This window comes from Pseudomonas sp. NPDC089752 (genome assembly GCF_044748725.1).
GTDB lineage: Bacteria > Pseudomonadota > Gammaproteobacteria > Pseudomonadales > Pseudomonadaceae > Aquipseudomonas.
Map to the genome: position 1 here is coordinate 57,672 of NZ_JBIVGP010000008.1, position 57,671 is coordinate 115,342.

33 protein-coding genes, 1 pseudogene and 1 riboswitch (2 of these 35 cut by a window edge) are annotated in these 57,671 nt (G+C 63.6%); of the genes and pseudogenes, 19 read left to right on the top strand and 15 right to left on the bottom strand.

The genetic code is table 11. The features are described from left to right. The 4 genes in view from ACIPZF_RS15085 to ACIPZF_RS15100 are tightly spaced (at most 20 nt apart) and all read left to right on the top strand, a layout consistent with a single transcriptional unit that may run on beyond the window. Positions 1-9,459: the final stretch of a non-ribosomal peptide synthase/polyketide synthase gene (locus ACIPZF_RS15085; RefSeq protein WP_400800688.1), read on the top strand. It extends 12,804 nt beyond the left edge of the window; 9,459 of the gene's 22,263 nt are visible here — the last part of the coding sequence; its start codon lies beyond the left edge, outside the window; it ends in the stop codon at positions 9,457-9,459. Next, positions 9,456-20,783, top strand: a complete 11,328-nt coding sequence (locus tag ACIPZF_RS15090) for an amino acid adenylation domain-containing protein (protein WP_400800691.1) — start codon at positions 9,456-9,458, stop codon at positions 20,781-20,783. The genes ACIPZF_RS15085 and ACIPZF_RS15090 overlap by 4 nt, the downstream gene beginning before the upstream one ends. A 20-nt stretch (positions 20,784-20,803) precedes the next feature. Next, positions 20,804-21,961 carry a macrolide transporter subunit MacA gene (gene macA, locus ACIPZF_RS15095; protein ID WP_400800693.1) on the top strand — a complete coding sequence of 386 codons (1,158 nt, stop codon included), beginning with the start codon at positions 20,804-20,806 and terminating at the stop codon, positions 21,959-21,961. Positions 21,962-21,963: 2 nt separating this feature from the next. Then, complete coding sequence (locus tag ACIPZF_RS15100) at positions 21,964-23,967, top strand: MacB family efflux pump subunit (RefSeq protein ID WP_400800695.1); 2,004 nt, start codon at positions 21,964-21,966, stop codon at positions 23,965-23,967. A 141-nt stretch (positions 23,968-24,108) separates the two neighbouring features. Here ACIPZF_RS15100 and ACIPZF_RS15105 read toward each other — a convergent pair whose 3' ends face one another. After that, positions 24,109-24,753 carry a LuxR C-terminal-related transcriptional regulator gene (locus ACIPZF_RS15105; RefSeq protein ID WP_400800698.1) on the bottom strand — a complete coding sequence of 215 codons (645 nt, stop codon included), beginning with the start codon at positions 24,751-24,753 and terminating at the stop codon, positions 24,109-24,111. A gap of 221 nt (positions 24,754-24,974) precedes the next feature. Here ACIPZF_RS15105 and hisN point away from each other — a divergent pair, with 221 nt between their 5' ends. Next, the gene (hisN, locus tag ACIPZF_RS15110) at positions 24,975-25,766 is read left to right on the top strand and encodes a histidinol-phosphatase (protein ID WP_400800701.1); all 792 of its coding nucleotides are present in this window, start codon (positions 24,975-24,977) and stop codon (positions 25,764-25,766) included. A 52-nt stretch (positions 25,767-25,818) separates the two neighbouring features. Then, positions 25,819-26,682 (top strand): hypothetical protein, encoded by an 864-nt coding sequence (locus ACIPZF_RS15115; protein ID WP_400800704.1) that lies wholly within the window; start codon positions 25,819-25,821, stop codon positions 26,680-26,682. A gap of 331 nt (positions 26,683-27,013) precedes the next feature. Here ACIPZF_RS15115 and ACIPZF_RS15120 read toward each other — a convergent pair whose 3' ends face one another. Beyond that, positions 27,014-28,342: an MFS transporter gene (locus ACIPZF_RS15120; protein WP_400800707.1), complete on the bottom strand. Its 1,329-nt coding sequence runs from the start codon at positions 28,340-28,342 to the stop codon at positions 27,014-27,016. A gap of 163 nt (positions 28,343-28,505) precedes the next feature. On the opposite strand from ACIPZF_RS15120, the gene ACIPZF_RS15125 reads away from it, so the two are divergent. Together ACIPZF_RS15125 and ACIPZF_RS15130 are read left to right on the top strand one after the other, a co-directional pair. Beyond that, positions 28,506-29,603, top strand: coding sequence for a sugar diacid recognition domain-containing protein (locus ACIPZF_RS15125; protein WP_400800710.1), 1,098 nt, complete (start codon positions 28,506-28,508; stop codon positions 29,601-29,603). Between the two features lie 111 nt (positions 29,604-29,714). Next, positions 29,715-30,854: a glycerate kinase gene (locus ACIPZF_RS15130; protein ID WP_400800713.1), complete on the top strand. Its 1,140-nt coding sequence runs from the start codon at positions 29,715-29,717 to the stop codon at positions 30,852-30,854. Between the two features lie 132 nt (positions 30,855-30,986). On the opposite strand, the gene ACIPZF_RS15135 is transcribed toward ACIPZF_RS15130, so the two are convergent. Both ACIPZF_RS15135 and ACIPZF_RS15140 read right to left on the bottom strand, forming a co-directional pair. Further along, complete coding sequence (locus ACIPZF_RS15135) at positions 30,987-32,171, bottom strand: MFS transporter (protein WP_400800716.1); 1,185 nt, start codon at positions 32,169-32,171, stop codon at positions 30,987-30,989. 24 nt (positions 32,172-32,195) lie between these two features. Further along, entirely contained in the window at positions 32,196-33,575 is a 1,380-nt protein-coding gene (locus ACIPZF_RS15140) for a 3-deoxy-7-phosphoheptulonate synthase class II (RefSeq protein ID WP_400800718.1), read from the bottom strand. A gap of 294 nt (positions 33,576-33,869) precedes the next feature. Here ACIPZF_RS15140 and ACIPZF_RS15145 point away from each other — a divergent pair, with 294 nt between their 5' ends. From ACIPZF_RS15145 to asnB, 7 genes are read left to right on the top strand one after another with little or no spacing between them, the layout of a single operon-like run. Then, positions 33,870-35,186 carry a phenylacetate--CoA ligase family protein gene (locus ACIPZF_RS15145; RefSeq protein WP_400800721.1) on the top strand — a complete coding sequence of 439 codons (1,317 nt, stop codon included), beginning with the start codon at positions 33,870-33,872 and terminating at the stop codon, positions 35,184-35,186. Beyond that, on the top strand, positions 35,183-36,898 hold the full coding sequence (locus tag ACIPZF_RS15150) for a prenyltransferase/squalene oxidase repeat-containing protein (protein ID WP_400800724.1): 1,716 nt from the start codon (positions 35,183-35,185) through the stop codon (positions 36,896-36,898). Before ACIPZF_RS15145 ends, ACIPZF_RS15150 begins: the two co-directional genes overlap by 4 nt. A gap of 9 nt (positions 36,899-36,907) precedes the next feature. After that, the gene (locus tag ACIPZF_RS15155) at positions 36,908-37,315 is read left to right on the top strand and encodes a hypothetical protein (protein ID WP_400800727.1); all 408 of its coding nucleotides are present in this window, start codon (positions 36,908-36,910) and stop codon (positions 37,313-37,315) included. Further along, the gene (locus ACIPZF_RS15160) at positions 37,312-37,596 is read left to right on the top strand and encodes an acyl carrier protein (protein ID WP_400800730.1); all 285 of its coding nucleotides are present in this window, start codon (positions 37,312-37,314) and stop codon (positions 37,594-37,596) included. Before ACIPZF_RS15155 ends, ACIPZF_RS15160 begins: the two co-directional genes overlap by 4 nt. After that, a complete protein-coding gene (locus tag ACIPZF_RS15165) occupies positions 37,593-38,588 on the top strand; it encodes an acyl-CoA synthetase (protein WP_400800733.1) in 996 nt (331 codons plus the stop codon). The genes ACIPZF_RS15160 and ACIPZF_RS15165 overlap by 4 nt, the downstream gene beginning before the upstream one ends. Further along, positions 38,575-39,960 carry an amidase gene (locus ACIPZF_RS15170; RefSeq protein WP_400800736.1) on the top strand — a complete coding sequence of 462 codons (1,386 nt, stop codon included), beginning with the start codon at positions 38,575-38,577 and terminating at the stop codon, positions 39,958-39,960. The genes ACIPZF_RS15165 and ACIPZF_RS15170 overlap by 14 nt, the downstream gene beginning before the upstream one ends. 10 nt (positions 39,961-39,970) lie before the next feature. Next, positions 39,971-41,788, top strand: coding sequence for an asparagine synthase (glutamine-hydrolyzing) (asnB, locus tag ACIPZF_RS15175; protein WP_400800738.1), 1,818 nt, complete (start codon positions 39,971-39,973; stop codon positions 41,786-41,788). Here asnB and ACIPZF_RS15180 read toward each other — a convergent pair. Beyond that, positions 41,777-42,748, bottom strand: a complete 972-nt coding sequence (locus ACIPZF_RS15180; RefSeq protein WP_400800741.1) for a LysR family transcriptional regulator — start codon at positions 42,746-42,748, stop codon at positions 41,777-41,779. The two genes, asnB and ACIPZF_RS15180, sit on opposite strands and share 12 nt — an antisense overlap. A 269-nt stretch (positions 42,749-43,017) precedes the next feature. Here ACIPZF_RS15180 and ACIPZF_RS15185 point away from each other — a divergent pair. Further along, positions 43,018-43,638 (top strand): annotated as a pseudogene (locus tag ACIPZF_RS15185) (SDR family NAD(P)-dependent oxidoreductase); the annotation flags it as partial. Beyond that, complete coding sequence (locus ACIPZF_RS15190; RefSeq protein WP_400801244.1) at positions 43,633-44,742, top strand: SMP-30/gluconolactonase/LRE family protein; 1,110 nt, start codon at positions 43,633-43,635, stop codon at positions 44,740-44,742. The pseudogene ACIPZF_RS15185 and the gene ACIPZF_RS15190, both read left to right, overlap by 6 nt. Here the strand turns inward: ACIPZF_RS15190 and ACIPZF_RS15195 are convergent. The 3 genes from ACIPZF_RS15195 to ACIPZF_RS15205 all read right to left on the bottom strand — a co-directional run bounded on the left by ACIPZF_RS15195 (position 44,732) and on the right by ACIPZF_RS15205 (position 49,045). Further along, positions 44,732-45,712: a site-specific integrase gene (locus tag ACIPZF_RS15195; RefSeq protein ID WP_400800744.1), complete on the bottom strand. Its 981-nt coding sequence runs from the start codon at positions 45,710-45,712 to the stop codon at positions 44,732-44,734. The two genes, ACIPZF_RS15190 and ACIPZF_RS15195, sit on opposite strands and share 11 nt — an antisense overlap. A gap of 145 nt (positions 45,713-45,857) precedes the next feature. Next, on the bottom strand, positions 45,858-46,730 hold the full coding sequence (locus ACIPZF_RS15200; protein ID WP_400800747.1) for a phosphate/phosphite/phosphonate ABC transporter substrate-binding protein: 873 nt from the start codon (positions 46,728-46,730) through the stop codon (positions 45,858-45,860). Continuing rightward, a complete protein-coding gene (locus ACIPZF_RS15205; protein ID WP_400801246.1) occupies positions 46,718-49,045 on the bottom strand; it encodes a putative bifunctional diguanylate cyclase/phosphodiesterase in 2,328 nt (775 codons plus the stop codon). The genes ACIPZF_RS15200 and ACIPZF_RS15205 overlap by 13 nt, the downstream gene beginning before the upstream one ends. A gap of 159 nt (positions 49,046-49,204) precedes the next feature. Next, positions 49,205-49,318: riboswitch (TPP riboswitch) on the top strand. A gap of 79 nt (positions 49,319-49,397) precedes the next feature. Here ACIPZF_RS15205 and ACIPZF_RS15210 point away from each other — a divergent pair. Together ACIPZF_RS15210 and tenA are read left to right on the top strand one after the other, a co-directional pair. Further along, positions 49,398-50,045 carry a TenA family protein gene (locus tag ACIPZF_RS15210; protein ID WP_400800750.1) on the top strand — a complete coding sequence of 216 codons (648 nt, stop codon included), beginning with the start codon at positions 49,398-49,400 and terminating at the stop codon, positions 50,043-50,045. 2 nt (positions 50,046-50,047) lie between these two features. After that, a complete protein-coding gene (tenA, locus tag ACIPZF_RS15215) occupies positions 50,048-50,728 on the top strand; it encodes a thiaminase II (RefSeq protein ID WP_400800753.1) in 681 nt (226 codons plus the stop codon). Here the strand turns inward: tenA and ACIPZF_RS15220 are convergent. The 7 genes from ACIPZF_RS15220 to ACIPZF_RS15250 all read right to left on the bottom strand — a co-directional run. Then, positions 50,717-51,664: an ornithine cyclodeaminase family protein gene (locus ACIPZF_RS15220; protein ID WP_400800755.1), complete on the bottom strand. Its 948-nt coding sequence runs from the start codon at positions 51,662-51,664 to the stop codon at positions 50,717-50,719. The genes tenA and ACIPZF_RS15220 overlap by 12 nt on opposite strands. Beyond that, positions 51,661-52,638 (bottom strand): threonine/serine dehydratase, encoded by a 978-nt coding sequence (locus ACIPZF_RS15225; RefSeq protein ID WP_400800757.1) that lies wholly within the window; start codon positions 52,636-52,638, stop codon positions 51,661-51,663. The genes ACIPZF_RS15220 and ACIPZF_RS15225 overlap by 4 nt, the downstream gene beginning before the upstream one ends. Before the next feature lie 80 nt (positions 52,639-52,718). Beyond that, positions 52,719-53,333 (bottom strand): transcriptional regulator, encoded by a 615-nt coding sequence (locus ACIPZF_RS15230; RefSeq protein WP_400800759.1) that lies wholly within the window; start codon positions 53,331-53,333, stop codon positions 52,719-52,721. A 144-nt stretch (positions 53,334-53,477) separates the two neighbouring features. Then, entirely contained in the window at positions 53,478-54,806 is a 1,329-nt protein-coding gene (locus ACIPZF_RS15235; RefSeq protein WP_400800761.1) for an MFS transporter, read from the bottom strand. A 153-nt stretch (positions 54,807-54,959) separates the two neighbouring features. Further along, complete coding sequence (locus ACIPZF_RS15240; RefSeq protein WP_400800763.1) at positions 54,960-55,973, bottom strand: GlxA family transcriptional regulator; 1,014 nt, start codon at positions 55,971-55,973, stop codon at positions 54,960-54,962. A gap of 80 nt (positions 55,974-56,053) precedes the next feature. Beyond that, positions 56,054-57,289 (bottom strand): aromatic ring-hydroxylating dioxygenase subunit alpha, encoded by a 1,236-nt coding sequence (locus ACIPZF_RS15245; protein WP_400801248.1) that lies wholly within the window; start codon positions 57,287-57,289, stop codon positions 56,054-56,056. 200 nt (positions 57,290-57,489) lie between these two features. After that, on the bottom strand, positions 57,490-57,671 hold the final stretch of the coding sequence (locus ACIPZF_RS15250; RefSeq protein ID WP_400800766.1) for a LysR family transcriptional regulator. It continues 778 nt past the right edge of the window; the window shows 182 of its 960 coding nt (coding positions 779-960); its start codon lies beyond the right edge, outside the window; the stop codon is at positions 57,490-57,492.

The following is a 57,671-nucleotide window of genomic DNA, read 5'->3' on the forward strand; positions in this document are numbered from 1 at the left end:
ATCCCGGCTGATTGCACGCACATCGCCCCGAACATGCTGCCCCTGGCCGACCTGTCACAAGCATCGATCGACACGCTGATCGCGCAGATTCCCGGCGGTATTGGCAATATCCAGGATATCTACGGCCTGGCGCCGCTGCAGCAAGGCATCCTCTACCATCACCTGGCCAGCGAAGGCGCCGACCCCTACGTGCTGCAGGCGCGCTTCGCCTTCCCCGACCAGGCCACACTGGACGCCTTCGCCGCTGCCCTGGACCAGGTCATCGCCCGTCATGACATCCTGCGCACCAGCATCCACTGGCAGCACCTCGAGGAGCCTGTGCAAGTGGTCTGGCGCGATGTCCCCTCTGTTGCGGCGAGCATGCTCGGCGAAGCGCCCAGCACAGGGCTGCCCCTCAATACCGCGCCCCTGATCCGCCTGCTGCCTGACCGAACCGAAGGCCGCATAGAAGGGACGTTGCTGATCCATCACATCATCCTCGACCACGCCGCCGTCGAGCATTTGGTCGCAGAAGTTACTGCGGTACTGCAAAACCAAACCCTGCCACAGGCCAGCGTCCCTTATCGCAATTATGTGGCCCAGGCACGCCTGGGCGGCAACAGCCAGGCTGAAGAAACACTGTTCCGCGAGTTGCTGGGTGATATCGACGAACCGACGGAAGTCTTCGGCCTGCGCACTGCAAACAGTGACGGCAGCCGTGTACGCGACAGCCGCCAGGCGCTCGATGCCAGCCTGGCCAAGCGTCTGCGCGAGCAGGCCCGTCAGCTCGGTATCAGTGTCGCCAGCCTGGTTCACCAGGCCTGGGGCCAAGTACTGGCGCAGTTGTCTGGCCGCGAGGAGGTGGTGTTCGGTACCGTGCTGCTGGGTCGACTGCAGGGTGGCGAGGGCGCCGAGCGGGCGCTGGGCATGTTCATCAACACCTTGCCGCTGAGGATCAGTGTCGGTGCGTCCGGCGCTGCCGAAGGCGTGCGCCTGACTCATCAACGCCTGGCCCGGCTGCTCGCCCACGAACAAGCCTCACTGGCCGTTGCGCAACGCTGCAGCGGCGTACCGGCCAGCCAGCCGTTGTTCACCAGCCTGCTCAATTTCCGCCACAGCGCGCCGGCCAAGACCGCGTTGCGAGAAGCCTGGCAGGGTATCGAGCAGCTGGCGGCGCATGAGCGCAGCAACTACCCGCTGGTGGTGAACGTCGACGACCTGGGCGATGCCTTGACCCTGACGGTTCAGGCCGTAGAGCAAGTGGACGGGGCGCAAGTATGCCGCTTGTTGAGTACCGCCATTGCACAGTTGACGCAGGCCCTGGAGCATTCACCCGATACTGCCTTGCACAAGATCAGCTGCCTGGCGCCCCTGGAGCGTGAACTGGTGTTGCACGGTTTCAACGCCACGCGTCGCGATTACCCTCGCGAGCACGCCGTGCACACGCTGTTCGGTGCCTTTGCCGCGCTCAGCCCGGACGCTGTGGCCGTCATCCATGGCCAACGGCAGTTCAGCTACCAGCAACTCGACCAGCGCGCCAACCGCCTGGCGCATCACCTGCTGGCCCTCGGCGTTTGCCCGGGAGACCGCGTTGCCTTGCTGTTGCCACGCAGCATCGACCTGCTGGCGGCGCAACTGGCGGCGAGCAAGTGCGCTGCAGTGTACGTGCCGCTGGACAGCAACGCGCCGGTCGAACGCCAGATATTCATGGTCACCGATAGCGAGGCCAAGGTGCTGTTGACTCACAGCGGCGAGCCCGCCGTAGGCCAGGCCCAGCGCGTTGAACTGGACCAGCTCGAGCTAGCGGACTATCCGCTCCAGTCCCCAGGGCGGGTGGTTAACGCCGGCAGTGCGGCCTATATCATGTACACCTCAGGCTCCACCGGCACCCCTAAAGGCGTCCAGGTCCCGCACCGTGCCATCGTGCGGTTGGTGATCAACAACGGTTTCGCCGATTTCAACCGCCAGGACCGGGTCGCCTTCGCTTCCAACCCGGCGTTCGACGCCAGCACCCTGGAAGTGTGGGCGCCGTTGCTCAATGGCGGTACGGTGGTGGTCATCGACCAGCATCAGGTGCTGTCGCGCGACGCCTTGCGCGATGTCTTGCTGGAGCAGGGCGTCAGCGTGCTGTGGCTGACCGCCGGGCTGTTCCACCAGTTCGCTGGCGACCTGCTGCCGGCGCTGGCCAAGCTGCGCTACCTGATGGTCGGCGGCGATGTGCTGGACCCGGCGGTGATCGCCCGGGTGCTGCGTGATGGGGCTCCGGCTCATCTTCTCAACGGCTACGGGCCGACGGAAGCCACGACCTTCAGCACTACCCACGAAATCACCGAGGTCGGCGAGGGTAGCATTCCGATCGGCAAACCTATCGGTAACGCTCGCTGTTATGTCCTCGACACACGTCAGCAGCCGCTGCCGGTCGGTGCCGTCGGTGAGCTGTACATCGGTGGCGACGGCGTTGGCCTGGGCTATCTGGGCCAGCCAGCGCTGAGCGCCGAGCGCTTCCTCGACGACCCGTTCAGCCGTGAGCCCGGCGCGCGCATGTACCGCAGCGGAGATCGGGTGTGCTGGCAGGCCGACGGCACCCTGCGTTACCTGGGCCGCGCCGACCAGCAAATCAAGCTGCGGGGCTTCCGTATCGAGCTTGGCGAAATCGAAGCGCGCCTGGGCGAGTGCGTCGGCATTCGCGACACAGCGGTGGTGCTGCGTGAGGACATACCGGGTGACAAGCGCCTGGTCGCGTACTTCACGGCAAGCGACCCGGCGCCCGTCATCGGCGAACTGCACGCCCACCTGCAAGGGCAACTGCCCGACTACATGCTGCCGGCAGCCTACGTGCGCCTGGACGCCTTGCCATTGACCGCCAACGGCAAGCTGGACCGCCGGGCACTGCCCCAGCCAGGTGGCGATGCCGTGCTCAGCCGCGCTTTCGAGGCGCCGCTGGGCGAGGTGGAATGCAGCCTCGCGGCGATCTGGGCCGAGGTACTCAAGGTCGAGCACGTCGGCCGCCACGACCACTTCTTCGAACTGGGCGGCCACTCGCTGCTGGCCGTGAGCGTGATCGAGCGCATGCGCAAGGCCGGCTTGAGTGCCGATGTGCGGGTGCTGTTCGCCCAGCCGACACTCGCGGCCCTGGCGGCGGCGGTGGGCAGCGGGCGCGAAGTGCAGGTCCCGGCCAACCGCGTGCCCCAAGGCGCCCGCCAGATCACGCCGGCCATGCTCAGCCTGATCGACCTTGAACAGGCCAGCATCGACCACATTGTCGCCAGCGTCCCGGGCGGCGCCGCCAACGTACAAGAGATCTACCCATTGGCACCGCTGCAAGAGGGCATTCTCTATCACCACCTGAGTGCCGAGCAGGGCGACCCGTACCTGCTGCAGTCACGCCTGGCCTTCGACAGCCTCGCTCGCCTGCACGCCTGGGCCGGGGCGTTGCAGCAAGTCATCGACCGCCACGACATCCTGCGGACCGCGGTGCTGACCGAGGGGTTGGAGCAGCCGGTCCAGGTGGTCTGGCGTACGGCGCGGATGGCTGTGACGGAGATCGCCGACCTGAGCGGTGCTTCGCCCATCGATGCCTTGCAGGCGCGCTTCGATGCCCGCCATCAGCGTCTTGACCTGTCGCGTGCGCCACTGATGCGCCTGCTGTATGCGGATGATCCGGCCAATCAGCGCGTGGTGGCGATCCTGCAGTTCCACCACCTGGCCCTGGACCACACGGCCATGGAAGTGATTGCCGGCGAGATGCGGGCATTGCTGACCGGAAATGTTGGGCAACTGCCTGCGCCGGTGCCTTACCGGACGTATGTCGCCCAGGCTCGCCTGGGGGCTGATGACGCCGCTCACGAGGCGTTCTTCCGCGACATGCTCGGCGATCTCGATGAGCCGACCTTGCCGCTCGGCCTTGCCGACGTGCAGGGCGATGGGGGCGCCATCGACGAAGCGCGACTGCTCGTCGAGCCTGGCCTGGCCCGCCAGCTGCGCGAGCAGGCCAGGCGCCTGGGCGTTAGCGCCGCGAGCCTGGCTCATCTGGCCTGGGCGCGGGTGCTCGGCGTGCTGGCCAACCGCAGTGATGTGGTATTCGGCACCGTGCTGATGGGCCGCCTGCAGGGCGGTGAAGGCGCGGACCGCGCGTTGGGTGTATTCATCAACACCTTGCCGCTGCGCATCGACCTCGACGCGCCTGTGCTGCAGGCGGTGCGGGTTACCCATCTGCGGCTTTCGGCGCTGCTTGGGCATGAGCATGCCTCCCTGGCGTTGGCCCAGCGCTGCAGCGGCGTGGCAGCGGGGCAGCCGTTGTTCAGCGCCTTGTTCAACTATCGCCACAGCAGCGTCGGCGCGCCTGCCGAGGATGATGCCAGCGTACAGGGTGTGCGCTTGCTGGGCGGTGAAGAACGCAGCAACTATCCGCTGACCCTCAGCGTCGATGATCTTGGCGAAGGTTTCAGCTTGAGTGTGCTGGCCCAGGAAGGGTTTGGCGCCGAGCGTGTCGCGCAGTGGATGAACCAGGCATTGACGCAGTTGAGTCAGGCCTTGCAGCAAAGCGCAGCTACCTGCGTCAGCGAACTGTCGATCCTCGACACAGTCGCTCGCCGGCAGGTGCTTGAAACCTTCAATGCCACCACCCGGCCTTACCCGCAGGGCCAGACCGTGCATGCCCTGGTCGAAGCCCAGGCCGCCCGTGCCCCCCGAGCGGCGGCGCTGGTGCAGGATGGCCAGGTGCTGAGTTATGGCGAGCTGAACCGCAGCGCCAACCGCCTGGCCCACCACCTGATCCGTCGTGGCGTGCAGCTGGGTGACCGGGTTGCCCTGTGCCTGCCGCGCAGCCTTGAGCGCCTGGTTGGCATGCTGGCGGTGCTCAAGGCCGGTGCCGCGTATGTGCCGGTGGACCCTGGCTATCCCGCCGAGCGTATTGCCTACCTGTTGCAGGACAGCGCGCCGGCACTGGTACTGGCGGACGCAAGCACGCGGGACTTGCTCGGCGAGGTTGCACGGGTCGATCTGGACCATGATGACTGGCAAACCGAAGCGCACAGCAACCCGCAGGTCGCGGGCCTGGACGCGCATCAGCTGGCCTATGTGATCTACACCTCCGGCTCCACCGGCCAACCCAAAGGGGTGATGGTCGAGCACGGCACCCTGGCCAACCTGGTGCACTGGCACTGCGAAGCCTTCGACCTGGCGGCCGGCAGCCATACCAGCACGGTGGCCGGTTTCGGCTTTGATGCGGTGGCCTGGGAAGTGTGGCCGGCGCTGAGCAGCGGCGCGGTGCTGCACGTGCCGCCTGCGCGCATTGCTGGCGAGCATGTCGACGAGCTGCTCGACTGGTGGCTGGAGCAACCGTTGCAGGTCAGCTTCTTGCCTACGCCAGTAGCCGAACAGGCGCTGCGCCGCGAGCGCCAGCATCCGACATTGCGTACGTTGCTGGTCGGCGGTGACCGGCTGCGCCAGTTCGACCGGGATCCGGGCTTTGCCCTGGTCAACAACTACGGCCCGACCGAGACGACGGTGGTCGCGACTTCAGGGCGGTTGCACGCGGGTGGCAGCCTGCATATCGGCCAGCCGATTGCCAACACCCGCGTCTATGTCCTCGACGAGCATGCCCAGCCGGTGCCGGTCGGCGCCGTCGGCGAGCTGTACATCGGCGGGACGGGGGTCGCCCGTGGTTACCTGAATCGCGCGGAACTGACCGAAGAGCGCTTCCTGCCCGATCCCTTCAGCGATCGTCCACATGCACGGATGTACCGCAGCGGCGATCTGGTGCGCTGGAATGCCGACGGCTTCCTCGATTACCTGGGCCGTAACGACGACCAGGTGAAGATCCGAGGGGTGCGTGTAGAACTGGGCGAAATCGAGGCTGTACTGGCCGAGCAGCCGGGTGTCCGTGATGCCGTGGTGCTTGTGCGTAATGAGCGCTTGTTGGCCTGGTATACCGGGGACGTACTTAAGGAGGCATTGCGCGAGGCGCTGCAGGCGAGTTTGCCAGCACACTTGGTGCCCCAGGCGTTCATTCAGCTGGATGCCTTGCCACTGACCCTGCATGGCAAGCTCGACCGCAAGGCCTTGCCGGACCCGGACCCAGAGCAATTCGCCAGCCAGGCCTACGTTGCCCCGCAAGGCACAGTGGAAACCGCGTTGGCGCAGGTCTGGGCGGACATGCTCGGCGTGGCGCAGGTAGGCCGGCATGACAACTTCTTCGAATTGGGCGGCCATTCGCTGCTGGCCGTGAACCTCACGGCGCGCCTGCGTCGAGAGGGCCTCCAGGTCGATGTGCGCACGCTGTTCGGCCAGCCGACCATTGCCGCGCTGGCGGCGACACTGGGCAAGGCACGCCAAGTGGTGGTGCCGGACAACCTGATCCCTGCCGGCTGCACGCACATCACCCCGGCCATGTTGCCGCTGGTGGTGCTGGAGCCGCACCACATCGCAGGGATCGTCGCCAAGGTCCCAGGTGGGGCTGCCAACGTGCAGGACATCTACCCGCTGGCACCGCTGCAGGAGGGCATTCTGTACCACCACGTGAGTGCTGTGGAGCATGACCCTTACGTGCTGCAATCGCGCTTCGCCTTCGCCAGCCGCGAGCACCTGGACAACTTCGCTGCCGCGCTGGACAAGGTCATCGCTCGCCACGATGTGCTGCGTACCGCTGTATTCTGGGAAGGCCTGCCACAGCCGGTGCAAGTGGTTTGGCGCAGCGCGCCGCTGGCTGTCTTCGAAGGGCAAGGCAGTCACCGCCTCGACCTTGGCCAGGCCCCGCTGATCCGGCTGTTCTACTTCCAGGCCGAAGCGGGCATCGAAGCCACCTTGCAGTTCCATCACATCGTCCTCGACCACACCGCCATGGAAGTGGTCGGCGAAGAACTGATCGGTTACTTGCAGAACAATACCGAACCGGCTCACGCCCCCGTGCCTTATCGCAATTATGTGACCCAGGCACGGCTGGGCGTCAGCCAGGCCGAGCACGAGGCGTTCTTCCGTGCGCAGCTGGCCGACATCGATGAGCCGACGCTGCCGTTCGGCCTGCGCGATGTGCAAGGCGATGGCCGCGACATCGAAGAGGCCCAACTGTGGCTGGGCGACGACCTGGCCCAGCGCCTGCGCCAACGAGGGCGGCAACTGGGCATCAGCGTCGCCAGCCTGTTCCATCTCGCCTGGGCGCGCCTGCTGGCAGCCGCCAGTGGCAAGGACAGCGTGGTGTTCGGCACCGTATTGCTTGGCCGCCTGCAGGGCGGTGAGGGCGCCGAGCGGGCGCTGGGCATGTTCATCAATACCTTGCCGCTGCGGGTGGACCTGGGCGATGTCAGCTTGCGCGAAGCGGCCCATGCGACCCACCAGCGCCTCAGTGCACTGCTCGCCCACGAGCATGCCTCCCTGGCCCTGGCCCAGCGTTGCAGCGGCGTGGCGGCGCCACTGCCCCTGTTCAGCGCGATGCTCAACTATCGCCACAGCACCCAGGCCAGTGCCAGCCAGCGCCAAGCCAGCGAGGGAATCGACATCCTCGAAAGCCAGGAGCGCAGCAATTATCCGCTGGGGTTGAACGTGGACGACTTGGGTGATGGCTTCCGTCTGGTAGCCATGACACCCGCGGACATTGGCGCGGCGCGGATCTGCGGGCAGATGAACCAGGTGCTGGAGGCCATGGTCACGGCCCTGGAGTATGAGCCGGAGCTGCCGTTGCAGCGGCTGCCAGTGCTGGAGCGAGAGGAACGCCAGCGTGTGCTGGTGGACTTTAACGATACGGCGGTCGGTTACGACCTTGAGCAAACCCTGCATGGGCTGATTGAAGCACAGGTCGAGCGTACGCCGGAGGCTGTGGCGGTGCGGGCTGAAGAGGGCGCGTTGAGCTATCTGGAGCTCAACGCGCAAGCCAACCGCTTGGCACATCACCTGATCAGTTTGGGGGTCAAACCCGATGATCGCGTGGCGATCTGCGTCGAACGTGGGCTGTCCATGGTGGTCGGGCTGCTGGCCATCCTGAAAGCGGGCGGTGCGTATGTGCCGGTCGATCCGGACTACCCGGCCGAACGCGTGCGGCACATGCTGAGCGACAGCGCACCAGTGGCGGTGCTGGTACAGGCCGCAACCCGCCATGTGCCGGAAAGCGGGCACGTCATCGATCTGGACCAGCCGTCCTGGGGCGAGCAACCCGCGACTAACCCGGTCGTTACGGATCTGACGCCGCGTCATCTGGCCTACGTGATCTACACCTCCGGTTCGACCGGCCTGCCAAAGGGTGTGATGAACGAGCATGCCGGGGTGGTCAACCGCCTGCTGTGGATGCAGGACGCCTACGGCCTCGGTGCCGACGACGTGGTGCTGCAGAAAACCCCGTTCAGCTTCGATGTCTCGGTGTGGGAGTTCCTCTGGCCCCTGCAAACCGGTGCGCGCCTGATCATGGCACGCCCTGGCGGGCATCGTGATCCGCAATACCTGCGCGAGGTGATCCGCCGTGAAGGCGTCACCACCTTGCATTTTGTGCCATCGATGCTGGATGTGTTCCTGGCGCACGGTGAAGCAAGCGCTGACCGCCTCAAACGCGTGCTGTGCAGTGGCGAGGCCCTGCCAGGCAGCCTGGTCCGGCGCTTCCACACGCAACTGCCAACGGTCGAACTGCACAACTTGTACGGCCCGACCGAAGCCGCGGTGGATGTCAGTGCCTGGCATTGCGTCACGGCACCGGACAACACCCCGATCGGCAAACCCATCGCCAACACCACGCTGTACGTCCTCGATGGCCAAGGCCAGCCGGTGCCGCAGGGCGTGGCGGGCGAGTTGTTCATCGGCGGCGTGCAGGTCGCCCGAGGCTACCTCAACCGCGCCGAACTGACCGCCGAACGCTTCATCGAAGACCCGTTCAGCACTAGAGCGGGCGCCCGGTTGTACCGCACCGGTGACCTGGCCCGCCATCTGGCCGACGGCAACATCGAATACCTGGGTCGTAACGACGACCAGGTGAAAATCCGCGGCCTGCGTATCGAGCTGGGCGAGATTCAGGCCGGCCTGACGGCTATCGATGGGATCAAGGAAGCCGTGGTGGTGGCGCGCGATCAACGCCTGGTCGCGTACTACACCGGGGAGCCGCAAGCCACGGAAATCTTGCGCTCGCTGTTGCTCGCACACCTGCCCGAGTTCATGGTGCCCGCGCTGTTCATGCATCTCGAAGCGTTGCCTTTGAGCCCCAACGGCAAGCTCGACCGCAAGGCACTGCCTGAACCCGACGCCATCCAGGACCGTCCGTTCGAGGCCCCGCAAGGCGAGACCGAAACCTTGCTGGCCGCCCTCTGGGCCGAACTGCTGGGCGTGGAACGGATAGGCCGCCATGACAACTTCTTCGAACTGGGCGGCCATTCGCTGCTGGCGGTGACCCTCACTTCGCGCCTGCGCGAGCAAGGCCTGGAAGCCGACGTGCGGGCTCTCTTCGAGCAACCGACCCTGGCCGGCTATGCAGCCATCACAGACAGCATGGAGATCGTCCTGTGAGCATCAACCAATTACTCGCAACACTGACGGCCAACAATGTGCAGCTGGCACTCAAGGACGGCCAGCTGGTGGTCCAGGGCAACCGCAAGGCGCTGACTGACGCCGCCTTGGTGGCACGCCTGCGTGAGCACAAGCCTGTGCTGGTGGCGATGATCGAGCGCGGTGAGTATGTCGCCGTGCAGCAGGGTGCGGTGCAAGTGCCGGATAACTTGATCGAGCCGGGCTGTCAACGAATCACCCCGCAGCTGCTCAACCTGATTGACCTCGACCAGGACAGCCTCGACCGTATCATCGCCTGCATCCCCGGCGGCGCTGCCAATGTGCAGGACATCTACCCCCTGGCACCCTTGCAGCAGGGCATGTTGTTCCATCACGCCAGTGCCACTGACCACGACCCCTACGTAATGCAGGCGCGCTTCGTGTTCGCCAGCGAGGCGCGCCTGCAGGCGTTCGCCGATGCCCTGCGCGGCGTGGTCGCCCGTCACGACATCCTGCGCACCTCGGTGCACTGGCAAAACTTGGAAACTCCGGTGCAGGTGGTCTGGCGGCAGGCCGAACTGCAGTTGCTGGAGCTGCCCGAGGATGATCCGAAGCGTACCTGGATCGATCTGACTCAAGCCCCGCTGATCCGCCTGCTGCGAGAGCCAGCGCAGGCCGATGGCAAGCTGAGTGCAACTCTGCAGTTCCACCATATCGCCATGGATCACAGTGCCCTGGACGTGGTCCGCCATGAACTGATCGCGTTCCTGACTGGGGAAGAGCGGCACCTGGGAAGCCCTGTGCCGTTCCGCAACTACGTCGCGCAGGCGGTGCTGGGCATCAGCGAAGCGCAGCACGAAGGGTTTTTCCGCGAGATGCTCGGCGACATCGACGAGCCAACCCTGGCCTATGGCATCCAGGACGTACAGGGCGATGGTGCCGTGCACACCGAGCACGCACTCGACCTGCCACTCGATCTTTGCCAGCGCCTGCGGGCGTGTGCGCGGGGGCAGGGCGTCAGTGTCGCCAGCCTGTTTCACCTGGCCTGGGGCCGGGTGCTGGGCGGCCTGACGGGGCGCTCCGAGGTGGTGTTTGGCACGGTGCTGATGGGCCGCCTGCAAGGCGCCGAAGCCACCGACCGGGCGCTGGGCATTTTCATCAACACCTTGCCGCTGCGCGTCGACTTGCACGGTGTCGACCTGCCGACCGCGATCCGTGCCACCCACCAGCGCCTCAGCGCCCTGATGCGCCACGAGCATGCCCCGCTGGCACTGGCGCAACGCTGCAGTGGCGTGGCGGCCCCGGCGCCTTTGTTCAATGCGCTGCTCAATTATCGCCACAGTGTGATCAATGCTGACGCGCCACGCCGTGCGGCTTTGGCCGGTATCGATATCGTCGAGTCGGCCGAGGCCACCAATTACCCGCTGACCCTCAGCGTCGATGACCTGGGCGAAACGTTCCGCCTGACCTTGCTGGCCAGCGAAGAAGTCCCGGCGCAACGTGTCTGCGCCTATCTGCAGCGAACCTTGGAGGGCCTGCTGCAAGCGCCGGATGCGCAAGTGCTGGCGGTCGACATGCTACCCGCCGGTGAGCGTGAGGAGCTGCTGGAAGGTTTCAATAACTACTCGGCCCCCGCTGAAACCCGCCTGACACTGCATCAACGCATCGAGCGGCAGGCCGACGTGCACCCACACGCTATCGCCGCCACCTATGCGGGCGAATCCCTGACCTACGCCGACCTGAACCGCCGGGCCAATGCGCTGGCCCATCACTTGATCGCTCTCGGCGTCGGCGCTGACGACCGCGTTGCAGTAGTCGCGCGACGCGGGCTTGAGGCACTGGTCGGTTTACTGGCGGTGCTCAAGGCCGGCGCCGGCTATGTGCCGGTTGACCCGGCTCACCCGGATGAACGGGTGCACTACCTGCTCAGCGACAGCGCGCCAGTGGCGGTACTGACCCAGCACGCCTTGCGTGGTCGCCTGGGGTCCATGCAGGTGCCGGTGCTGCTGCTCGACCAGCCTGAATGGCCTGTACGCAATGACAATCCGGCGTTGCCCGAGCTCACCGCCCGCCACCTGGCCTACGTGATCTACACCTCCGGCTCGACCGGCCAGCCCAAGGGCGTGATGGTCGAGCACCAGACCGTCAATAATCTGATCGACTGGCACTGCCGCGCCTTCGACCTGTGTCATGGCCGCCACACCTCATGCCTGGCCGGTTTTGGCTTCGATGCCATGGCCTGGGAAGTCTGGCCTGCACTGTGCGCCGGCGCCACGCTGCACCTGGCCCCGGCCAGCGAAGGCAGTGACGACCTCGATGCGATGCTGGCCTGGTGGCGTGCGCAGCCACTGGATGTGAGCTTCCTGCCCACGCCCGTAGCCGAATATGCCTTCAGCCATCAGATCGACCACCCGACCCTGCGCACCCTGCTGATCGGCGGCGATCGCCTGCGCCAGTTCAACCGCACCCAGCGCTTTGCCGTGATCAACAACTATGGCCCGACGGAAACCACCGTGGTGGCCAGTTCCGGCGGGGTCGAGGCAGGCGGGGTGCTGCACATCGGCCGGCCGGTGGACAACGCGCGCCTGTATGTGCTCGATGAACGGCTTCAGCCCGTGGCGCTGGGAGTGCCGGGCGAGCTGTACATTGGCGGGGCAGGGGTCGCTCGCGGCTACCTGAATCGCCCTGACCTTACAGCCGAACGCTTCCTCGACGACCCTTTCGCAGCGACGACCGGGTCGCGCATGTACCGCACCGGCGACCTGGTGCGCTGGCTGGCCGACGGCACCCTGGACTATCTGGGTCGCAACGATGACCAGGTAAAGATCCGCGGCGTGCGCATCGAACTGGGCGAAATCGAGAGCCGACTCGCCACCTTGCCTGGCATTCAAGAAGCCGTGGTGCTGGCCCGCGAAGATCAGCCGGGCCAGCCGCGTCTGGTGGCCTACTTCACGCCCCAGCCAGATGTCGAAGCCGCAACCCCGGATGCCTTGCGCGCTCAGTTGCAGGCTCACCTGCCGGAATACATGGTGCCGGTTGCCTTTGTGGAATTGGCGGCCTTGCCCCTCACTGCCAATGGCAAACTCGACCGCCGAGCGTTGCCAAAGCCCGAGCGTTCGGCCTTGTTCGAGAGGGGCTACGAGCCCCCCGAAGGCGAACTGGAAAACGCGCTGGCGCAAATCTGGGCCGAACTGCTGCACGTCGAACGGGTTGGTCGGCGCGATCACTTCTTCACCCTTGGCGGCCATTCCCTTTTGGCCATGCGCGTGGTTTCGCAGGTGCGTCTGCAGCTGGGCGTGGAGCTGACGCTGGCCGCGCTGTTCGCCAATGCCGAGCTGGCGGCCGTGGCCGCGGTGCTGGCCACGGCCGCACGCAGCGAACTGCCGGCAATCCTGCCGGTGCCGCGCGAGCAACCCTTGCCGATGTCGTTCGCCCAGCAGCGGCTATGGTTCCTGGCGCAGATGGAGGGCGGCAACCAGGCCTACAACGTACCCTTGGCCCTGGGCTTGCGCGGGCCGCTGGATGCCGATGCGCTGGAGTGTGCCTTGCTGCGCATTGTCGAACGCCATGAAACCCTGCGTAGCCGCTTCGTGCCGCGTGAGGACAGTGCAGAGGTGATCATCGCCGCCACCGTCGCAGGCAATTGGTTCCAGCGCGAAGATTCAAGCGCCGAGCGCCTGCCCGCACGGCTGCATGAAGAAGCCAGTGGACCGTTTGACCTGGCGCACGGGCCACTGCTGCGGGCGCGATTGCTGCGTCTGGGCGCTGAGCACCATGTCCTGGCACTCACGGTGCATCACATCGTCGCCGACGGCTGGTCGCTCGGTGTGCTGACCCAGGAGCTAGGCACGTTGTACCCGGCCCTGTGCCAAGGCCTGGAAGATCCATTGCCGTCATTGGCGATCCAGTACGGCGATTACGCCGTATGGCAACGCCGCTGGCTGGCCGGTGAGCAGCTGCAGCGCCAGGCCGAGTACTGGCGCCAGACGCTGGAGGGTGCGCCGAACGTGCTCAAGCTACCCAGCGACCGACCACGCCCTGAGCGCCAGGACTTCACCGGAGCGAGCCTGCCCCTGCAGCTGGACCCGCGACTGGCTGCGGGCCTGCGCAACCTGGCCCAGCGCCACGGGGTCACGCTGTACATGACCGTGCTCGGCGCCTGGGCGGTGCTGCTGGGGCGGCTCAGCGGGCAAGCTGACGTGGTCATCGGCTGCCCTGTGGCTGGTCGTGGTCGCGCCGAACTCGAAGCGCTGGTGGGGTTGTTCGTCAATACCCTGGCCATCCGTATCGACACGCAGTCTGCGCCAACCGCTCAGGCCGTGCTCGAGCAGGTCAAGACCCGCGTGCTGGAGGCCCAGGCCCATCAGGACTTGCCATTCGAACAAGTGGTCGAGCTCGTACGCCCGCTACGTAGCCTTGCGCACACGCCGTTGTTCCAGACCACCCTGAACTGGCAGGCCACCCACGGCCCGGCCCTGCAACTGCAAGGCCTGCAGCTCGAAGCCGTGCCGCTTGCCGGCCAGGTGGCCAAGTTCGACCTCACGCTCAACCTGGGCGAACAGGGCGATGCGCTGGCCGGCAGCCTTGAATACGCCACGGCACTGTTCGATGAAAGTACCGTGCGCCGTTACCTCGGGTATTTCGAAACCCTGTTGTGGGGGATGGTCGACAACGACCAGGCAAACCTTGAGCAAATCGACCTGGTTGGCGACGAAGAGCGCCAGACGCTGCTGCACACGTTCAACGCAACCCGCCGTGACTACCCCCGCGAGCAGTGCGTGCAGCGCCTGTTCGAACAGCGCGTCGCTCGCCACCCTCTGGCACTGGCGGCGGTGCACGGCCAGCAGACGTTGAGCTATGGCGAGCTCAACGCGTGCGCCAACCGCCTGGCCCATTACCTGATAGCCGAGGGCGTGGTGCCGGGCGCCAGCGTCGCGCTCCTGCTGCCACGTTCGCTGCCGCTGCTGGTGGCACAACTGGCGGTGCTCAAGTGCGCGGCGGTGTATGTGCCCCTGGACATTCATGCCCCAGTCGAGCGTCAGGCATTCATGGTCGAGGATTGCCAGGCCACGGTGTTGCTGACGCTGTCCGACACGGCCGCAGACTTTCCGGTGCGGCGCATCGACCTCGATGATCAGCTGATGCTTGACGAGCAGCCCAGCCACAACCCTGGGCTGCCCCAGGACGCGGGCAGCAGCGCCTATGTGATGTACACCTCGGGGACTACCGGCATGCCCAAAGGAGTATGCGTGCCACACCGAGGCATCTCGCGCCTGGTGCTGGCCAACGGTTACGCCGACTTCACCGAGCACGACCGTATCGCCTTCGCCTCGAACCCGGCATTCGATGCCAGTACCTTGGAGGTCTGGGGCGCGTTGCTCAACGGCGGCCAGGTGCGGGTCATCGACCACGCGACGCTGGTCGATCCCCAGCGCTTCGCCGCTGCGCTGGTGGAGCAAGGCATCAGTGTGCTGTTCCTGACCACGGCGCTGTTCAACCAGTATGTGCAACTGCTGCCCGAGGCATTGGCGGGGCTGCGCCTGCTCATCAGCGGTGGCGAGCGCGCCGAGCCGGCGGCCTTCCGTACGCTGCTGGAGCGGGCGCCAGCCCTGCGCCTGATCAATGGCTACGGGCCAACTGAAACCACCACCTTCGCTGTCACCTTCGAAGTGCGCGAGTTGCCGGCCAACGCCAGCCACGTGCCGATTGGCAAGCCTATCGGCAATACCCAGGTCTATGTCCTCGATGCCCTCCGGCAATTGGTGCCTCTGGGCGCGGTGGGTGAACTGTACATCGGCGGTGATGGTGTGGCCCTGGGGTACCTCAATCGCCCCGAGCTGACGGCCGAACGCTTCGTCGACGACCCGTTCAGCGCACAGCCCGGTGCCAGGCTGTACCGCACCGGCGACCTGGTGCGCTGGCAGGCCGATGGCCAGCTGGAGTGCCTGGGACGAAATGACGACCAGGTCAAGATTCGCGGATTCCGCATCGAACTGGGTGAAATCCAGCAGCAATTGGCCCAGTGCCCCGGTATCGGTGAGGTCATCGTCATGGCCGTGCCAGCCGAGCAGGGGCCTTTGCGCCTGGTGGCCTGGTTCACCCGCCTGGATGAGGCGCTGCATGCAGGCGACCTGCGCAGCTATTTGCGCGGTCGTCTGCCTGAGTACATGGTGCCGGCGGCCTTCGTTGCGCTGCAGCGCATGCCGCTGAGCAACAACGGCAAGGTCGAGCGCAAAGCACTGCCGCTGCCAGGGCCGGAAGATTTCGCTACAGCTGCCTACGAGGCTCCCGAAGGTCATCAGGAGCAGGTGCTGGCTCAGCTGTGGAGCGAGTTGCTGCAGGTGGAGCGGGTCGGGCGCGATGACCGCTTTTTCGAATTGGGCGGCCACTCGCTGCTGGCCATGCGCATGCTGGCCCAGGTCCGTCAGCGGTTGGGCCTGGAGTTGGCGTTGGCCGACCTGTTCGCCGACGATTGCCTTGCCGCCGTCGCCGCCAGCCTGGCCAGCCCTCCCGCCCAGGCGCTGCCGGCCATTCAGCCGAGCGTGCGGGTTGGGCGCTTGCCACTGTCGTTCGCCCAGCAACGGCTGTGGTTCCTGGCACGGATGGCCCCGGATAGCGCGGCTTATCACATCCCCATCGGCCTACGTCTGGAGGGGGCGTTGGATGCCAAGGCGCTGGAGCGGGCGTTAGGGCGCCTGGTGGAACGCCATGAGAGCCTGCGCAGCCACTTCATCGAGGAGGATGGTGAGGCGCAGGTGGTCGTGAGCAATGACGTGTTCAAGCTGGCCCAGGTGGAGGTGCCTGGCCTGGATGAGCAGGCTCTGGCTGTGCTGGTTGAACAAGAAGCCGCTCGGCCTTTTAACTTGGCTCAAGACCTGCCGATCCGAGGTCGTCTGCTGCGCCTGGCGCCGCAGAGCCACGTACTGTTGCTGAACCTGCACCATCTGGTGGCCGACGGCTGGTCGTTGGGGGTATTGGTGCGGGAGCTGGCTGCCTTGTACGAGGCGTTCAGCAATGATCGCACTGACCCCTTGGTGCCATTGCCCGTGCAGTACCTGGACTATGCCCTGTGGCAGCGCCAATGGCTCGGCAGCGAGACGTTGCAGCGCCAGGCCGAATACTGGATTGCCAACCTGGCCGGGGCGCCGGCGCTGATCAGCTTGCCATGGGACCGGCCACGGCCTGAGCGTCAACAGCATGCCGGCGACAGTGTCGCGATCAGCCTCGACCCGCGCTTGAGCGTCGAGCTCAAGGCCCTGTGCCGGGCGCAGGGGGTCACCCCGTACATGCTGTTCATGGCCGCCTGGGCGGTGCTGTTGGCGCGGCTGGCAGGCCAGGATGAGGTGGTGGTCGGCTCGCCGCTGGCCAACCGTCGCCAGGCCGAGGTGGACGGGTTGATCGGCATGTTCGTCAACTCAATCGCCGTGCGCGTGGATACGTCGGGGGCACCTGATGTCACGACGTTGCTGGCACAAGTCAAGGCAACGGTGCTGGCCGCTCAGGCACATCAGGACCTGCCCTTCGAGCAAGTGGTCGAGGCCCTGCGCCCGCAGCGCAGCTTGGCCCATACGCCGTTGTACCAGGTGTCGCTGGACTGGGAGGGCAGCCCGGATCGGCAGGCCTTGGAGTTGGGTGAACTGACGATGACCCCGTTGGGTGGGCAGGCGCGGATCGCCAAGTTCGACTTGAGCTTGAGCATGGGCGAGGGGGTGGACGGGTTTGCCGGCGGCATCGTGTATGCCACTGCATTGTTCAACAGGTCGACTATCGAGCGGTATTCGGGGTACCTGGAACAAATACTGTGGGCCTTTGCCGAAGGTGCCCAGGTCATTCCTGGCCACATCGGCTTGCCAGACGCGGATGAACGCAAGCGGCTGCTGCTGGCCTTCAACGATACGGCGGTGGCTTATGACCTTGAGCAAACCCTGCATGGGCTGATTGAAGTACAGGTCGAGCGGACGCCTGCTGCAGTGGCGGTGTTGGCTGAAGAAGGCGCGTTGAGCTATCTGGAGCTCAACGCGCAAGCCAACCGCTTGGCACATCACCTGATCAGTTTGGGGGTCAAACCGGATGATCGCGTGGCGATCTGCGTCGAGCGTGGGCTGTCGATGGTGGTCGGGCTGCTGGCCATTCTGAAAGCGGGCGGTGCTTATGTGCCGGTCGATCCGGACTACCCGGCCGAACGCGTGCGGCACATGCTGAGCGACAGTGCGCCGGTGGCGGTGCTGGTGCAGGCCGCGACGCATCATGTACCGGAAAATGGCCTCGTCATTAATCTGGACCAGCCGTCCTGGGGCGAGCAACCCGCGACTAACCCGGTCGTTGCGAGTCTGACGCCGCGTCATCTGGCCTACGTGATCTACACCTCCGGTTCGACCGGGTTGCCCAAAGGCGTGATGAACGAGCATGCCGGGGTGGTCAACCGCCTGCTGTGGATGCAGGACGCCTACGGCCTCGGTGCCGACGACGTGGTGCTGCAGAAGACCCCGTTCAGCTTCGACGTGTCGGTGTGGGAATTCCTCTGGCCCCTGCAAACCGGCGCGCGCCTGGTCATGGCGCGCCCTGGCGGGCATCGTGATCCGCAATACCTGCGCGAGGTGATCCGCAGGGAAGGCGTCACCACCTTGCATTTTGTGCCATCGATGCTGGATGTGTTCCTGGCGCACGGTGAAGCAAGCGCTGACCGCCTCAAGCGCGTGCTGTGCAGCGGTGAGGCGCTGCCAGGCAGCCTGGTCCGGCGCTTCCACACGCAACTGCCAACGGTCGAACTGCACAACTTGTACGGCCCGACCGAAGCCGCGGTGGATGTCAGTGCCTGGCATTGCGTCACGGCACCGGACAACACCCCGATCGGCAAACCCATCGCCAACACCACGCTGTACGTCCTCGATGGCCAAGGCCAGCCGGTGCCGCAGGGCGTGGCGGGCGAGTTGTTCATCGGCGGCGTGCAGGTCGCCCGAGGCTACCTCAACCGCGCCGAACTGACCGCCGAACGCTTCATCGAAGACCCGTTCAGCACTAGAGCGGGCGCCCGTCTGTACCGCACGGGCGACCTCGCTCGTCATCTGGCCGACGGCAACCTCGAATACCTGGGCCGTAACGACGACCAGGTGAAAATCCGTGGCCTGCGTATCGAGCTCGGCGAGATTCAGGCCGGCCTGACGGCCATCGATGGAATCAAGGAAGCCGTGGTGGTGGCGCGCGATCAACGCTTGGTCGCGTACTACACCGGTGAATCGCAAGCCACGGAAACCTTGCGCTCGCTGTTGCTTGCACACCTGCCCGAGTTCATGGTGCCCGCGCTGTTCATGCACCTCGAAGCGCTGCCTTTGAGCCCCAACGGCAAGCTCGACCGCAAGGCACTGCCGGAAGCCGACGCCATCCAGGACCGTCCGTTCGAGGCCCCGCAAGGCGAGACCGAAACCTTGCTGGCCGCCCTCTGGGCCGAACTGCTGGGCGTGGAACGGATAGGCCGCCATGACAACTTCTTCGAACTGGGCGGCCATTCGCTCGCAGCCATCCGTTTGATCGACAAGCTCACCAAAGCCGGTCTGCAGGCGGCCATCAACGATGTGTTCCAGCAACCCAGTGTGGCCGCATTGGCGCGCTTGCTGGATGCCAATCGCAGTGCTTACGCCCAGACCGTCATCACCGTCCGGGCCACAGGCAGCCAACCTGCGTTGTTCCTGGTGCATGAGTTCAGCGGCCTCGACTTCTACTTCCCGGTGCTGGGGCAGCACCTGCCGGGTGACTTCCCGGTGTACGGCCTCCCGGGGGTGCCCTGTGGCGAACCTCAACCGCGCACGCTGGAATGCCTGGCTCGCTACCAGATCGACCAGCTGCGCAAGGTCCAGCCCCATGGCCCTTATCGCCTGGCGGGGTGGTCGTTCGGCGGTGTGCTGGCTTTCGAGATGGCCAATCAGCTGCTGGGCGCGGACCAGACAGTGGAGTTCCTCGGCCTGATCGACACGTATGTGCCGCGCCTGGCCGATCAGGGCAAGGCACGCTGGCATGGGCCACGTGCGCTGGAGCGGCAGCTGCTGCTCAACTGCAGTGCGTTCTGGGAAACGCAAGGCGACGCTGGCCACGCGCGTTTGGCGCACTTGCAACGGCTGGAAGCCGAACAGGCCGATTTCGCCACACTGCTGGCCAGTTGCCGTGAGCACGATCTGCTCTATGGTTTGTGGTCCAGCATGAGCGACCAACAGCTGCATCACTACTTCACCCGCGAGCTGGCCCATGGGTATGCCATGGCCCACTACCGTCTGGCGCCATTGCATGTGCCGGTGCATCTGTTCCGGGCGGAGCACGCTTGCGAGGGGCTCTCGAGCCTGGGCTGGAGCGAATCGTTGCCTGCTCAGACGGTGGTCGAGGTCCCAGTGCCCGGTGACCACCGCAGCATGATGCAGGCACCCCATGTTGCATCGGTTGGCGCGGCCATCGTTAGCGCCCTTCACAGCGTATCGTCCATGCCGGCCAATCCAACCGCAACTTACCAGCCGCTGATCGCCATCCAGACCGGCCAGCCAGGCCATGCACCGCTGTTCTGCGTACCAGGGGCGGGTGACAGCGTTACCAGCTTCATTGGTTTGGCCGAAGCACTGGGGCCGAGCTGGCCACTGTATGGGCTGCAGGCTCGAGGCCTGGATGGCGGCTCGGTACCTCATGCCTCGGTCGAAGCCGCTGCCGATTGCCATCTGCAGGCCATCGAAGCGCTGTATCCGCAGGGGCCGCTGAACCTGGTCGGCCATTCGTTCGGTGGCTGGGTGGCGCATGCCCTGGCGGCCCGATTCGAGGCCAAGGGGCGTCAGGTTCGCTCATTGACCCTGATCGACAGCGAGGCACCCGGCGAGGGCGGTACCTGTGGCCAACCTTACACCTTCGGTGAAGCGCTGCAGCGGCTGATCGACGCCTTGCAACTGTCGACCGGCAAGGCTTTGGGCATCGAGCCGCTGGCCTTCGCGCTGGCCAGCGATGACGAGCAGCTACGCCAGCTGCATGGGGCGATGGTGCGGGTGGGGCTGATGCCGGCGCGCTCTGCGCCCAAAGCCCTGGAAGGCACGGTACGTACCTTTGCCACGGCGCTACGCACGCGCTATCGGCCAACGCTGGGATACAGCGGCCCGGTCGGCCTGGTGCTGGTTGACGATCCCTGCCTCGACGCGGCGGGCAACCGCCGGGAACAGGCGACGATGCAGGCCGGCTGGCAACGATTGATGCCGCAACTGGCGTTGTGGCAGGGGCCGGGCAACCACTTCAGCATCCTCAAGGTGCCGGATGTGTTCAGCCTGGCGGCGTGGTGGCATGACGGTCAGGCGTTGCAGCTGGACAAAGTCACCGAGTAATCATGGGAAAGTGAGTGTTCATGGACAAGTCCAGATTTCGTAAATACAGCCTCGGCGTCGCCGTGGCCCTGGTCGCGGGGATCGCGTTGTACGCCATTCAGGCTCCGGCCAAAGCACCGCGCTACATTACCGCCACTGTTGAAAAGGGCGACATCGAAAACGCTGTGCTGGCCACCGGCACCCTCGAAGGCATCAAGCAGGTGGATGTCGGCGCCCAGGTTTCAGGGCAGTTGAAGTCGCTCAAGGTCAAGCTCGGCGACAAGGTCGAGCAGGGCCAGTGGTTGGCCGAGATCGACCCTTTGGTGCTGCGCAATACCTTGCGCCAGCGCGAGGTCGACGAAAAGAAGTTGCAGGCCGAGAGGCATTCGACCCTGGCCCAGCTCAAGCAGGCCAGGCGAGTGTACGAGCGCTACCGTGAGCTGCAAGCCGACGAATCGGTGTCGCGCCAGGACTTCGAGAATGCCGAGTCGGAATACGAAGTGCAGCAAGCCGCGGTGCGTTCGCTCGACGCTCAGATCCAGAGCGCGCGGGTCGAAATCGACACCGCCCGGGTCAACCTCGGCTACACCCGCATCAATGCACCCATCACCGGCCATGTGGTCGGCATCGTCACCCAGCAAGGGCAAACCGTGATCGCCAACCAGCTGGCCCCGGTGCTGCTCAAGCTGGCCAACCTCGACACCATGACCGTCAAGGCGCAAGTGTCGGAAGCCGACGTTATCCATATCACGCCGGGCCAGGAGGTGTACTTCACCATCCTTGGCGAGGACAAGCGCTACTACGCCAAGCTGCGCGGCACTGAGCCTGCGCCGCAGAACTATGCGCAAAGCAGCGACAAGTCCGATGGCAGCAGCGCCAAGCCCAATGGCGCGGTGTTCTACAACGCGCTGTTCGAGGTGCCCAACCCCGAGCACCGCCTGCGCATCTCGATGACCGCGCAGGTGCATATCGTCCTCGACACCGCCGATGGCGTGCTGACTGTGCCGGTAGCGGCGCTGGGCCTGCGCAACGGTGACGGCAGCTTCCCGGTGCGGGTGCTCGATGCCAAGGGCTTTGCCCAGGTGCGCAACGTGCGGACCGGTATCAACAACAACGTCAAGGTGCAGATCAAGGACGGCTTGGCTGAAGGCGACCGGGTGGTGATCGGCGAGCCGGTGTCCGGCGAAGCAGGGGCGTGAGCATGAACATGAATGTCGAGCTTGCGCCACACCTGTCAGTGGCCAGCAGCCATGGCGACGCCTTGCTGCGCTTGCGGGGCGTCAGCCGCAGCTTCATGGCCGGCGACCGTGAGTTTCTCGCACTCAAGGGCATCGATCTGGAAATCCACAGCGGCGAGCTGGTGGCGATCATCGGTGCCTCCGGCTCGGGCAAGTCGACCCTGATGAACATTCTCGGTTGCCTGGACAACGCCAGCAGCGGCAGCTATCAGGTGGGCGGCCAGGAAACCCGCGAGCTGGATGACGACGCCCTGGCCGCATTGCGCCGCGACCATTTCGGCTTCATCTTCCAGCGCTACCATCTGCTGCCCCACCTGGATGCCCTGCACAACGTGGAAATACCAGCGGTGTACGCCGGTACCCCACAAGCCCTGCGCCATGGCCGGGCGCGCGAATTGCTGACGCGCCTGGGCCTGGCCGGCCACCTCGAACACCGGCCCAGCCAGTTGTCCGGTGGCCAGCAGCAGCGAGTGAGTATCTGCCGCGCCTTGATGAACGGCGGGCAGGTGATCCTCGCCGACGAGCCCACCGGCGCACTGGACACCGCCAGCGGCAAGGAAGTGATGAACATCCTCCTGGAACTGCACGCCGCCGGGCACACCGTGATTCTGGTGACCCACGACCCGAAGGTCGCGGCCCATGCCCAGCGCATCATCGAGGTCAGCGACGGTCAGATCGTCAGCGACCGACGCAACGCCGCCGAAGCGCTACCCAAACCAAGCGCCGAACCCGAGCCACAAGCTCCTGCCGCACGGCGATTGGTGGCCAGCCTGGGGATGTTCCGCGAAGCCTTCAAGATGGCCTGGATCGCCCTGATATCGCACCGCATGCGCACCTTGCTGACCATGCTCGGGATCGTCATCGGCATTACCTCGGTGGTGTCGATCTCGGCCATTGGTGAAGGCGCCAAAGGCTATGTGCTCAAGGACATTCAGGCGATTGGCAGCAATACCATCGACATCTATTCCGGCAGCAACTTCGGTGACAGCCGGGCCAAGACCATCGAAACCCTGCTGCCGGCCGATGTCGCAGCGCTCAACGAGCTGTATTACGTCGACAGCGCCACCCCGGTGATCGGCCAGAGTACTCTGGTGCGCTATCGCAACCTGGATGTCGACGTGCAACTCAACGGCGTCAGCGAACATTATTTCCAGGTGCGCAACATACCCTTGGCCTCGGGCATCGTGTTCAGCGCCGACGACGCCCGGCGCCAGGCACAGGTGGTGGTGATCGACCACAACACGCGCAAGCGCCTGTTCGGGCAGAGCGTCGATCCGCTGGGCCAGGTGATCCTGGTCGGCAACCTGCCATGCACGGTGATCGGCGTCACCGCCGAAAACAAGAACCTGTTCGTCGCCAGCAACCAGCTGAACATCTGGGTGCCCTATGAGACCGCGGCGGGCCGGGTGCTCGGTCAGCGCCATCTGGACAGCATCAGCGTGCGTATCAAGGACGGCGTGCCGAGCAAACGGGTGGAGGAGGAGGTGACCAAGCTGATGTTGCAGCGCCACGGCACCAAGGACTTCTTCACCAACAACCTCGACAGCATCATGCAGACGGTGCAGAAGACCAGCCGCTCGCTGACCCTGCTGTTGTCGCTGATCGCGGTGATTTCGCTGGTGGTGGGCGGCATCGGGGTGATGAACATCATGCTGGTGTCGGTAACCGAGCGTACCCGTGAGATCGGCATTCGCATGGCGGTGGGGGCGCGGCAGTCGGACATTCGCCAGCAGTTTCTGGTCGAGGCGGTGATGGTCTGCCTGTTTGGTGGAGTGGTGGGGATTGCCTTGTCGTATGGCATCGGCTCGCTGTTCGAGCTGTTCGTGAAGCAGTGGGAGATGGTGTTTTCGCCGGGGTCGATCGTGATGGCGTTTGCTTGTTCGACGTTGATTGGCGTGGTATTTGGTTTTGTGCCGGCAAGGAATGCGGCGCGGCTGGACCCGATAGAGGCATTGGCGCGGGATTGATTCTACGCGACCTTATTAATTCAGCGAGCCCACCTGTGGGAGCGGCTTCAGCCGCGAACACCGGCAAAGCCGGTGCCATGCGCCGCAGCGCCTGCTTCGCGGATAAATCCGCTCCTACAGGGTGGGCTGCCCTATGGAAATCTAACTGTCAGCATACATCCAACGCATCAAGGAGTGCCGCCCGCTGATCCCCAGCTTGATCGCCGCGCGGCGCAGGTAACTTTCCACCGTGTTGACCTTCAACGCGAGGCGCTCGGCCTGCTCCGGTGCGGTATGCCCAGCCAGCAGGCCCAGGCACACCTGGCATTCACGTTCTGACAATTTCAGCCCGGACTGGGTCAACCGGTCGATAAAGCGCTGTTGCAGGCTTTCTGGTGCAGCGCGCTCAGGGCTGGGCTGCAACGCATCAATGTGCTTTTCGAGCATTGGCAGCAACAAGGGTGAAATGTCGTCCAATCGGCTGCGCTCATGGGCCGAAAAACCATAGGTAGATCCCGCACGCAGCACCTGGATCTCGTAGCGCGAGTCACCTTTGCGGCGGATCAGGTGCAAGCGTGAAGGGTCGTTGTAGCCGCTTTCCAGGCATTGCTCGGATGAGAACACCGTTTCGTTGATCAGCGATGACGTGCCGTCGAGGTCGGCGGGAGCCGTAGGCAGTTGGCGTATCTGCGTGGCGTCGATGCTCAGATGCGCGTGGATTAGATCGTGCAGCATGCGCGGGAACTGGCGGCTGCCGGTGCTGGCTATGACTTTGCCGATCTGCGGGTAAAGCAAGTGCGAGTTCATCGTGTCATCCCTGAAAGTTCGAGGTGCAAAAGCTCCCACCGAATTGCCGGCCTGCATCCTGGGCCTGTCGCGGGAGGTGGTTGATATCCTAGTACAACGAATGAGTGACGGTTAAATGAAGTCGCGATAATGGCATAACAATGGCATCCGCTGCAGGCGGCTACGGCGATGCGGGTTGTCGGGTATCATGCGGACCCCATCATTTTCACGAGACCCACCCCATGTCCCTGAGTGCTGAACAGATCGGTGAATTGCGCGCCTTCGCCGAGCAGTTGGCCGATGCCGCCGCGTCGGCGATCCAGCCGTACTTTCGAACCAGCCTGGACGTCGAGGACAAGGGTGGGCGGCTGTACGACCCGGTGACCGTGGCCGACAAGGCTGCCGAAGCCGCCATGCGTGAGCTGATCCAGGCACGTTACCCTGCGCACGGCATCCTCGGCGAAGAGGCCGGCGTGGCGGTGGGCAGCAGCCCGCTGACCTGGGTGCTCGACCCCATCGACGGTACCCGCGCGTTCATCACCGGCCTGCCGTTGTGGGGCACGCTGATTGCCCTGAACGATGGCACGCGTCCTGTGGTGGGCGTGATGAACCAGCCGTTTACCGGCGAACGCTTCATCGGTACCCCGCAAGGCGCCTGGCGTAGTGGTACGCCGCTGAAAACCCGGGCTTGCGCCGAGCTGGGGTCGGCTACGTTGATGTGCACCACGCCCGACATGTTCGACACGCCTGAGCGCAAAGCCGCCTTCGAATCGGTGGCCGGCAAGGCGCGGCTGATGCGCTATGGTGGCGACTGCTACGCCTATTGCATGCTGGCGTCGGGTTTCGTCGATGTGATCGTCGAGGCCAGTTTGCAACCCTATGACGTGCAGGCGCTGATGCCGATCATCGATGGTGCGGGCGGGGTGATTACCGCTTGGGATGGCAGTTCGGCTCAGAACGGGGGATGCGTGGTGGCGTGTGGTGATCCAGTGTTGCATGCGCAGGTAATCGAAATGCTGCGCCACGCCATGTGAGCACTGACGGTCGGTAGCCGCACCGTCGCACTTTTTCCGCTTTCGGGGCTCTATGCTTGGCCAGGCCGCACCGATCCCCAGCGCGGCCGCCGATTCCGACCCGGTGCCGATGGTTGCAAAAACACCCGTATCCCTTCCGCGCCTGCTGCTGACAGGCGCATTGATCTGCCTTGGTGCCTGCACCCAGCAACAAGGGACACCCGTATCCCTTCCGCGCCTGCTGCTGACAGGCGCATTGATCTGCCTTGGTGCCTGCACCCAGCAACAAGGCCAGGACATCGTCAGCCAGTTCGGCAACGGCAAGCCCAGCGAGCTGTTCCAGACCAGCGTCGACCGCCTGGCGACACTGGCCATGCGCGACAACCTGCAAAGTCTTTACCTGCTGATGAACAAGCTGTACCTGCGCAACCCCAGCCAGTTGAAGCTCTCCGGCTACCTGGATGCCGCCACGGCCGAGCGGCAGATCCGCATCGCCATCGAACAGCGCCAGCCCTTGCCGCAGCTCGGCAACCGCCGCGACCTCGACGCCCTGAGCTATGCCCTGAGTCCGGAATTTCGCGGCGACCGGGTCGGTGCCTTCATCTACGCCATCGGCAGCATGCTGATTACCGCGCACGGCGGGCGTACCGAGTTTTACATGACCGATACCATCGACCCGCTGTTCGTCAACAACGCGGCCCGCAATATCGAAAAAGCCACCTGGATGCTGAGCCAGCGCCAGGATGCCAATGGCGTGTTGTTGCTGTTCTCCAACGAGATATCGGAAGAAGGCAGCAACCTGAGTTTCGCCGTGGAGTTCGGCAAGATCGTGGCGAGGCTGGATTTGCTGGCGGAGTTGCTGGATGAGCGTTATCGGCGGATTGGGCTCAATTATGCCCAGAGCCTGTTGTTGATGAACTTTTTGCCGGTGCAGTAGGGGCGGAGTGACGAGGTGCTAGCCACAACACCATTTGCGCCTGTGCGATCGAGCGCCGCCCGCGCGGCGCATCGCGGATGAATCTGCTCCTACGGTTTGTTGCAACGTGCCTATGCCTGTAAGGGCATGGTTGCTTGCCTTAGCGCATGGCTAGAGACTTGTGGGGCGGCGGCAGCGCCAGTCGAAAAATCGCGTCGAGCCAACAAGGCAGACAACTATGGCCTATCAGGCCATGGCACGTTGCAACAAACCGTAGGAGCGGATTCATCCGCGATGCGCCGCGCGGGCGGCGCTCGATCTCAAGTGCGCAAAAAAACCAACGGCATGCACCTCAGCTCACACGGGCAGCACTCAAAGCACCGGCGCGCGAAACGCGCAGCGCCACCAGGCTGCCCACTACGATCAGCGCTGCCAGTGAATACAACGCAGCATCGGTCGAGCCAGTCTGGTCCTTGATGAAGCCGACCAGGTACGGGCTGAGGAAGCCCGCCATCTGCCCCACCGAGTTGATGATCGCCAGGCCAGCGACAGCGGTTCCGGCGCTCAACAGCGCGGTCGGCATCGGCCAGAACATCGGCAGGCCGGTGAGGGCGCCCATGGTGGCAATCGACAAGCCGAGGATGGCGATGGTCGGGTTGGCGGCGAAGTTGACCGCGATCAAAAGGCCCAGAGCGCCCATCAGCATCGGCACCACCAGGTGCCAGCGGCGCTCGTTGCGCAAGTCCGCCGAGCGGCCGCAGAGGATCATGAACACACCGGCCAGCAGGTACGGAATGGCGCTGAGCCAGCCGATCAGCAACGGGTTGTCGAAGCCCATGTTCTTGATGATCGACGGCAGCCAGAAGTTGATCGCGTACACACCGCTCTGGATACAGAAGTAAACGAAGCCGAAGGTCCAGATCAGCGGATTGGTCAGCACCGCGAGCACGCCGTCGCCGGTGGTGGCGGGTTTGCTGGCAGCATCGGCCTTGAGGTCGGCCTCGATCAGCTGGCGTTCGGCCGGGCTCAGCCAGGGCGCCTTCTGGTAACCATCGCTGAGCAAACCGATGGCCAGGATACCCAGGGCGACAGTCGGCAGGCCCTGAATCAGGAACATCCACTGCCAGCCGGCCAAGCCATGCTGGCCGGCCGCGAAATGTTCGAGAATCCAGCCGGAGAACGGCCCGCCGAGCAGGCCCGAAACCGGGATCGCCGACATGAACAGGGCCATGATGCGGCCACGGCGGTCAGCCGGGAACCAGCGCGAGAGGTACAGCACCACGCCGGGGAAGAATCCGGCCTCGGCTGCGCCGGTCAGCAAACGCAAGGTGTAGAACTCGGTAGGGGTGGTGACGAACAGCAGGCAAGTCGAGAGACTGCCCCAGGCGATCATCATCGCCGCGATCCAGCGCCGTGGGCCGAAGCGGTTGAGCGCCAGATTGCTTGGCAGGCCGCAGAGCACGTAGCCGATGAAGAAAATCCCGGCGCCGAGGCCGTAGACGGTTTCGCTGAACTTGAGCGCGTCGAGCATCTGCAGCTTGGCGAAGCCGACGTTGACGCGGTCAAGGTAGTTGAACAGGTAGCAGATGAAAATGAACGGGATCAGCCGCAGGGTGATGCGCCGGTAGAGCGCGTTGCGGGTGATGTCCGTGCCTTGGTCAGGGGCGGGGCTGTGTGCCATGATCGGGTTCTCTGTTGTTATGGTTGTCGCCGCGTCGCCTGTGCCGGCGCTCGCCCTGACGAGTCTCGGGGAGTGCGACGCGCCTGTCTTTGTGCTTTTGCACAGCCATCGGCCGTGGCGACTGTGCTGCGGTACAAAGCCTAACACCCATAAGGATCGCTGAATGTTCGAACTGGACCATGACCTGGCGCAGGATATCGTTGATCGGGCGATGGCCATTTTGCCCTGCAACGTCAATGTCATGGATAGCCAGGGGCTGATCCTGGGCAGTGGCGAACCCGAGCGCATCAACACCCGCCACGAAGGAGCGCAACTGGTGTTGGCCAATGGCCGCATCGTCGAGCTGGATGTGGAGGCCGCCAAATGCCTGAAGGGGGTACAACCAGGGGTCAACTTGCCCTTGATGCTCGACGGGCGGCTGATCGGTGTGCTGGGCTTGACGGGTGACCCGCAGCAAATGCGCACTTATGGCGAACTGGTGCGCATGACCGCCGAGATGCTCCTGGCCCAGCGCCATTTGCAGGTTGAACAGCAATGGCGCCGGCAACGTTGTGACGATCTGCTGGCCCTGCTACTGGGTGGCAGTGGAGATTCGCCGCGGCTGGTCGACGAAGCCCAGCAATTGGGGCTGAAGCCGCAATTACCCCGTATCCCATGTTTGTTCGAGCTGCGCGCAGGCCCTCCCGCCGAAGCCTTGACCGCCTGGTTGATGAGCCGCTACCCCGACAGTTGGTGCGTGAGCCCGGCACGTGATTCGTTGCTGTGGTGTCGCCCGGCCGGCGTGGTGCTGGATGAAGAGCGCCTGGTTGAACGCGTGCAGCGCAGTGGCTGGGAGATCGAGCGCTTGGCGCTGGGCAGCCCGGCGCAGAGCCTGGATCATTTGCGCCGTGGTTACCGGCGGGTTCGCGATCTGCTTGCCTATGGCCGCGAAGTCTTGCCGAAACAACAGCTGCTGAGTCTCGCACGTTATCGCCTGCCGGCGTTGCTCTGGCGCCATCGCAACGAAGATGCCCTGGATGAACTGCTTGAGCCCCTGCAGCGCATTCGCGCCAAGGATGCCAGCGGTCAGCTGATTGCGACCTTGCGCGCCTGGTGCGCGCACGATGGTCAGAGCCAGGCCTGCGCCGATGCCCTGGGCATTCACCGCAACAGCTTGCGTTACCGCCTGGAGCGCGTCGCCGAGCTGGCGGAAGTCGACCCGCTGCGGCTCGAAGGGATGCTGAGCCTTTACCTGGGCTTGCAGCTGCTGCCCGCCGAGTGAGCGTCAGCAAAGGCATTTGCCCAAACAACGCCTTGGCGCTTTTGTGCATCCGACCGAGGCCCTTGCCTTGCACAGCTGTCAGCATGCCGCTCATCTGGACAGGAGAATCCCATGAAGATCGTCATCGCCCCCGACTCGTTCAAGGACAGCCTCGATGCTGCCGGTGTAGCCCGTGCTATCGCGACCGGCATTGCCGAAGCCTTGCCGGCTGCCGAGCTGATCGAGTGCCCCATGGCCGATGGCGGTGAAGGCACCATGGAGGCGATCGTCGCCGCCAGCCAAGGTCAATTGCGTCGCATGACCGTTCGCGGGCCGCTGGGGCAGAGTGTCGAGGCCGGCTGGGGCTGGTTGGCGGCCAGCCGCACGGCGATCATCGAGATGGCTCAGGCCAGCGGCATTCAGCTGGTGCCCAGCGCGCAGCGGGATGCCTGTCGCAGCAGCACCTGGGGCACTGGCGAGCTGATTGCGGCAGCGCTAGCCGCCGGGGCGCAACGCATCGTTCTGGCCATTGGTGGCAGCGCCACCAATGATGGCGGTAGTGGGATGTTACGCGCTCTCGGCTTGCGCTTGCTGGATGCCGAAGGCCAAACGCTGGAAGAAGGCGGCCTGGCATTGGCAAAGCTGGCGCACATCGATGCCAGCGAACTGGACCCGCGATTGGCCGAAGTGCAGGTCGAAGTGGCCGCCGACGTCGACAACCCGTTGTGTGGCCCCCACGGTGCGTCGGCGATCTTCGGTCCGCAGAAGGGTGCCAGCCCTGCGCAGGTCCAAGCACTGGACCTGGCGCTGGGGCATTTCGCCGACCTCTGCGCACAATTGCTGGGTAACGATGTACGCGAACAGCCGGGCAGCGGCGCTGCCGGCGGTATGGGCTTTGCGGCCAAGGCCTTCATGGGCGCGCAGTTCCGCCCGGGGGTCGAGGTCGTGGCCGAGCTCGCCGGCCTGGACGCACTGGTGCAAGGCGCCGACCTGGTGATCACTGGCGAAGGGCGCTTCGATGCACAGACCCTGCGGGGCAAGACGCCGATGGGCGTGGCGCGAATTGCCAAGCGCCATGGCGTGCCGGTTGTGGTGTTGGCGGGGACTTTGGGTGAGGGCTATCAGCAACTGTATGGGCACGGTATCGATGCCGCCTTTGCAGTGGCCAGCGGGCCGATGACGCTGGAACAGGCGTGTGCCGATGCCGCGCAGTTGCTGCAGGCTCGCGCCGGGGATATTGCCCGGGTTTGGCGGTGTGCTCGACAAGACTGAATCCAGCAAGCCTTACTGTGGGAGCAATTTTGTGGGAGCGGCTTTAGCCGCGAAGCGAGCGACGCGGTGGATGGCACCGGCTTCGCCGGTGGTCGCGGCTGAAGCCGCTCCTACCAGGGATCGCACAGCTTTTTAAGTTTTGTGGAAGACAGTTGCTCCCACAGGGTTGGCGGGGCGCTCGCGGGCTATCAACCCCAGTGCAAGCAACGCCGCTGCAGCTCCAGCCAGTGGCAAGTAAACCAAGCCAACCTGCTCGATCATCAAACCTCCAAGCCCCCCGCCCAGCGCCGTCCCCAGGTTGAACGCCGCGATACTCAAGCCCGATGCCACACCCGTGGCATGAGGTGCCAATTGCTTGGCAAGGCCAAGCAGGCGCAGTGTCGACAGGGTCACAATGGCAAAGAAAACGGCCCCCAGCACCCCAATCAGCAGTACAACCGCCCACGGCTGTTCGCGCCCCAGGAAAAGCAGGCCCAGATTGGCTGCCAGCAGCGCCAGGGCAACGTTCAAGCATCGACCTGTTTCGAATCGGTCTGCGCATGCGCCGCCAAGCAGGTTACCGAGGATGGTGGCCGCACCGAACATCAGCATCGCCAGGCTTAACAGCCTTACACCACCCTCGGTCACCTGCAGCAGAAAGGGTGAGACGTAGGTCAGGAAAGAAAAGGTGGCGATGCTCACCAGCATGGCCATGCCTGCGGTCACCAGCAGTGGCCGCTGCATCAACGCCACCAGGCCTGCCAGGCGGCCTTCGATAGGCGGTAGCGGTGCCTTTTGCCGAGGCATCAGACGCAGCAGCCCGAGCAGGCTGAGCAGACCGAAGACGCCCAGCGCAACGAAGATTGCCCGCCACGACCAGAGGCTGCCGAGCAACGTCCCCAGCGGAACACCCAACGCCAGCGCCAGGGTCAGCCCCAGCCAGACCCGTGACAAGGCACGGCCGGCGCGTGGGGCGTCGACCAGTTTTACCGCCACGTCGGCGGCGACCGCCATGAACACACCATGGGCCAGGCCGATCACGAAGCGCACCAGGTTCAAGGCCCACAGCTGCTCGACCCAGGCGAACGTCAGGCTGCCGACGGCCAGCACGGCCAAGGTCAGCGCCAGTGACGTGTGATCACGCCAGTCGAGCAGCAACGCCGTCAGCAGCGGCGCGCCAATGGCCGCGCCCAGTGCATAGGCGGCAATGGCCGAGCCGACAGCCGTGGTGGAGGTGCCAAGGTCTTCGGCCATGGCTGATATCAGCCCTGCCACCACGAACTCCGACAGGCCGAAGGTAAAGGTGCACAGGGAAAATACTGAGATGATGATGGGCATGGGTACAAGGATTTCCTTATCCGTTCAAGGGCGCTGCCGCCAGGCGCTGGCATCGAGACTGACGCGCAGTGCCAGCTCCATGGCCTGGTCGCGATTGAGTCGAGGGTCGACCAGGCTCAAATAGCGTCGGCGCAGATCAGCCGGTTGCAGACCCGCCGCGCCACCGAGGCATTCGCTGACGTCATCGCCGCTGGCCTCCAGGTGCAAGCCACCCAGCGCAGAGCCGTGGCGAGCGTGCAGGGCAAAGGCACTGGCGACCTCATCGAGAATGTCGTCGAACACGCGAGTCTTGGTGCCGCAGGGCAGGGTGCGGGTATTGCCATGCATCGGGTCGCATAGCCACAGTACCTGGGCGCCTGCCGCTTGCACCGTTTCGATCAGTGGTCCCAGATGGTGCTTGACGCGGTCGGCGCCCATGCGATGGATCAGGGTCAAGCGACCGGGTTCGTTGGCGGGGTTCAATCGGGTGATCAACTGACGCAATTGATCCGGGTCGGTGTCCGAGCCCACCTTTACCGCCAATGGGTTGGCCAGACCGCGCAGGTATTCGACGTGGGCACCGTGCGGTTGCGCGGTGCGCAAGCCGATCCAGGGCAGGTGGGTCGCCACGTTGAACCATCGGCCGTCGCTATGGCGGCGGGTCATCGCTTGCTCGTATTCAAGCAGCAACGCTTCGTGGGAAATGTAGATCTCACGGTGCAGGAAGTCACCCGGCTCAGAGCTGGCCAAGATACGCATGAAGCGCAATGCTCCGTGTACCTCCGCCAGCCGTGCGCGAATTCGCTCAGCGTCTGGGGCCTTGTCCAACCAGTCCAGTGGCCAGTATTCGGCATGCAAGAGGGTGTCGATGCCCTCGGTCTGAAGCCTTTGCAAATGTTCGAGCGTCGATGCTGAATGGGCATGAGCCTGCAGCAAACGCTGCGGGTCAGCACGACGTGCCTCAGGGGTGAAATCGTGATGGTTGATGATATCGCCGCGATACACCGGAAGCGTCATGCCGTCACGCTGCTCGGTATCACCGGAGCGTGGCTTCGCGTATTGCCCGGCGAGGCGGCCGACCTGCACGACGGGAAGCTGCAGGCCATGCATCAGCACCTGGCTCATCTGCTGCAGCAGCGCGACCTGACGAGTGCTTTGCGCCAGGTCGTTGTGATCGAAACGCTCGGCGCAATCACCCAGTTGCAGGACGAAACGGCGCCCTTGCTGCGCTTCGCCGAGCAGCGCTTTGAGTTGCAGGATCCGCGCCGTGGGCACCAGGGGGGACTGCTGGGCTAGCCCATCGAGGGCCAGGCGCAAGCCGTGTGGGTCTTCATAGGACGGCTGTTGAAGTGCAGGGCAACTGCGCCATGAATCGGTCGTCCAGGTGGCCTGGGCATCCGCCACGGCGGCGGTAGGGGTCAGCATGGTGTGTCTCCGGAGAAGTGCATCGCTCGATCTGCCCTGGGAGCAGGTGGTGGCGATAGTGCGCAGGCCGGACACGGCTTGGGAAATACAATAAATATCTTTGTCTGATATCTCGCTGGGTTTATTGGGCGATTAACACATTGCAAACAGAAAAATCCTACTTGGTGATCAGTTTTTACGGGCTGAAATTGCGGAGTAATACTTTGCAACTATCACTGATGGTTTCAAATAAGTATTTTACTTGTGCCGGGCACTCGCCAATTCTCTGCGCTGCTTATTCGAGAGGGCGAGGCGATGTTAGTTCACAGGGATCAGGATTACGGCGTGCTCAAGGGCGCAGAATGCGAACTTCAGGAGCAGCTTGGGCATATCCCCGACGCCGCATTTTATGAGCGAAAGTTGCAGGCAATATGGGCGCGGGCGCAACACAGCGCCCAGTACAAAAACATAGGCCCCTACAGTTTTACCGCGTTCGGGCAACTGCCGCTTACCGCCAAGGCCTTGCTAAAAAGTCAACCATTGAAGTTCTGCACGGTAGATCTCGGTGAAGCGGCCAAGTATTACGCCACTACGGGTACTACGGGCGAACCGACGCCGACGCCACGCATGAAGGAGGACATCATCTGGAACGCCGTCAGCGTCGCCAGCCACTGGCGCGCCGTGCTGACGCCCGGTGCACGGGTAGCCAACCTGATGCCATCGGATATCGTTCCGGTTGGCGATCTGATCGCCAACGTCTGTGAGTACCTGGATGTTTCCCACGTACGCCTTTATCCCTTCACCACGGGTATCACCGACTGGGAACGGGTCTGCAAGACATTCGACACCTACCGTCCGAGCGTACTGTTCATCGCCCCTGGGGTGCTGGTGCAACTGACGCGGTACCTGAAACAACGCGAACTGCTGCAGACGTTCACCGCGTCGGTGCGCTCGATCATGCTTTTGGGCGAGGTCAATACCCAGCCGTTCCGGGAGCGCTTGGCGCGCTGGTGGGATTGCGAGGTGTTCGATGCCAGTTACGGCAGCACCGAAACCGGAACGCTGGCAGCGGTGGGCGAAGACAAACAGATGCGCCTGGCCACTGCCACTCATTACTTCGAACTGCTCTTGCCCGATGGCAGGCTGATGACCCCTGCGCAAGGGCTGACCGGCCGTCTGGTGGTCACGCCACTCAACCTGTATGCCCGCCCGTTGCTGCGCTTGGACACCGGTGACAGTGTGACCATCACCGGGCCGTGGGAGCCGGGCATGGCCAGCCCGACCCTGCTGATCAATGGGCGCGACAGCGACAGTATCGTGGTGGGCGGGGTTGACCTGGAGATTCGTGCGGTCGAAGAGGTCGTGTATGGCACCTGCGATGCCACCGGCTATGTCATCGAAGTGGACCGGGACAACGACTGCGCCACGCTGATTCTAGAGCGTAACGTTGGCTGGGACGTCAGCCAGGAAGCGCATCTGCAGGCGCGCTTGCTTGACCGCTCCGAGCAACGGATGGGTCTGCGCTGGAGCCGAGTATTGTTCGTCAACAACCTGTCGGCGCTGAACAAGAGCGGCGCATCGCAAAAGAGCTGGAAGAAGACCAACCTGCGCTTTGTCGGTGGCCAGTCATGATGCCGCCGCGTTTTCCGCAAGGGCAGGGCCTGGGCAATGGCCAGCCGGATTTGTGGTGCACCTATGCAGCGATTCGTACCCTGGCCTGGACGGAGCGGCTTGACCAGGTCGACGCGCCAGCATTGCAGAGTTACATCCTGGCGCGGCGAAATCGCGATGGTGGCTTTGCCTGGAGCAAGGGCATGCCATCCGACGCCTGGGCGACGTTCTACTGCACCGAGACGCTGAACGACCTGGGCGTTGTGGTCGAACGTCGCGATGAGACAGCGGGCTGGATCCAGACCCTGTTCGACGGCGATGCCTACGCCATGTGTCCAGGCCAGACGGCAGACGTGTGGGCCAGCCACTACGCGCTGCGTACCTTGATCGAGGTCTGCCAAGGCCAGGTGAATGACACCGCGGCCTTGTATGCCTGGCTCGAAGGATTGCAGTGTGCCAATGGTGGCTTGAGTTGGTCAGCCGATTTTGCTCGACACAACCTTGCGGATACGCGTGCCTGTTTCTACGGGGTGATGGCCGCGCGTGCTTTGGCTCGCCAGGGTCTACCTGCGCCGCAATGGGACCTGCCGCGTCTGATCGGCTGGTTGCAGGCGCAGCAGATGGATTGTGGTGGTTTCCGCTTCTGCGAAGGGGCGCAGGTACCGTGCCTGTGGGCCACCTATCGGGCTACGGCCAGCCTCGCGCAATTGAAGGCGCAACCGCTGGGGCATCAGCGCTGTGTCGCGTGGATCGACAGCTTGCGCGGGCCAACCGGTGCCTTCGTGCGTTGGTCGGATTACGACGGAGAAGATGTCTGGGCGGCATTCTGCGCCGTGGGCTCGCTCAAGGCCTTGGGTGAGTCGGTGGCCCACTTGGCGGACGGCGTGGCAGATTTCATTGCGACATTGTCGCTGCCCCAGGGGGGGTACACCTACCGCCACGTCGATACCGCCGCCGATGTGCTGACCAGCGCGGCCGCGGTGCTGAGCGGTCGCCTCGCGCCGCAGCAGCGTGATGCTGCGCTGCGCTGGATCGAAGGCTGCCAGCTGCCCAACGAGCCGGGAATCATGTACATGCCGGGCCGCGGCGCGGAGGTTCGCTGCACCAACTGGGGCCTGGCAGCCGGTGCTTTCACCGGCCAGGCCGAGGCGCGCCGGGCGATCGGCCGCTGGCTAGCTTCGCTGCAGAACCCAGACGGTGGCTTCGGCTTCTGGGAAGGGCGAGGCTCGGACATGATGTCCACCGCCTCGGCGGTGTCGATCCTGCGCCAACTGGGCGATGCCAGCGGCGTGGACCTTGCCGCCATCGAAGCCTACGTCAAGAGCTGCCGGCAGGCGCAAGGTCACGCGTCTTTCCCGCGCGGTGAAACCTCGTTGCGTGCAGGGCTGCAGGCACTGGCTTGCCTCGCCTATATCGGCCATGACGTCACCGAGGCGGCAGTGCAGCTACTCGCTACGCACAAGGTCCGTCAAGGCGGCTTCGCCAACCAGGGGCAGCGCATCCCCGACCTGCTCAGCACCTACCAGGCGCTGGCAATGGCTGCCGACCTAGGTTTGCCCGTGGACATGGCACATCTGCGTTTCTTCCTCGACAAAGTGCGCAGTGAAGCAGGCCACGCCTGGTCACCGTTGTTCCTGCAAGGGGTAGATGCGCTGTCCGCGTGCCTCGGACGGCTGCTCGAAGCCTTCGCCCAAGGCCAACGTCAGCAGCTGCCCAGCCTTCAGTTGTCGTAAGGACTCGTCATGCCAACCGTTACCGTTTCCTGCGCACCGCTGCCATTGCCAGAGCGCAAGCGCCTGGCTTTGGCCTTCACCCGCCAGCTGAAGAGCCTCGGTGCTGATACCGGCCACTGCATGGTGTTCTTCAACCCATTGTCCGAGGCTTGCGTATTTCGCGCTGGCATGCCGCTGCCAATAGCCGACCGCGAGGGCATGGCGGCGCAGTTCCATGTGCGCATCACCTTGTCGGCGGCGCGCGACCAGCTGGCCCACCAGAGCCTGGCCGAAGGGCTGCAGGGTTGCCTGCGCACGCTTTACCCGCACGCTTTCATCTATTTGCAATTCGACCCGATTCTGCCCGAGCACGTGTTCTTCAGTGCCGGCGCGGAATTGATCAACGCTGCCTATCCACAAGGAAACATCCGCTCGTGAACGACTTCAACATCGAACAGCGCATTCGTCAGACCCTCGGCCAACTGCTAGGCGAGGAGGTCGACGCCATCGACAAGCGCGACAGCTTCCGCGATTTTCTCGGTGAGCGCTTCGACAGCCTCATGGCCGTCGAAGTCATCACCGCCGTCGAGGGCTGCTTCGACATCGAAGTGGATTACCTCAGCGACGATGTGCGCTTCTGGTTCGAAACGCTGGAGAAGATGGAACGATTCGTCAGCCAGAAACTGGAAGACCAACTGACCCTGCAGGCCGCCGAGTGAGCGCCGAGCACCTGTTTACCACCTCCGGCGCCACTGGTGTACCCAGACAATGGCTGCGCAGCGTGGCGCAGATGGAGCGCGAAGCTGCCTTGATCCTGAACCGCTGGGCACCCAATGCGCGGGAGATCTTCGCATTCGCACCGGCCAGCCACAGCTACGGCATGATCCTCGGCGAAGTCGGTGCTCGGGTCTTGGACGCTCACCTTCAGGTGTGTTCGCTGGAGCAGCAGCAGTTGCCATTACTCGACGGTGACGGCCCGTGCGTGATCCTCGCCATCGCCAGTACCTGGCGAGTGCTGCCGGCGCTATTGGCGCGATTGGCCACGCGGCGTGCGGTGCTGGTGGTGCACAGCGCTTCCCTGTTGCCGCCAGATGCCTTGGCCATCGTGCGCCGCCATGCTGGCCCGCAGGTACGGTTCGTCGAACTGCTGGGCTCGACCGAAACCGGCGCCATGGCCTACCGCGAACTGGATGCGTCCAGCAGCCCAGAGCAGGCCTGGACGCTGCTCGACGATGTCACGCTGCTCAGCCACGTAGGCCAACCGTGCGCCCTCGAGGTGGCGAGCCCGCGCATTGCCCGCGAGCCACACCAGGCGCTGCCTGCCGCCAGCCACTGCTGCGATGACCAGATCCTGGCATTGGACGCGCATAGCTTCCAGTGGCTGGGGCGGGCCAGCAGCCTGATCAAGGTCAATGGCCTGCGCGTCGACCTGGCGCGCGTGGCCAGCGAGCTTCAACAACGCCTGCAATGCCCGACGCTGGCCTGCGTGGCTGTACGCGATGAGCTGCGCGGTGAGGCGTTTGAAGTGCTGTTCAGCTCCAAAACCCTCAGCGAACGGGCGGTAATGCACATGTTCCAGCAACTGCCACCGGGTTACCCCTATCCAGTCGCGGTCCGTCGCGTCGCCGAGCTACCTCTATCCGCCACCGGCAAACCCCTGCCGTTGGCGGCCACAAACGCTGTCAAGGACTACACCCATGACTCACGCTAGCACCCAGGACACCATCACCCAGTACCTCAACAACTGTGGCGCCGATGCCAGCAGCGGCCGCGAGCAACCCGAGTATCTCGGCCTCAGCCTGCGCAAACGGCATCAACTGCTGCAGCGCAACCCTGCGCTGGCAAAGGACTGGGCAGACCAGTACGACCAATGGTCAGTGCACGCCGACAGCCACTACCGCTGCCTGACCAGCACCCGCGAAGTCGAAGCACCGTGGTACCGTTTGGGCGTCAAGGATACCGTCGACGTGGCCGGCCTGCCGACCCGCCTGGGCCTGCGTAGCTATCGCCACTACCCGCAGCGCAGCGCCGAGGCGCTGACGTTCCTCGACCCGCGCATCGCCTTGACCAGCAAGGTCGCCACCACCGAGCTGAACATCGCCTTTGGCGCCGGCTGCCGCAACCCGCATTTCCCGACCATCGACCCCTCCGGCTCCAGCACCGGTTCGGCGGTATCAGTGGCTGCGGGCCTGTGCGACATCTCCTTGGGCACTGATGTCCTGGGTTCAGTACGCTGGCCCGCGTCGCACTGCGGCATGGTCGGCCTGCGCATGACCCAGAAGGCCGCGAGCCTGGCCGGGGTGTTCCCGCTATCCCCGCGCATGGACGCGCTGGGCTGGGTGACGCGCAGCGCCGACGACCTCGACCTGCTGTTCCCGCTGCTGGGCCTGGAGCCGCTGCTCGGTCAGCAACAACCCCTGAAGGATCACTACCGGGTCGCGCTGCTGGAGCAGGCACTGGACCCCGCCCTGACCAGCCCGGCGATGCTGGACATGCTGGGCCAGGCGCGCAGCGCACTGGCAGATTTGGGCATGCCCCCGGCTGAGGTCGCCATGCCCGACCTGTGGGCCTGCCGTGGCGATGCCTGGCAATTGTGCGCGCGTGATGCGTGGCTGGCATCATCGGCCTGGGCGCGGCGTTTCGACTGCGAGCTGCACTGGTCGACGCTCAGTGCACTGAAGGTAGGCGAGGGTGTCAGCGACAGCGACTACCAGCGCATTCACCAGCGCATGGACAGCATCCGCGCCGGTATCGACGCCTGGTTCGACGAAGCCCAGGTGGACTTCGTGGTATTTCCCATGGATCCCAATCGGCCGTTCGACCGGCGCAACCCGCAGCCCGGTGACTCGACCATCCCGTCGCCGGCCGAGCCCGGTTATGAGCAGAAAATCAGTTTCACCCCATTGGCCAGTTTCAGCGGCCTGCCGGCCATCACCGTGCCCATTTGCCTGAGTGCCGACGGCAAAGCGCCGCTGGCCGTGCAGATCATGGGCCGGCGTGACAGCGAGCGGCAGCTGCTGGACATCGCCAAGCGCCTGCAGGCGGTGACTGGCCTGCTACCCACCCGTCGTCTTCAGGCCTAAGGAGCGCAGCATGTGCGGAATCACAGGCTGGGTGGACTACACCCGCGACCTTGCCCAGGCCACCGCGGCCATTGGCGCCATGACCGATACCCTGGCCTTGCGCGGGCCCGATGCCAGCGGGAGTTGGCAGCACCGTCATGCGCTGTTGGGCCACCGGCGGTTGGCAATCATCGACCTCAGCGGCGGCGTGCAGCCCATGACCTTCCGGTTCGCCAGTGGCGAGGAGGTCGCGCTGATCTACACCGGTGAGGTCTACAACCACAACGAACTGCGCGAGCGTCTGCGCAAGGCAGGCCATCATTTCTACACCCGCAGCGACACCGAGGTGGTGTTGCATGCCTATCTGGAGTGGGGCGAGCAATGCTGCGAGTACCTGAGCGGGATGTTCGCCTTCGCCATCTTCGATGGGCGCGACGGCCACTTCCTGCTGGTACGTGACCGCCTTGGGGTCAAGCCGTTGTACTACGCCCGCCACCAGCAGGGCCTGCTGTTCGGTTCGGAGATCAAGGCGATTCTGGCGCATCCGGAGTTCGCCAGCGCCCTCGATGTGGTTGGCCTGGTGGATGCCCTGAGCCTGTCTCGCGGCACCGTGCGTACGGCCCTGCGCGGGGTAGATGAACTGCCCCCGGGGCATCGGCTGTCCTGGCGCCCCAATGCTCAACCGAAGCTCAGCCGTTACTGGCAGTTGCAGCGCCGCGAACATCGGGACGACCTGGCCAGCACCGTGGCGCACACCCGTGAGCTGCTCGACAAGGCGCTGGGCGAACAGCTGTATGCCGATGTGCCGGTTTGCTCGCTGCTTTCCGGCGGGCTGGATTCGACCATTCTCACCGCCATGGCGCAGCAGCGCGGCACAGTCAATTCGTTCTCGGTCGACTTCGTCGGCCAGGCCGAACAGTTCCAGAGCGACGAATTCCGCCCGGAGCGGGACCAGCCTTACGCCCTGGCGGCTGCCGAGTTCATCGGCAGTCATCACCAGACCATCCTTATCGATAACCGCGAGCTGGTCGACCACCCTGCGCGCAAGGCGGTGTACCGGGCCAATGACTCGGCGGCCACGTTCGGCGATGTGGACACCTCGCTGTACCTGCTGTTCAAGGCCATCCGAGGGCACTCAACGGTGGCCATCTCTGGGGAGGCGGCGGACGAAGTGTTCGGCGGCTATGCCTGGTTCCGTGACCCGCAGGCCATTGCCGCTCAGCGTTTTCCGTGGCTGTCGCGCATGCAGTTGCTGCAGCCCGAACTGATCAATCCCGAGTTCAACCGCCAGTGCAACTTCGCCGACTACCAGGACAGTTGCTACCACCAGGCACTGGACAGCGTCGAACATTTGCCGGGCGACAGCCCGCAAGAACGACGCATGCGCGAGCTATGCCACATGCACCTGCAGCGTTGGCTGCCGATCCTGCTCGACCGCAAGGACCGCCTGAGCATGGCCGCCAGCCTGGAGGTCAGGGTGCCATTCACCGATCACGCGCTGGTCGAGTACGTGTACAACGTGCCGTGGGCTATCAAAGGCAAGGACGGCCAGGAAAAGTGGTTGCTCAAGCAAGCCTGCGCCGACATCCTGCCGCCGGCAGTGCTGCAGCGGCGCAAGAGCCCTTACCCGACTTCGGCGAATCTGGCCTACGAGCGGTTCCTGCGCGAGCGTATCAAGCGTTTGCTGGCCGAGGCTGGCAGCCCAGTGTTCCAGGTCATCGACCGCGGTCGCCTGGCCGCCGAGCTGCGTCAGCCCGAGGGGTATTTCAACTCGCAACTGCGGCGCAACAACCTGGAGACCGCCCTGGCGCTCGATACCTGGTTGCGTGACTACCGCTTAGCGGTGTAGCTCGCGCTTGTCGCTGCCATCCAGGATCACCGGGTTCTGGATGGTGTCGGCAAACCGCCGTGGCGCGCCGAGGTCGAGCATGGAAATGAAGCTGCCCAGGGCAGGGGAGGCGTTCTGCAGGTTCCAGTTCATGTACAGGCCCATGGTCGGCGTGGGTTGGTCCTTGATCGGCCGGATCGGGCGGAACTGCACGCGGTCGCGCAGCGTCGAGTAGGCAATGGATTCGGGTACCAGCGCGACGCCGAAGCCACAGGCGACCAGGCCGATCAGGGTGTGGATCTGCGCCGCTTCCTGTACCACCTTGGGGTAGAAACCGGCCGACTCGCACAGGGCGATCAGCTGGCTGTGGTAACCGCTGCCCAGCGCTTGCGGGGTGAAAACGAAGTCTTCCTCGGCGAAATCACGCAGGTCGACCACCGGCTGATGGGCCTTGGCATGGCTGCTGGGCAGGGCCATGACGATCTGTTCGTTGAGCAGCAGCCGCGATTCGATAGTGTCCGGGGGCATCGGCAGCTTGCGCATGAAGCCGATGTCCGCCTCGCCGGCCATCAATGCCTTGGCTTGGGATGCCGAGGGCATTTCGCGGATAGTCAGCCGCACGTTAGGGTAGATTTCGCGAAATTTCTTCAGGGTATTGAGCAGTGACTCGTAGTAGGCAATGGAAATCGCAGTGATGGTCAGCTTGCCGCAGATGCCTTCGGACACATTGCGCGCGTACTCGATGCCTTGTTCCAGTTCCTTGAGCGTGCGGTAGGCCGTCTCCAGAAACGCCATGCCGGCGGCGGTCAGCTTGACGCCGCGCTTGTTGCGCAGGAACAGGCTGAAGCCCAATTTTTCTTCGAGGCGGTTGATCGCTTGGCTCAGGGGCGGCTGCGCCATGTGCAGGCGAATGGCGGCCTTGTGAAAGTGCAGCTCTTCGGCCACGGCAATGAATTGCCTGAGCAAACGTGTCTCGATCATGTCTACGTTCCTTCATCGAGTCGAACGGGCGCCAGGAAGGCATTCTCCGCCGGCCGACCCTGCAAGGCGGCCATCATAGTGCGTGGCTTGGCGGCGACAAAGCGTCTGCTGCGATGATGTTTTCGTAGGGCATTGCGCGGGTGGCTGGGGCACATCGGGGGAGCGAGTCTCAGGTGATATCTGCGAGATATCAAAGTTGCATGCTTTTAATATTAAGTCATTGATTTTTTTATTGTTATCGTAAAAAGGAGAATCGGAAGGGGGCTTCAATGCCGAGCACAGACCCATTCAAAGATAAAGTTGCCATCGTCACCGGCGCCGCTCAGGGCCTGGGCCTGAATTACGCCATGGCCCTGGCGGCGCGCGGCGCGAAGGTCGTCATCAGTGACCTGGGAACTGACCGCTCGGGCGAAGGGCAAGACCCGGACGCGGTCAGCGAGGCCCTCCAGGCCCTGCAGGCCAAGGGCTATGCCGTGATCGCTCACACCGGCCACCTGGAAAACGAAGAAGAATGTCGGCAGCTGGTGGAGCTGGCCATCGCGCATTTCGGTGCGCTGGATATCCTGATCCACAACGCCGGCTGGGTCGACTACCAGGGCATCGAAACCCAGGAACAGGCGTTTCTCGAGCGTGCCCTGGGTATCAGCGTGCATGCCCCGGTGTGGCTTGCCAAGCATGCCTGGAAGCACCTCAAGGCTTCTTCGGCCCCCCGCATCGTGCTCACCACCTCGGACCGAGCCATGTACCAGCGCTATGCCCAGCCGGGGCTGGTCGCCTATTCGGCCGGCAAGATGGCCCAGGTGGGCATCATGAACGCGCTGAGCATGGAAGGGTTGGCGCACGGCATCCTGGTCAACGCCATCTCGCCGGTGGCCAAGACCCGCATGTGGGGCGTGACCCAGCCGCCGGAAGAACTCAAACCCGAATGGGTGACACCAGGCGTGCTGTACCTGGCCAGCGCCCTGTGCCGGGATACCGGCTACATCCTGCGTGCCAGCAATGGCCAGTTCACCGCCACACGTTTCAGCGAGAACAGCGGGGTCAGCTACCCCCGCGACCTGGCGCGGGTGGAGGCGTCCAGTCTGGCTGAAGTGGCCGAGCGCTGGAGCCGCATCAAGGAATGTCACTACGTGCCGATCAAGGTCGCCAATACCCGTGCCGACCTGGGTGAAAGCCCGGTGTGGGATGCGCGCACGGGCGCACTGTATTTCGTCGATATCACCGGCGGGCGTATTCATCGGTTGTTGCCTGATGGCGAAGTAGAGAACCTGTACGAATCGGCTGCGCGTATCGGTGCGTTGGCGCTGACCGACCAGGGCAATCTGATCTTCACCGAAGATGCCAGCGTGGCCATTCTCGATGTCCAGCCGGGCAAGGTGCGGCAGTATTCGGTGCCGGTGCATCACCGCTCGAGCTATCGCTTCAATGACGGTGCCTGCGACCCGCAAGGGCGCTTCGTCACTGGCCTGATGGACGAAGGCCCGAGCGGCAAGACCGGAGCCTTGTTCCGCTTCGATGGCGAGTTGCACGATGAAGTGATTCACGACGGTTTGTCACTACCCAACGGCATTGCCTGGTCGGAAGATGGCCAGACAGTGTTCTTCGTCGATTCCGTTGCCTGCTCGATCTACCGCGCCGAGTACCTGACCGAGGGGCGTCTGGGGCAGGTCAGCCTGTTCGCCGAAACCCCTGCCGAGCTGGGCCGCCCGGACGGGATTGCGCTGGACCGTGAAGGTGGGCTGTGGGTATGCCAGTTCAATGGCAGCTGCTTGTTGCGCTATGACCGCGACGGGCACCTGACCGACCAGGTGGTGATGCCGGTGCCGCGCCCGACCAGTTGTTGTTTCGGGGGGGATGGCCTGGGTACGCTGTTCATCACCACGGCGCGCGTGGGCATGTCGCCAGCGGAACTGCGGCACTACCCGGACGCCGGCGACCTGTATGCGATTCGCCCGGAAGTGGCCGGCATCGAACGGTTCGCCTTCAGGGAATAAGCACTTGCACCTGGCTGGCTGGCAGCACGGCCAGCTCGCCGAAGCGCTGCGCCGAGTCGATGTAGCGCAGCGCCGACTTGGCATCCTTCCAGCCCACGTAGCTCATCAGTGACTTCAATTCCCAACCGTTGGCCGTGGCCCAGGTGGCAAAGCCGCGGCGCAAGGAGTGGCCGGTGTAGAGCGCTGCGGGTACGCCTGCACGTTCGAGCATGCGCCGCAACAGGCCGACCAGGCTGTTGCTGTTGAGCGGCGCATCGCTCAGGTTGCCCCAGCGGTCGAGCTTGCGAAACACCGGCCCATGGGCGATGCCGGCCACTTCCAGCCACTGCAGATAGGCGGTGACCGGGCACAGTGCCTTGAGCGCAGGAGTACGGTGCTGCACGCCGAGCGCTTCACGGTCGCCTTTGCTGCGCGGCAGGAACAAGGTGATGCCGACACCCGCTTCAGCCTGGATATGCTCGACGCGCAGGCGCGCCAGTTCATCGCCGCGAAAGCCCCGCCAGAAGCCTAGGAGCAACAACGCGGTATCACGCCTGGCGCGGCGCAGGGCCGGCAGGTCGTGGTGCTCGCGGGCCTGCCGGGCCTCTTCTTCGAAACGTTCCACAGCCGTTCGCAGGTGCTGCAGCAGCAGTGGCGCGGCCTGTTTCGGCGGTGTCGGGTGCAAGGTGCGGATGCCCCGCAGCACCTGGCGTACCAGTGGCGCCTTGGTCGGGTCGGGGAAACCTTGGCTGATGTGCCATTGGCTCAAGGCGGCAAGGCGTTGACGCAGGGTGCTGACTGCATGCTGATCGGCATGATCGGCCAGATAGCGGGCGATGCTGTCGGCAGTGGCAGGCAGAAACCCGCCCCAATGTGCCTCGAAATGCTCGATGGCGGCCTGGTAGCTGCGCCGGGTGTTGTCGCGGGTGGCGGCGCGGACGTAGCGCTCGATGTCGGTCATGGTCGGCGGTGTGGTGATGGACAGCGACAAGATAAAGCTTATTGGCTGGTCTGTCCCGGCCCTTTCGCGGGGCAAGCCGGATCGCCGGACCGCCGCTCCCACAGGTTGGAGGCATGCCCGGAACCTGTGGGAGCGGGCTTGCCCCGCGAAAGGGCCGGCATGAGCGAAGGGGATATCACTGAGGCACCGCAGTATCCATCAGCTGCCGCAACGGTTCGTACTCGGCCCGGCTGACTGGCACCAATCCGCTGGCATCCTGGGAGGCGACGAATGCCGCCAGGGCCCCAGGGTCGTCCAGCATCGCTTTGCGAATGCGGTTTTTCAGCGCCGGACACAGGCTGGCACTGAATACATAGGGGTCGTAATAGATTGGCCGTGAACGCCATTGCACCTTGAGCGTGCTGGCTGCCAACGCGTGCCGGGCCAGGTAGGCATCGGCGCGTTCGCTGGCGACGAAGGCCGCATCGACACGGCCGTCCAGCAGCGCTTGCAGCGCGTTGTCGTGGTTGCCGGCATACACCAGCGAGCCGAAGAACCGCGGCAGTGGCGTGCGCACCTGGGCCGCGAACTCCACACTGGGTACGAGGCCGCCCGAGGTGCTGGCCGGGTCGCTGAGGGCCAGGCGTTTGCCACGCAGCGGATCGATGCCGTCGGGGCTGTCGGCGCGGGTCAACAAAAGCGACTGGTAATGGTTGCCGGCGGGAGTGAAGGGCCCGGCACTCAGCGTGAAGGTCGCGAACGGTTCTATCTTCGGGTCTCGACGCTGGGCGAGCACATAGGAGGCCGGGCCGAGGCGGGCGATGTCGGCGCCGCCGGAGACGATGGCATCGACCACGCTTTCGTAGGAGGTGGCGATCATCAGTTCCACCGGCACACCGGCGGCCTGGCTCAGGCGCTGCAGCAACGCCTGGTGATCACTGACCATGGCTTCGCTACTTTTGATCGGAATGACTGCCAGGCGCAGACTACGTGGCGTGCAGTCGGCCAGGGCGGCGGTTGCGAGGACATTGGCCAGCAATAGACCGGCCAGGGTTTTCAAAGCACGCATGGCTTCTCCTCCAAGCCGTTGAAGGGCGGGTACTCGCGCAATTGTGCCGGCGACAGCGGGCGGCTGAAGTGATAGCCCTGGGCAATGTCGCAGCCGGCAATTTTCAGGCATACCACTTGCTCACGGGTCTCGACGCCTTCAGCGACGACTTCCAGGCCCAGGCGTTTGGCGAGGATGATGGTCGAGGAAACGATCGGGCTGTCGTCGTAGCTGTTGGACAACGGAGCGATCAGCGAGCGGTCGATCTTCAGCTTGCTCAGTGGCAGCGACTGCAGATGCGCAAAGCCTGCGTAGCCGCGACCGAAATCGTCCAGGCTGATGCCAAGGCCGGCAGCACGCAGGCGGTGCAGATGATCGACCGCAGTGCCTTCGGGGTCGAGAATGGTGGTCTCGGTGATCTCCAGTTCCAGCCGTTGCGGGGCGATACCGTACAACTGCAACTTGGCCAGCAGGCGAGTGCTGAAGTCCGCCTGTCGCAGCTGCATTGCCGAGACATTCACCGCCAAGCGCGTCTCGCGGCCCTGAGCGTCCCAGCGTGCCAGTTCTTCGCAGGCCAGGCGCAACACTTCCCAACCCAGCTCGATGATGAAGCCACTGCGCTCGGCCAGGCCGATGAAGCGGTCCGGATAGAGCAGGCCGAATTCCGGGTGGTCCCAGCGCACCAGCGCCTCATAGCCCAGCACCTGATGAGTATCGAGGCGAATCTGCGGTTGGTAGTGCAGCACGAACTGGCGCTCGGCCAAGGCACTACCGAAGGCCTGTTCGAGGGTGAAGGCCTGAATGTCGGCAAGGTTCAGCGAAGGGTCGAAGAAGCGGTACTGAGCGCGCCCGGCCTGCTTGGCCGAATACATGGCGGCGTCGGCGCTGCGGATGAGGCTGTCGATGTCCTGGCCATCGCGCGGGCAGATACTGACGCCGACGCTGGGGCTGGTATTGACCTCCTGGCCGTCCAGGGCATAGGTAGCCGAAAGCTTCTGCACCAGGTTGTGCACCCAGCTGTTGATCTGCGCTTCACTGCGTTCGCCCGCCAGCAGCACGACGAATTCGTCGCCACCGAAGCGCGACGCTTCATCGCCAGGCTCCAGCAGGCGCTGGATGCGCCCGGCAACGGCTTGCAGAAGCAGATCACCAATCTTGTGCCCGAGCGAGTCGTTGATCGACTTGAAGCGATCCATGTCGATGAACAGGATCGCCATCAGCCGGCGCTTGCCACGCTGGCGTGTCAGCGCCTGGCCCGCCACTTCGACGAACTGGCGGCGATTGTGCAGGCCGCTGAGGTGGTCGGTGGCGGCGGCATGGCTGCTGCGCCGGTGTTCGTCCTCCAGGCGCCCGATCAGCTGCTGATTGACCTGCTGCGCGTGCTCCAGGGCGCTGAAGGCCTCCTGGCGCTTGCCCAACAGGCGCAAGGTCCAGGCCAGGCTGACGAGGATCATCAAGGTCATGCTCAGGTTCAGCCAGAACTGCCGCGAATAGGCCAGGGCGGTGGGGGCGAGGATTTCATCGTAACGTTGGCTGACGATGATGCTGAAACCGCGCTCGTCAATGCGCCGGTACAGGCTCTGGAACGGGTTGCCGGCAGCGTACTGGACCAGCAGCCCAGACTCGCTGCCCGAGGGTGGCAGGCCAGGCTCGAATTCATCACCGGCCACGACCACGCCACTGGTGTCGATACGCAGGCGTTCCTGGCCATCGTCCTGCAACAGGCGCATCAAGCCCGTAGTGCCCAGGTCGATGTGCTGGAACAGCACGGCGAGGTAGCCGATATCGAGTTGTACCACGAGGATATTGTCGATTTCGCGGCCGGGCAGGTTGGTCAATGGCAAGAGGAAGGGCAGGCGCCAGTTCGGCATGGCCGTCGGCGTGAGCGTTGGGGCGATACGCGGCAGGAACGGCTTGAAACCGTAATGGGCGACATGCAGCTTGAGCTGCTGCAGCCAGTCTTCGGGCAGCTCAGGCGCCTCATCGCTGTGGCTGGCCGACACTAACCGCCCACTGCGGTCGTACAGGCTCATGCGTTTGAACACCGGATCTTCAGCCAGCAGCCGAGCCAGGCTGAGGTTGCCCTGGCGCAGCACTTTCATGTCGTCCTGGGTGACCCGGCCCACCGCCTGGGCGCGGTCGACCAACTGTCGCAGGCTTTCGCCGACGATACTGGCCAGGTTAAGGTGCTCCGCTGCCTTCGCCGACAGCGCATCCTGACGCGCGGCAGCCTTCTGGGCAAAGTGCAGCCCCCAGAGAAACGTCAGGGTGGCTGCACACAGCACCAGTATCAACAGGCGCAGCAGGCCTGCAGACGAGAGAAAACGGCGTATCACGGCTGGCATTCCCGACCCTGGGTGATGGTCGAAAAATACGACAGGCAGATGACAAGGTCATGACTGGTGGCTAATTGCCTTTATGTTTCGACTCGCAGCGATCGGGTCATTGCAGCCGATCTACCTCGTGACAAACGCTGTACAGCTACTGTATACCTGCATCCCACCAAGGGGAGTCCGGCAACGGGCTGAGATACCGCTGGCACAGCAGCGCGGTGACCCTTAGAACCTGATCCGGATCATGCCGGCGAAGGGATGGGACTGCCGACCTGCCTTTTTGCCGGCCTCATTGCGAGGCCGCTCCATGCACCAACGTAACGGTCTCGCTGTCACCCCAATGGAGGGCAGCACCATGACCGAACGCTTCACTGAAACCCTGCGCCGCCAGAACCAACCGACCTGGTCGGCTGCCGTCGGCCATCGCTTCGTCACCGAGCTTTGTGACGGCAGCGTGGCGGACCCGATCATGGTCCGCTACCTGGTCCAGGATCACCGTTTTCTGGACAGCTTCCTGACCTTGCTGGGTGCCGCCATCGCGACTGCCGACACATTCGAGGCCCGCTTGCGGTTCGGACGCTTCGCCGGGATGATTTCCAGCGATGAAAACACCTATTTCCTGCGCGCTTTCGAGGCGCTGGATGTAAGCCCGGAGCAGCGCAGCTCGCCTGAGGACACGCTACCCACTGCTGGCTTCAAGGCGATCATGCGCGAGGCGGCGGCCACTCGGTCCTATGCAGCCGCGCTTGCGGTATTGAACGTCGCCGAAGGTCTGTACCTGGATTGGGCCAGCCGTGCCGCCAAACCGTTACCGGGCAACTTCGTGCATGCCGAGTGGATCACCCTTCACGACAACCCGGCGTTCGCCGAATTCGTCGCCTTCCTGCAATCGGAACTCGACCGGGTAGGGCCGCAGGACGCCGCCTTGAGCGGCGATTTCTATGCGCGAACCGTGGCCCTGGAATTGGCCTTCTTCGACGCCATCTACGACGAGGAGGCTTGAGCATGGACATCTTCGAGCGTCTCAAGACTGCCACCGCAGCGCAGTGGTCCAGCTATGTTGACCACGACTTCGTCGTTCAGATGGGTGAGGGCACCCTCAGCGAAGAAGCGTTCCGGACCTACCTGGTGCAGGACTACCTCTTCCTCATCCAGTTCGCCCGTGCCTGGGCGCTGGCCGCCTACAAGAGTCGCCTGCCAGCCGACATCCGCGCTGCCCAGGCGGGCCTGGCGGCGATTCTCGACGAGACCGAGCTGCACCTGCGCCTATGTGCCCGCTGGGGGCTGACGCAGGCCGATATCGAAGCGGCGCCGGAGCATCAGGCCACTGTCGCCTATACCCGCTACGTGCTCGATTGCGGCGCTGCAGGTGATCTGCTGGAACTGCACGTGGCGCTGGCGCCCTGCGTGATCGGTTACGCCGAGATCGGCCGCTCCTTGGCTGAGCGGATTGGTGATCTGCGCAATCACCCCTATCGGGAATGGATAGGCGAATATGCCGGTGAAGGCTACCAGGGCGTTGCCGCAGCAGCACGCAAGCACCTGGATGAACTGGCCGCGCGAAGCATGACCGAGCAGCGCTTCGTCGAGCTGGCAGCGATCTTTGGCCAGGCTTCGCGGCTGGAAGCCGACTTCTGGCAAATGGGCTTGGAGGGCGTGGTCACGGCAGCCAGATCACAGCTCTAGCGAGCCCAGCACGCAGCTCGCTATCTGTGCGTCCTGCACCGCCACGCCAGTCAGATCGACAAGCGTGACCTGATCATCATTGTCACGCCCAGGTACGCAGTTTTCTAGCAAGGCACCCAGTTCAGTCAACTGCTGCTCGCCTATCAGGCCTGCCTTCAATGCATGGGAGACCTCACCGTACTGGCTGCACTGGGTGAGGGCGTCGACGATGATACGATCAACCCGGGCGACCAGCGCCGGGTCGAGTTCTTGCTTGCCCGGTGCATCGGCACCTACCGCAGTGATATGGGTACCCGGTTGCACCCATTCGCTGCGTATCAGCGGCTGACGCGATGGCGTTGCGCAGACAATCAGGTTCGCACTGCGCGCAAGCATTTCAGGATTGCGCGTGACCTCGACTTCATAGCCGAGATCGCTGGCAAACGTTCGGTAAGCTGCCAGCTGGTTATCACCGCGCCCCCAAACGACCACCTTGCGGCAGGGGCTGAAGCTGGCCAGCTGTTCCAATTGCATCCGCGCCTGTGTGCCGGTGCCCAGGATGCCGATGGCTTCGACCTTCGCAGGAGCCAGCAGTCGGGCGGCAATGCGCCCAGCCAGCGCGGTGCGGATGCATGTCAGCCAGCCTTCATCCTGGAGCAAGGCGATGGGTTGGCCCGTGATCGCCGACACCACCATCATCATGCCGTCGTTGCTTGGCAGGCCCTTGCTGGGGTTGTCGTAGAAACCGGTCGATATCTTTACCGTGAAGGTGTCGCTGCCCTCGACATGCGCAGACTTGATGCAGCAGTCACCGTTGGCCAGGGGGAATGTGAACGCCTGGGTCGGTGGAACCTGGACATTGCCTCTGGAGAAGGCAATGAAACCCTCCTCTAGACGTTGCGCTGCGAGGTCTATGTCGAGCCGGGAAATGATCTGCTTTTTGTTTAAGATCTTCATTTGACCGCCTCGATGAATTTGTCGAGCACGATGTTGCGACCGCAGATGACCACCGCCACGCGCTTGCCACGGTAGTCCGCGGCCAGTTTCTTCATGCCAGCGACCGCCACACCCGCGGCACCCTCGATGATCCAGCGCTCACAGCTGGCGACATCGCGCATCGCTGCCATGATCTGCGCTTCGCTGACCAGCACAGTGCGGGTCAGCAGCGCCTGGCACAAGGGGAATGTGATACTGCCAGGCTCGACGCCGCCTGCCGTACCATCGGAAAGCGTCTCCTGTTCTTCGATGTCGACGATCTCACCCGCTTGCAGCGAGCGCTGCAGGGTAGGTGCATTGGCCGGCCAACAGCCGATGATATCGATACTCGGGTTGAGCGTACGTAACGCAGTGGCGATGCCGGCAATCATGCCGCCACCACCGACAGCGACGAACACCGCGTCCAGGTCCGGGGCCTGTTCGAAGAGCTCCATGCCGATCGTGCCCTGGCCGGCAATCACCTCGAGGTCGTTGTAAGGTGATACGAACGGCTTGCCCTGGCGTTTGGCTTGACGCGCGGCTTCAAGCTCGACGCCCAGTGCATCCAGATCGAGGCTGACCACCTCGGCACCGAGTGCGCGCATGGCCTCGAGCTTGTATTCAGACGCGGTGGAGGTGGTGTAGACGGTCACCGGTACCCCCATCACTTTGCCCGCCAATGCCAGCCCCTGGCCGTGATTGCCCGAAGAGGCGGTGATGACACCCCGTTCACGCTGCGCTGCGGGCAGCAGGCGAATCTTGTTGCTGGCGCCACGGAACTTGAATGACCCAGTGTGCTGCAGATGCTCGCACTTGAGGTACACGCTGCACTGGGTGATCGCCGAAAGCCGGACGCTATGGGTGAGGGGCGTCATGCTCACTTCGGGACGCAATGCCTTGTGCGCTTCGCCGATCGACTGGTACAGGGACGATAGGAAGTGCTGATCGACGGACATGGTGAGGGGGCTCTGTGTGGATTAAAAATCTACCATAGATAATTAATCCATGATCAGCAACAGGTAACGCTGCCTACTGTTCAGACAGACTGGTCCCGAAGCGCTTTCAGGTACTTGTAGACGGTTGCACGGCCCATGCTCAGTACATTGGCCACATAGTCAGCTCCACTGCGGCCTTCAAAAGCCCCTTCAGCGTGCAGTGCCTCCACCAGCAAGCGCTTGTCTTTGGTCTTCAGCGTACGCAACGACAGATTGCGCGCCTGCAGCCATGCATGCATGAAGGTATTGATACGTTCCTGCCAGTCGTCCTTGAACAGAGCGTCCGGCTGGGGTACCAGACGGCTCAGCTGGAAAAATGTATCGAGCGCCTCGCGGGCCTGTTCCAAGACGGAAAAATTCAAGTTGATGCACAGGAGGTGCTCGGCCTCACCACTGGGGTTGTACAACACAGTGGTGATGGAGCGAATCTTCTGACCATCCCAGTTGAGTTTTTCGTAGGGGCCGAGTTTGGCAGCGTTACGCAAGTCTCCAAGCTCCAGGTCCAGGGCCGAGTCGTCACCGAGTGTGCGCCTGGAAAAATTGTTGGCGATATGAACGATCGTCTGGCTCCGCACTTCATGGACGATGACTTCCGCATGGGGGTAAAGCAGCAGTGCAATGCTGTCGGCGATTGCCTTGTAGTTTTCGATGATCATTGGCAACGGGTGGGTCACACATGAATGGACGTTCTGTCCATGGTGGACAGAGTTGCCAAGGAAGTCGAGCGCTGGGCGGGACTCGGCTTACTTGTTGCACCCACATGCTCCCACACGCTGGATGACCATACTTTTATGCAGAGCCTAGCCAAGCGAGGCCGCCTGCTGGAGGTTCAGCGAGCGCGTTTCCGGGGCCAGAAGCCAGGAAAGGAGCAAGCCGAAGAAGGTGATGCCGGCGGCCACGTACATGGTCTGCGCGATACCCAGGCTGTCCAGCGAAACAGGCACGAGATAAGTACCGATGGCGGCACCGATGCGTGAAATCGAGGTGCCGATGCCCACTGCGAATGCACGTATTTCGGTTGGGAAAATTTCGTTGGGGTAGACCAGCGTAAGTACTTGGGCGCCGCCGATGAACAGTGCGTAGATGGCGAAAAACACCAGGATCCACATGCCTGCGCCGTTGTTCGATGCCCCCAGGCACAACAGCGCCAGGCCAGAGACGGCGAAGCTGCCGAGCAGCAGGTTGCGCCGCCCGAGCACGTTGATCAGCCGGGTCGAGACGACGCAACCTGCGACGAAGAAGAGTGTGATCAACACCGAACCTAGCGATGCGCTATCGCCTTTCACGTTCATGGCTGCCAGCACCTTGGGCGCAAATGCGTATACCGCGAACAGTGGGATGATGCAGCACGTCCAGAACACGATGATGAACAGCATTCGTTTGGCATAGCCCGAGTAGATGAGACTCCAGACGTTGATCTTGTAGTTCGGGCTTTCCTCCGGAAGATTGTCCAGGGAGAAATCATTACCGTATACGCGCTTGATGACCTGCTCGGCTTCGTCATTGCGGCCTTTACTCAACAGCCAGCGAGGCGACTCCGGGGTGCCGATGCGCACCAGCAGCAGGGCCAGGCCAATGGTCGCGGAACTCGCCAGCACCCAGCGCCAGGCATCATCACCGCCACTGCGCAGCACCAGCTCGCCGACGATGTAGGCCGCCGCCGCACCGGCAAACCAGAGGATGGTCAGCATCGCCAGGCGTGGGCCGCGGTACTTCTTCGGCATGAACTCCACCAGAAGCGAGGTGGCGACCGGGTATTCGATGCCCACCGCAATGCCGATCACCAGCCGCAGCATGAAGATCGCTTCAGCGGTATCGGCCCAGAACTGTGCAGCAGAGGCGAGAATGAAAAGCATAGGCCCGACGAAGAACAGCCGCTTGCGGCCCAGACGATCCGTAAGCCAGCCGCCGAGAAATCCGCCAAAAAAGATACCGATCAACGCCGACGCGGCGATCAGGCCTTCCCAGAAGCTGCTCAACGCAAGTGATGTGCTGATGTGCGCCAGCGCAACGCCGATGATGCTCAGCACGTAACCGTCGACGAACGAGCCGCCGCCTGAACGCAGGGTGAGTAGCCTGTGAAACTGGCTAAGCGGTACATCTTCTACTGAAAGATTAGGACTTGTCATTGTTGTTCCTGTTCAGGATTTTTGATTAATGGCAGCGCGACGCCGCGCAACGTCGGGTCGAGACCTTGTCAAAAATTCAGTGAGCGATGGTTTGATTATTATTGTCAGGCAGCCGGGCCTGTCCGCTTTCGGAGGATTGTCCAAACGTGGAATCTATAATTCGTATCGGACTTCCCTGGAAGGCGGATGCCCAAAGAATGCGCTGTACGACCTGCTGAAGTGGGTGCAGGAGACAAAACCGCAGGCAATCGAGACCTCGAATATCGATGCATCGGAGTTTTGGATCAGCCGGCGTGCTTCGGTAATTCTGAGCTGGAAATAGTATTTTTGCGGTGTGGTATCCAATTGCTCTTTGAACAGCCTCTGAATCTGCCGGTGTGAAAGATTGACCACACGTGAAAGCTGGGCCGGAGTCAGTGGTTCTTCAAGATTTGCCTCCATCAGCGCGATCACTTCTCGCAGCGCTTTGCTCAAGGTTGGCTGTTGCGGCTTGTGCGTACGCCGGGGCTTGCTCTGATTGCCATCGAGTGTATCCAGCACGGCATCCGCAAGTTGGCGGCTCGCGCCGCAACTCAGCCAGCCAATCATCATCTCGAAAGCGCCTTTGGGCGTAGCGGACGTGATGCGGTCCCTGTCCAGGACCAGTGAGTCGTGTGACACGGTGGCATACGGCGTGCGCTCCGCCAAAGCGGTTCGTTGTTCTGGGTGAATAGCGCAACGGTAGCCGTCGAGCAACCCTGCAGCGCCCAGGTACCACGCACCATTCCAGAGCCCACCAAGCGCGACGGGCAGCTTGGAGAGTTTTTTCAGCAGCAGGGTAAGCCAGTGCGGCAGCGTCCTGGCCACACGCAACCCACCGCAGATGACCATCAGATCGAGTTCGGAAAGACGAACCTCGGTCAGCGGCGTGTCAGGCCGAATGGGAATGCCGAGGTCACTCATGACCTCCGTGTGGTCATGGCTGAACGTCTGGACGCGAATCGCCCCGGGTGAAATGAGGTTGGCCGTGACCAATACATCCAGCGCCTGGCTGAAGCAGGGCAGGGAGAAATTATCCAACAGCAGAAAACCGACCCTGGAGGTCGTCTGCCGGGTGCACGCTTGAGTGATGAACCCCAGATTGCGGTCCTGGAACGTTCGACTGAATGTTCTTGTAAGTGTTTTCATTAGTCTTCATTGGAAATCGGGTAAGTCGGGGCATGCAAACGCCCACCCTTCGTGACTCGAAGAGCGGGCTGACTCATCAATCATCCAACGGACCTGAGCAACACCGGGTCCTGAAGCCGATCCAGCATGGTGGCGCAATACCAGTCGACGAACTGGCAGACCCCGGTCTCGGCGGTGGCCGACAAGGGGCCTGGCTCGTAGGTCGGTGAGGTAACGCCGACTTGGGTGCCCTCGACCAGCACACGGTCTTGGTCATTGGTCGCGATCCAGACCTTGGTCAGCCGATCGATTTCATAGTCGATGCCTTCCGTTGCGGCTTTGGGCACCAGCCACTTCGTGGTCACCAGCGTTTCGGTGGCGCTGATGGGTAACACGCGGAAGCTCAGGGCATGGTCGCCGAGAAAATGGTTCCAGGTGGAGGGATAGTTGAAGTAAAGCAACGCGCCGATGTCGGGGATGCCGGTCTTGTCGAGCCGGCCGTTCACCGCAGGTTTGCCGTCCATGGTGTAGCTCACGGCGCCGGACGATAACGGAATGCGGGTAATCCGATAGCGACCGTTCTTGTCCAGCAACAATCGGCTGGGCATGCCGCCGGCCTCGCACTGGTTCCAGAATGCCGCAAGCTGTGGGTCTTCATCGCCACCCACGCCGCCAACGGAAAGATTGTCGACAAACGAGTTCATCAACTCGGGGTGCGAGCCGTCACAGTGGTAGCACTCGCGATTGTTCTCGAAGACCAGTTTCCAGTTGCCTTTTTCAATGATGTTCGACTCGAAGGCTACCTTGCAATCTTCAAGGTTGTGCGGGTTAACGAACGGATGCAGCGCTTCACGGAAGCCGTTGAAGTCAGGTTTTACAGCTCCGACGCTGACATAAATATAGGTATTGGCCACTTCGCAGTGAGCGGGTTTGAGGTTGTATTGGCTCTTGTCGAAGTCTTCAGCCATGTTTCCGGCAAACAACAGCTTGCCGTCCAATTCAAACGTCCATTTATGATAAGGGCAGACCAGTTTGGCGACCTTGCCCTGGGACGCTTCGCAGACTTTTGCACCGCGATGACGGCATGCATTATGAAACGCGCGAACTTCGCCATCCTTGCCGCGCACTACAACCACCGGGTAATTGCCAATCTGTACGGTAATGAATTGGCCTGGCTTTTCGATCTCGAAGGTGTGGCCAACGAAAATCCAGTCCTTGTGCCAGATCTGAGCGAGATCTTCCTGGTAGACAGCATCATTACTGTAAAGCACGCCAGGCAACGAGTGGTTGGCTTTGCGCTGTGCAATCAGGTCATACACGGTTTTGTTGCGATCCATTTGAGTCTCCAAAATGCAGACGCCGGAAAGCTCGCCCTTGTTATTGTGAGGGGGCAATCAGTCGATTGGTAATGCAGGGCAACCCTTGAAGTTGCGACTGTGTGGCTGAGGATTTCAGCGTATACCGGCGTTCTGAAGACGGACAAACAACATTTCGGACCACGAGCAATGAGCGCAGGTTATACGTCGATGGCGCTCACTCAGGCCGCGCTCAGCTTGGAAAGGATCCACGCCTGAAACCGGCGCAATACGTCCTGGTTTTCCGCATTTTCCTTGCACGCGAGGTAGTGACTGTTGTTGCGCAACTGCACCTGTTCGGCAACGGGGCGGATCAGCGAGCCTTGATCGATCAGCGACTTGACCAGCTGATGCCAGCCCAGCG

Excerpts from the sequence above, each read along its gene's own strand:
- macA (WP_400800693.1), top strand. The coding sequence starts at position 20,804 with ATGGACAAGTCCAGATTTCGTAAATACAGCCTCGGCGTCGCCGTGGCC.
- ACIPZF_RS15100 (WP_400800695.1), top strand. The coding sequence starts at position 21,964 with ATGAACATGAATGTCGAGCTTGCGCCACACCTGTCAGTGGCCAGCAGC.
- ACIPZF_RS15105 (WP_400800698.1), bottom strand. The coding sequence starts at position 24,753 with ATGAACTCGCACTTGCTTTACCCGCAGATCGGCAAAGTCATAGCCAGC.
- hisN (WP_400800701.1), top strand. The coding sequence starts at position 24,975 with ATGTCCCTGAGTGCTGAACAGATCGGTGAATTGCGCGCCTTCGCCGAG.
- ACIPZF_RS15115 (WP_400800704.1), top strand. The coding sequence starts at position 25,819 with ATGCTTGGCCAGGCCGCACCGATCCCCAGCGCGGCCGCCGATTCCGAC.
- ACIPZF_RS15120 (WP_400800707.1), bottom strand. The coding sequence starts at position 28,342 with ATGGCACACAGCCCCGCCCCTGACCAAGGCACGGACATCACCCGCAAC.
- ACIPZF_RS15125 (WP_400800710.1), top strand. The coding sequence starts at position 28,506 with ATGTTCGAACTGGACCATGACCTGGCGCAGGATATCGTTGATCGGGCG.
- ACIPZF_RS15130 (WP_400800713.1), top strand. The coding sequence starts at position 29,715 with ATGAAGATCGTCATCGCCCCCGACTCGTTCAAGGACAGCCTCGATGCT.
- ACIPZF_RS15135 (WP_400800716.1), bottom strand. The coding sequence starts at position 32,171 with ATGCCCATCATCATCTCAGTATTTTCCCTGTGCACCTTTACCTTCGGC.
- ACIPZF_RS15140 (WP_400800718.1), bottom strand. The coding sequence starts at position 33,575 with ATGCTGACCCCTACCGCCGCCGTGGCGGATGCCCAGGCCACCTGGACG.
- ACIPZF_RS15145 (WP_400800721.1), top strand. The coding sequence starts at position 33,870 with ATGTTAGTTCACAGGGATCAGGATTACGGCGTGCTCAAGGGCGCAGAA.
- ACIPZF_RS15150 (WP_400800724.1), top strand. The coding sequence starts at position 35,183 with ATGATGCCGCCGCGTTTTCCGCAAGGGCAGGGCCTGGGCAATGGCCAG.
- ACIPZF_RS15155 (WP_400800727.1), top strand. The coding sequence starts at position 36,908 with ATGCCAACCGTTACCGTTTCCTGCGCACCGCTGCCATTGCCAGAGCGC.
- ACIPZF_RS15170 (WP_400800736.1), top strand. The coding sequence starts at position 38,575 with ATGACTCACGCTAGCACCCAGGACACCATCACCCAGTACCTCAACAAC.
- asnB (WP_400800738.1), top strand. The coding sequence starts at position 39,971 with ATGTGCGGAATCACAGGCTGGGTGGACTACACCCGCGACCTTGCCCAG.
- ACIPZF_RS15180 (WP_400800741.1), bottom strand. The coding sequence starts at position 42,748 with ATGATCGAGACACGTTTGCTCAGGCAATTCATTGCCGTGGCCGAAGAG.
- ACIPZF_RS15190 (WP_400801244.1), top strand. The coding sequence starts at position 43,633 with ATGTGGGGCGTGACCCAGCCGCCGGAAGAACTCAAACCCGAATGGGTG.
- ACIPZF_RS15200 (WP_400800747.1), bottom strand. The coding sequence starts at position 46,730 with ATGCGTGCTTTGAAAACCCTGGCCGGTCTATTGCTGGCCAATGTCCTC.
- ACIPZF_RS15210 (WP_400800750.1), top strand. The coding sequence starts at position 49,398 with ATGACCGAACGCTTCACTGAAACCCTGCGCCGCCAGAACCAACCGACC.
- tenA (WP_400800753.1), top strand. The coding sequence starts at position 50,048 with ATGGACATCTTCGAGCGTCTCAAGACTGCCACCGCAGCGCAGTGGTCC.
- ACIPZF_RS15220 (WP_400800755.1), bottom strand. The coding sequence starts at position 51,664 with ATGAAGATCTTAAACAAAAAGCAGATCATTTCCCGGCTCGACATAGAC.
- ACIPZF_RS15225 (WP_400800757.1), bottom strand. The coding sequence starts at position 52,638 with ATGTCCGTCGATCAGCACTTCCTATCGTCCCTGTACCAGTCGATCGGC.
- ACIPZF_RS15230 (WP_400800759.1), bottom strand. The coding sequence starts at position 53,333 with ATGATCATCGAAAACTACAAGGCAATCGCCGACAGCATTGCACTGCTG.
- ACIPZF_RS15235 (WP_400800761.1), bottom strand. The coding sequence starts at position 54,806 with ATGACAAGTCCTAATCTTTCAGTAGAAGATGTACCGCTTAGCCAGTTT.
- ACIPZF_RS15240 (WP_400800763.1), bottom strand. The coding sequence starts at position 55,973 with ATGAAAACACTTACAAGAACATTCAGTCGAACGTTCCAGGACCGCAAT.
- ACIPZF_RS15245 (WP_400801248.1), bottom strand. The coding sequence starts at position 57,289 with ATGGATCGCAACAAAACCGTGTATGACCTGATTGCACAGCGCAAAGCC.